The following is a 56,382-nucleotide window of genomic DNA, read 5'->3' as shown; positions in this document are numbered from 1 at the left end:
TCACGTTTTCCTTCAAACCGCGCAGGTCGTCTACCTTGCCGGAGACGGCCGCCTCGGTCAGCACCCGGGTGGTTTCCTGGAAGGACGCCGCCGAGATGAAGGATTCGGTGCTCAGTGACGCCTTGGTGATGCCCATCAGCACATGGCGGTAGCCGATCAGGCGCTTGCCCTCGGCTTCCAGCGCCCGGTTGGCCTGGCGGATGCGCACCACTTCGGCCTGTTCGCCTTCGATGAAGTCGGAGTCCCCGGAGTTCATGATCTCGGCACGACGCAGCATCTGACGGACGATGGTCTCGATGTGCTTGTCGTTGATCTTGACGCCCTGCAGACGGTAAACCTCCTGCACCTCGTTGACGATGTAGTTCGCCACCGGGCTGATACCGCGCAGACGCAGGATATCGTGGGGAGATTCCGGGCCGTCGGCCAGTACTTCGCCCTTTTCGACCTTTTCACCTTCGAACACGTTGAGGTGACGCCATTTCGGGATCATCTCTTCGTAGGCATTGCCCCCTTCCAGCGGCGTGATCACCAGGCGGCGCTTGCCCTTGGTTTCCTTGCCAAAGGAAATGGTGCCGGATACCTCGGCCAGGATGGCCGGCTCTTTCGGCTGGCGGGCTTCGAACAGGTCGGCAACCCGCGGCAGACCACCGGTGATGTCCTTGGTACCGCCGGACTCCTGCGGGATACGCGCCAGGGCGTCACCCACGTTGAGCTGGGCACCGTCTTCCAGGCTGACGATGGCACGACCGGGCAGGAAGTACAGGGCCGCCAGGTCGGTACCGGGGATGAACACATCCTTGCCGGCTTCGTCGACCAGCTTCACGGTCGGACGCAGTTCCTTACCGGCGCTGGGACGCTCGTTCACGTCCATCACCACGATGCTGGACAGACCGGTCAGTTCGTCGGTCTGGCGGCTGATGGTCACGCCGTCGATCATGTCGATGAACTTGATGCGGCCCGCCACCTCGGTGACGATGGGGTGGGTGTGCGGATCCCAGTTGGCTACTACCTGGCCGGCCTGCACGGTTTCGCCGTCGGCTTTTTCCAGCAGGGCGCCGTAGGGCAGCTTGTGGTTTTCCCGGGTCTGGCCCATGTCGTCGATGATGGTCAGCTCGGAAGAACGGGACACGATAACGGTCTTGCCGTCGGCGTTGGTCACGAACTTGGCATTCTGCAGCTTGACGGTACCGCTGTTCTTGACCTGGATGCTGCTCTCGGCCGCCGCCCGCGATGCCGCACCACCGATGTGGAAGGTACGCATGGTCAGCTGGGTGCCCGGTTCACCGATGGACTGGGCGGCGATAACACCGACCGCTTCACCCTGGTTGACCAGGTGGCCACGGGCCAGATCGCGACCGTAACAGTGGGCGCAGACGCCGTGGTCGTTGTCACAGGTGATCACGGAGCGCACTTTCACCCGGTCGACCGAGTTGGTCTCGAGGATGTCACACCATTTCTCGTCGAGCAGGGTGTTGCGCGCCACCAGCACTTCCTCTTCGGTGGCCGGCTTGATCACGTCTTCGGCCACCACCCGGCCCAGCACGCGCTCGCGCAGCGGCTCGACCACGTCACCGCCTTCGATCAGCGGGGTCATCCACAGACCTTCGTGGGTACCGCAATCGTCGGTGGTGATCACCAAATCCTGGGCCACGTCCACCAGACGGCGGGTCAGGTAACCGGAGTTGGCGGTCTTCAGCGCCGTATCCGCCAGACCCTTACGGGCACCGTGGGTGGAGATGAAGTACTGCAGTACGTTCAGGCCTTCACGGAAGTTGGCGATGATCGGGGTTTCGATGATGGAGCCGTCCGGCTTGGCCATCAGGCCCCGCATACCGGCCAGCTGACGGATCTGCGCCGCGCTGCCCCGGGCGCCGGAGTCGGCCATCATGAAGATACTGTTGAAGGAATCCTGCAGCTCTTCCTGGCCGTCGCGGTTGATCACCGTGTCCTTCGACAGGTTTTCCATCATCGCCTTGGACACCCGCTCGTTGGCACTGGCCCAGATGTCGATAACCTTGTTGTAGCGCTCGCCGGCGGTCACCAGACCGGACTGGAACTGGTCCTGGATCTCGGTTACTTCGGCTTCCGCCTCGTCGATGATGTTCTTCTTGGCATCCGGGATCACCATGTCGTTGATGCCGACGGACACGCCGGACAGGGTGGCGTAGTGGAAACCGGTGTACATCAGCTGGTCGGCGAAGATAACGGTATCTTTCAGGCCCAACCGGCGGTAACAGCCGTTCAGCAGGCGGGAGATCTGCTTCTTGCCCATGGCCTGATCGATCATGCCGAAGGGCAGGCCCTTGGGCACGATCAGGCTGAGGATAGCGCGGCCGATGGTGGTGTCGCGGATGGCGGTTTTTTCCACCACGCTGCCGTCTTCCATCTTCTCGAAGTCGGTGATACGCACCTTGACCCGGGCGTGCAGCTCAGCGTGGCCGGCACGATAGACCTTCTCGGCCTCTTTCGCGCTGGTCAGCAGCATGCCTTCGCCCTTGCCGTTGATCTTTTCCCGGGTCATGTAATACAGACCCAATACCACGTCCTGGGACGGGACTATGATCGGCTCGCCGTTGGCGGGTGACAGTATGTTGTTGGTGGACATCATCAGCGCGCGGGCTTCGAGCTGGGCTTCCAGGGTCAGCGGCACGTGGACCGCCATCTGGTCACCGTCGAAGTCGGCGTTGTAGGCCGCACACACCAGGGGGTGCAGCTGGATGGCCTTGCCTTCGATCAGCACCGGCTCGAACGCCTGGATACCCAGACGGTGCAGGGTCGGCGCCCGGTTCAGCAGCACCGGGTGCTCGCGGATCACGTCGTCCAGGATATCCCAGACCACGGCTTCCTCGCGTTCCACCATCTTCTTGGCCGCCTTGATGGTGGTGGCCAGGCCGCGGGATTCCAGCTTGCCGTAGATGAAGGGCTTGAACAGTTCGAGCGCCATCTTCTTGGGCAGGCCGCACTGATGCAGGCGCAGGGTCGGACCCACGGTGATCACCGAACGACCGGAGTAGTCAACCCGCTTGCCCAGCAGGTTCTGACGGAAACGGCCCTGCTTACCCTTGATCATGTCGGCCAGGGATTTCAGCGGGCGCTTGTTGGAACCGGTGATGGCGCGGCCACGACGGCCGTTGTCCAGCAGGGCGTCTACCGACTCCTGCAACATCCGCTTCTCGTTGCGCACTATGATGTCCGGCGCGGCCAAGTCCAGCAGGCGCTTCAAACGGTTGTTGCGGTTGATCACCCGGCGATACAGATCGTTCAGATCCGAGGTCGCGAAGCGGCCGCCGTCCAGCGGTACCAGCGGACGCAGGTCCGGCGGCAGCACCGGCAGCACCGTCATCACCATCCACTCGGGCTTGTTGCCGGAGAAGTGGAAGGCTTCCATCAGCTTGAGACGCTTGGTGATCTTCTTGCGCTTGGTTTCGGAGTTGGTGGAATCCAGCTCCTCGCGCATGGTATTGATCTCGCCTTCCAGATCGATGGCACGCAGCAGGGACAGTACGGCTTCGGCACCCATCTTGGCGTCGAATTCGTCGCCCCACTCTTCCAGCGCATCCAGGTACTGTTCTTCAGACAGCATCTGGCTACGCTCCAGGTTGGTCATGCCCGGCTCGATCACCACATAGGATTCGAAATACAGCACCCGCTCGATATCGCGCAGGGTCATGTCCAGCAGCAGGCCGATACGGCTCGGCAAGGATTTCAAAAACCAGATATGAGCCACCGGGCTGGCCAGCTCGATGTGACCCATGCGCTCACGACGCACCTTGGTCTGGGTAACTTCAACGCCACACTTCTCGCAGATCACGCCGCGGTGCTTGAGGCGCTTGTACTTGCCGCACAAACACTCGTAGTCCTTGACCGGACCGAAGATCCGGGCGCAGAAAAGGCCGTCACGCTCCGGCTTGAAGGTACGGTAGTTGATGGTCTCCGGCTTCTTGACTTCGCCATAGGACCAAGAGCGGATCATGTCCGGCGACGCCAGCGCGATTTTGATACCGTCAAACTCTTCAGTCTTACTCTGCGCTTTCAAAAACTTAAGCAAGTCTTTCACGTTAGTCTCCTGTGAGGAGTTCTACCTGGGCGCCCCCCTCCCCTGAAGAAAAGGGGCGCCGTTATTTCCGAGGCCGTCTGTCGCCTTAACTTTCTTCCAGCTCGATGTTGATACCGAGGGAGCGGATTTCCTTCAACAGTACGTTGAAGGACTCGGGCATGCCCGGCTCCATGCGGTGGTCGCCATCCACGATGTTCTTGTACATCTTGGTACGGCCGTTCACATCGTCCGACTTGACGGTCAGCATTTCCTGCAGGGTATAGGCGGCACCGTATGCTTCCAGTGCCCACACTTCCATTTCCCCGAAACGCTGGCCACCAAACTGGGCTTTACCGCCCAGCGGCTGCTGGGTTACCAGACTGTAGGAGCCGGTAGAACGGGCATGCATCTTGTCGTCCACCAGGTGGTTCAACTTCAGCATATACATATAGCCCACGGTCACCGGCCGCTCGAAGGAGTTGCCGGTACGACCGTCGTACAGGGTGATCTGGCCGGATTCCGGCAGATCCGCCAGGGTCAGCAGGCGCTTGATCTCGTGCTCGCGGGCACCGTCGAAGGCCGGCGTGGCGATCGGCAACCCCTTGCGCAGGTTCTCGGCCAGCACCTTGACTTCCGCGTCGGAGAAGGTGGACAGGTCCACTTTCTGCCGCACGCCATCACCCAGATTGTAGACTTCCTGGATGAATTCGCGCAGCCGGGCCAGTTCCTGCTGCTGTTTGATCATGCGGTCGATCTTCTCGCCGATGCCCTTGGCCGCCAGGCCCATGTGGGTTTCGAGGATCTGACCGATGTTCATCCGCGAGGGTACGCCCAGCGGGTTCAGCACGATATCGACCGGGGTGCCGTATTCGTCGTGAGGCATGTCTTCGATGGGAACAATGGTGGAGATAACCCCCTTGTTACCGTGACGACCGGCCATCTTGTCGCCGGGCTGGATGCGACGTTTCACCGCCAGGTAGACCTTGACGATCTTCAGCACGCCCGGGGCCAGATCATCACCCTGGGTGATCTTGCGCCGCTTGTTCTCGAACTTCTTGTCGAAGTCGGCCTTCAGCTCGGCATACTGCTCGGCGATCTGCTCCAGCTCGATCTGCTTGCCTTCGTCGTCCACCGCCTGTTCCAGCAGCTTGCCGTTGGCCATCTTCTCGACCTTGTCGGCACTCAGGCCGGCGGCGATCAGCACGGAACGGGCACGGGCGAAGATGCCGTCCTCGAGGATGCTGAACTCTTCGGTCAGGTCTTTCTTGGCCTGCTTGAGCTGCATCTGCTCGATGTCCTGGGCGCGCTTGTCCTTCTCCACGCCGTCGCGGGTGAAGACCTGCACGTCGATCACGGTACCGTACACGGAATTGGGCACCCGCAGCGAAGAGTCCTTCACGTCGGACGCCTTCTCGCCGAAGATGGCGCGCAGCAGCTTCTCTTCCGGGGTCAGCTGGGTTTCACCTTTCGGCGTCACCTTGCCGACCAGGATGTCACCGGGCTTCACTTCCGCGCCCACGTAAACGATGCCGGACTCGTCCAGCTTGCTCAGCGCGGCCTCACCCACGTTGGGGATGTCGGCGGTGATCTCTTCCGGACCCAGCTTGGTGTCGCGGGAGATACAGGACAGCTCCTGGATATGGATGGTGGTCAGGCGATCTTCCATCACCACCCGCTCGCTGAGCAGGATGGAGTCTTCGAAGTTGTAGCCGTTCCAGGGCATGAAGGCCACACGCAGGTTCTGCCCCAGGGCCAGTTCGCCCAGGTCGGTGGACGGGCCGTCGGCCAGCACGTCGCCACCCATCACCAGCTCGCCCGGCATCACGCAGGGACGCTGGTTGATGCAGGTGTTCTGGTTGGAACGGGTGTACTTGGTCAGGTTGTAGATGTCGATACCGGCTTCGCCGGGCAGCATCTCTTCCTCGTTGACCTTGACCACGATGCGGGAGGCATCAACGTAGTCGACCACACCACCGCGCTTGGCGACCACGGTCACCCCGGAGTCGACCGCCACGGCACGCTCGATACCGGTGCCTACCAGCGGCTTGTCCGCCTTCAGGGTCGGCACCGCCTGACGTTGCATGTTCGACCCCATCAGGGCCCGGTTGGCGTCATCGTGCTCGAGGAAGGGGATCAGCGAGGCGGCAACGGAGACGATCTGCTGCGGGCTCACGTCCATGTACTGGACCTGATCCGCGTTCATGTAGGTCGCTTCGCCCTTGTGACGGGACGGTACCAGCTCGTCCAGCAGACGGCCTTCTTCATCGGTGGCCGCGTTGGCCTGGGCGATCACAAAGTGGCCTTCCTCGATGGCGGACAGGTAATCCACCTCGTCGGTGATCTTGCCGTCCACCACCCGCCGGTACGGGGTCTCGAGGAAACCGTACTCGTTGGTGCGGGAATAGCAGGCCAGGGAGTTGATCAGACCGATGTTCGGACCTTCAGGGGTCTCGATCGGACACAGACGACCGTAGTGCGTCGGGTGTACGTCGCGCACTTCGAAGCCGGCGCGCTCACGGGTCAGGCCGCCCGGGCCCAGGGCCGAGATACGGCGCTTGTGGGTCACTTCCGACAGCGGGTTGTTCTGGTCCATGAACTGGGACAGCTGGCTGGAGCCGAAGAACTCCTTCACCGCCGCCGAAATCGGCTTGGCGTTGATCAGATCCTGGGGCATCAGGGTATCCAGATCGCCCAGCGACAGGCGCTCTTTCACCGCGCGCTCGACCCGCACCAGGCCGACACGGAACTGGTTCTCGGCCATTTCGCCGACGGAGCGGATGCGACGGTTGCCCAGGTGGTCGATATCGTCCACTTCGTCGTTGCCGTTACGGATGGCGATCAGCTGCTTCATCACGTCGACGACGTCGGACTTGGTCAGGGTACCCGGACCATTCAGCTCTTCCCGGAACAGGCGCCGGTTGAACTTCATCCGGCCCACGGTGGACAGGTCGTAGCGGTCTTCGGAGAAGAACAGGTTCTCGAACAGGGTCTCGGCCGCTTCGCGGGTGGGCGGCTCGCCGGGACGCATCATGCGGTAGATTTCCACCAGCGCCTCGAGGCGGCTGGAGGCGGAATCGATGCGCAGGGTCTCGGACATGTAGGCGCCGTGATCCAGTTCATTGGTGAACAGGGTCTCGAACTGCTTGAAGCCGGCCACAGACAGGTTGGCCAGGTTTTCCAGGCTCAGCTCGCTGTTGGCGGCGACGATCACTTCACCGGTATCGGCGTTGATGTAGTCCTTGGCCGATACCTTGCCGACGGCGTATTCCACCGGCACTTCAATCTGCTCTACGCCGGCCTTTTCCAGTTGGCGGATATGGCGGGCGGTGATGCGACGACCGGTTTCCACCACGGTTTCGCCATCGATCACGATGTCGAAAGAGGCGGTTTCACCGCGCAGGCGCTCGGGCTTGAGCTCCATCATCAGCTTGCCATCGACCACTTCGAACCGGGTGGTGTCGAAGAAGGTGGCGAGGATGTCTTCGGTGGTGAAATCGAGCGCGCGCAGGATAATGGACGCCGGCAGCTTGCGGCGACGATCGATACGCACGAAGAGGTTGTCTTTGGGATCGAATTCGAAATCGAGCCAGGAACCACGGTAGGGGATCACGCGAGCGTTATACAGGACCTTGCCGGAGGAGTGGGTCTTGCCGCGATCGTGATCGAAAAACACACCCGGGCTGCGGTGCAGCTGGGAGACGATTACCCGCTCGGTACCGTTGATGACAAAGGTACCGTTCTCAGTCATGAGCGGGATTTCGCCCATGTAGACTTCTTGCTCTTTGATGTCCTTGACAGTGCCGGCGGCGGCTTCTCTGTCGTACAGCACCATGCGCAACTTGACGCGCAGCGGCGCCGAATAAGTCACGCCGCGGATTTGACATTCCTGCACGTCAAATACGGGCTCACCCAGGCGATAGCTGACATACTGCAGCTCGGCAGTGCCAGAATAGCTAGTGATAGGGAAAACGCTGCGGAAAGCCGCTTCCAGGCCGTACTCGCCTTGAGGATCTGCTTCAATAAACTGTTTGAAGGAGTCAAGCTGGATTGACAGCAGGTAAGGCGTGTCCAAGACCTGGTCACGCTTACCGAAGTCCTTACGAATGCGTTTTTTCTCTGTGTAAGAGTAAACCATAGGGTTCCTCAGCTCGCTGATAAGTGACCCACTCTGTCCAAATGGGACAGCTCTAAAAACACCGTTTTTTGTCAGACCGGGTCTCTCGACAAAACCCGGTGGCTGGTACAACAAGGGGCGCAAACGGTGTGAAAATTCCCCTCATCCCACAGCGCAAAAGGGCCGGTGAATAAAGATTCACCAGCCCTAGCCCGATTGCTCAGGCCGCTAAGCTATAGTCTAGCTTATTTGAGCTCAACAGAAGCACCGGCTTCTTCGAGTTCTTTCTTCAGTGCTTCGGCTTCGCCTTTGCTCAGTTGCTCTTTAACGGCAGTCGGAGCAGCTTCAACCAGTGCCTTGGCTTCTTTCAGGCCCAGACCGGTGGCGCCACGAACGGCTTTGATAACGGCAACCTTGTTGGCGCCGGCAGCGGTCAGCATGACGTCAAATTCGGTCTGCTCTTCTACGGCAGCGGCAGCATCGCCAGCAACGGCAACGGCAGCGGCGGCAGAAACGCCGAACTTCTCTTCCATGGCTTCGATCAGTTCAACAACCTGCATTACAGACATTTCTGCAACGGCTTCGATGATTTGGTCTTTAGTGATAGACATGACTCAAATTCCTAATGTTCTGAAGTATACGGTAATCAAGCAGCCAAATACGCCTTAGGCGGCTTCGGCTTCTTTCTTGTCGCGCAGGGCAGCAAAAGTACGAACCAGCTTGCCAGCGGAGGCTTCTTTCATGGTCGCCATCAGCTTCGCAATTGCTTCGTCGTAAGTCGGCAGCTTGGCGAGGCGGTCAATTTGGGCTGCGGGGATAAATTCGCCCTCGTACGCCAGACCCTTCACCTCAAACGCGCTCTGCTCTTTGGCAAAGTCCTTGAACAGACGAGCGGCAGCGCCCGGGTGTTCGTTGGAAAACGCGATCAGGGTCGGACCAACAAATACCTCTTTCAGGCATTCGTAGTTGGTCTCTTCCACTGCCAGGCGAGCCAGGGTGTTACGGACTACCTTGAGGTAGATACCGTTGTCACGGGCTTGCTTGCGCAGGGTGGTCATGGCAGCCACAGTCACGCCGCGAGAATCGGCAACGACTGCAGACAGGGCGCCCTTGGCAGCTTCGTTGACTTCAGCAACAATTGCTTTTTTGTCGTCGAGTCTTAATGCCATTGGCTAAACTCCTGGATTCCACCTGGGAAATTCCCAGATTAAACACACGCCTCGGAATCGAGGCACCAAGGTGGCAGATTCCAGAAGAAAGGAATGCTTTCTAACTGGGTCCCGGCACCATCTACGCTGGAAGATTAAGCCCGGAGGCTCCAGCGGTCTTGGACGGGAGTCGAAGCCCCCAACCAAATAACAAGGCGCGAAATTCTACGAGAATTGCCGCGCCTTGTAAACGCTTAATTAAGCAACATCCAGGCTTGACTGCTCGATGGATACGCCGGCGCCCATGGTGGTGGACAGGCTCACCTTCTTGATGTACTGGCCTTTGGAGGAAGCCGGCTTGGCACGCTTCAGCGCGGCCAGCAGGGACTCCAGGTTGCCTTTCAGCTTGTCGTTGTCGAAATCAACCTTGCCGATGGTGGTGTGGATGATACCGTTCTTGTCGTTACGGTAACGCACCTGACCGGCCTTGGCGTTTTGCACGGCTTCGGCCACGTTCGGGGTAACGGTACCCACTTTCGGGTTCGGCATCAGGCCACGCGGGCCCAGGATCTGGCCCAGTTGGCCCACGACGCGCATCGCGTCCGGAGAGGCGATCACCACGTCAAAGTTCATCTCGCCTTTCTTCACCTGGTCGGCCAGGTCGTCCATGCCGACCAAGTCGGCACCGGCGGCCTTGGCGGCCTCGGCGTTGGCGCCCTGGGCGAACACGGCCACGCGCACGTCACGACCGGTACCGTGGGGCAGCACGGTGGCGCCACGCACGTTCTGGTCGGATTTACGGGCGTCGATACCCAGGTTAACGGCCACATCGATGCTCTCAACAAACTTGGCGGTGGCCAGTTCTTTCAGCAGGGCGATGGCTTCGTTGATGTCATAATCTTTGGTGGCGTTCACACGCTCACGGATGGTGCGCATACGCTTGGTCAGTTTTGCCATTGTCTTAGCCCTCCACTACCAGGCCCATGGAACGGGCAGAACCTTCGAGGCAACGCACGCGGGCGTCAACGTCAGCGCCGGTCATGTCCGGCTCTTTGGTCTTGGCAATTTCTTCCAACTGAGCACGGGTAACGGTACCCACTTTCTCTTTGTTGGGCTTGCCGGAACCGGACTTGACGCCGGCCGCTTTCTTCAGCAGGAAGGCGGCGGGCGGGGTCTTGGTTTCGAAGGTGAAGGAGCGGTCACTGTAGACAGTGATGATCACCGGAGTCGGCGCGCCTTTTTCCAGGCTTTCGGTACGGGCGTTGAACGCCTTACAGAATTCCATGATGTTAACACCATGCTGACCCAGGGCAGGACCAACGGGCGGACTCGGGTTAGCTGCACCGGCTGCGACTTGCAGCTTGATGTAGGCTTGTACTTTTTTAGCCATTTGAAAATTACCTCAAAAATGGGTGTTAGCGCCTCGGAGCAGTACTCCTCTAACGGCTCCCCAATGATAAAAGGGCGGCAAATTGTAGTGTGATTTGCCGCCCCTCGCAAGTTTTATGGCTGAATTTCGCTCAGGTTTTTTCCACCTGCCCAAACTCCAGCTCTACCGGAGTAGAGCGGCCGAAGATCAGCACCGACACCTTGACCCGGCTCTTTTCGTAGTCCACTTCTTCCACCACGCCGTTGAAATCGGCGAAGGGACCGTCGGACACCCGCACCACCTCACCCGGCTCGAACAGGGTCTTGGGTTTCGGCTTGTCCACCGCGTCCTGCAGACGATTGAGGATGGCATCGGCTTCCTTGTCGGAGATCGGTGCAGGGCGTTCGGGGGTGCCGCCGATAAAGCCCATCACCCGCGGGATGCTGCGCACCAGGTGCCAGGTGCCGTCGTTCATCTGCATCTGCACCAGCACGTAGCCGGGGAAGAACTTGCGTTCGCTCTTGCGCTTCTGGCCGGCGCGCATTTCCACCACTTCTTCGGTGGGTACCAGCACTTCGCCGAACTGATCTTCCATGCCGTGCATCTTGATATGCTCGCGCAGCGACTTGGCGACGCGACCTTCATATCCGGAAAACGCCTGGACCACATACCAACGCATTCTTTGTTCTGACATGGCTTATCCTTATACTCCGGTAACCAGATTGACCAGCCATACCAGCAGGCCATCCAGCAAAAACAGGAAGAGGCCAACCAGTGCGGTGACGGCCAATACGATCAGCGTGGTCTGGATGGCTTCCTGACGCGTCGGCCAGACGACCTTGCGCATTTCCAGACGAGACTCCCGGGCAAAGGCGAAGCTGCTCTTGCCTTTCTGGGTCTGATAGGCCAGCGCACCGGCGATACCTACGGCCACGACCACGCCAGCCGCACGAATAAATACTGCCAGATCACTATAGAGATAGTTGGCGACCACGGCCGCAATCAAGATAATGAAAACCAGACCCCACAGCAGGGTGTCTTTGGCCCCGCCCTGGCTCTCAGCGTTTGCACTCATAAGCTACCTGTTTATAAACTTGAGTCCGTTACAGACACAAAAGCCCCGCTGTTGGCGAGGTGGGTGGCAGGGGCGGAGGGACTCGAACCCCCAACCGTCGGTTTTGGAGACCGCCGTTCTACCAATTGGAACTACGCCCCTAATACAAGAAAGCCCCTATTATAGGGGCTTTCCGGTGCGATTGTAAGCGCTATTACTCGATGATTTTGGCTACAACGCCAGCACCAACGGTACGGCCACCTTCACGGATGGCGAATCGAAGACCCTCTTCCATCGCGATGGGCGCGATCAGGTTGACCACCATCTTGATGTTGTCACCCGGCATCACCATCTCGACACCTTCCGGCAGTTCGATGGTACCGGTCACATCGGTGGTACGGAAGTAGAACTGCGGGCGGTAGCCCTTGAAGAACGGGGTGTGACGACCACCTTCTTCCTTGGACAGTACGTACACTTCGGACTCGAACTGGGTGTGCGGCTTGATGGAGCCGGGCTTGGCCAGCACCTGACCACGCTCAACGTCTTCACGCTTGGTACCACGCAGCAGGGCACCGATGTTCTCACCGGCACGACCTTCGTCCAGCAGCTTGCGGAACATTTCAACGCCGGTACAAGTGGTGCTGGTGGTGTCCTTGATACCGACGATTTCGATGGTGTCACCCACTTTCACGATACCGCGCTCAACACGGCCGGTGACCACGGTGCCACGACCCTGGATGGAGAACACGTCTTCGATCGGCATCAGGAAGGCACCGTCGATGGCACGCTCGGGCTCGGGGATGTAGCTATCCAGGGCGTTGGCCAGCTCGATGATCTTCTCTTCCCACTGGGCATCGCCTTCCAGGCCTTTCAGGGCGGAACCCTGGATAACCGGAATATCGTCGCCCGGGAAGTCGTACTCGGACAGCAGTTCGCGCACTTCCATTTCTACCAGCTCGAGCAGCTCTTCGTCGTCGACCATGTCGCACTTGTTCATGAACACAACGATGTAGGGAACGCCTACCTGGCGGGCCAGCAGGATGTGCTCGCGGGTTTGCGGCATGGGGCCGTCGGTGGCGGCAACCACCAGGATGGCGCCGTCCATCTGGGCCGCACCGGTGATCATGTTTTTCACATAGTCGGCGTGGCCGGGGCAGTCAACGTGAGCGTAGTGACGGATTTCGGTGTCGTACTCGACGTGAGAGGCGGCGATGGTGATACCACGGGCTTTCTCTTCCGGGGCATTGTCGATCTGGTCGAACGCGCGGGCGGCACCACCGAATTTCTTGGCCAGGACGTTGGTGATGGCAGCGGTCAGCGTCGTTTTACCGTGGTCAACGTGGCCGATGGTGCCGACGTTCACGTGCGGTTTTTTACGTTCAAATTTTTCTTTAGACATGCTCGTCCCTCTAACTGGTTGGGTGGTGAGCTATACCACGCGAGTCGCAAGTAGGAAGTATATAACAAAAAAGGTCTGAGGGTGCCTGAGCAAAGAAGTGGTGCTGATACCCGGATTCGAACTGGGGACCTCACCCTTACCAAGGGTGCGCTCTACCAACTGAGCTATATCAGCACTGGAGCGGGCAGCGGGAATCGAACCCGCATCATCAGCTTGGAAGGCTGAGGTAATAGCCATTATACGATGCCCGCGGTTTTCTTTACCTGAACTACCTCAAACCGCTTTTCAGACCCGCGCTGGGCGAGCCTGGAAACTGGTGGAGGGGGCTGGATTCGAACCAGCGAAGGCTGAGCCGTCAGATTTACAGTCTGATCCCTTTGGCCACTCGGGAACCCCTCCAAATTTTAACTGGTGCCGGCAGAAGGAGTCGAACCCTCGACCTACTGATTACAAGTCAGTTGCTCTACCAACTGAGCTATGCCGGCACACGAGCGAGGCGAATTCTAGGGCATGGTCGCGGCCGGATGCAACACCTTTGCGGCAAGTTTTTCGACCGCCGCGTTCAAGCGCACAAAAAAGCGTCAGAAAACCCGCTTTTGCACCGTATTCCCGCCGCCCCGGCCGATTTCCCACGCCGGTACGGGCCGCCGGCGGTGCCACGCTCAGCCTTGTTCATCCCGGGACCATGGTGTATCGTCCCCGGGCCAATACAGGACACGCCCATGAAGATAGACAATTACTCACCCTATCTGGCCTTTTCCCGCGAAACCTGGTCAGAATTGCGCGATGCCGTGCAATTGCCGCTTTCGGAAGCAGAACTCAAGCGTCTGCGCGGCATCAATGACAAGGTTTCCCTGGCGGAAGTCCGGGATATCTACCTGCCCCTGTCTCGCCTGCTCAACCTCTATGTCAAGGCCAAGCAACGGCGCAACCGGGTGCTGGATCAGTTTCTCGGCAAGGAGCCGCACCATGTGCCCTATGTGATCAGCATCGCCGGCTCGGTGGCCGTGGGCAAGAGCACCACCGCCCGCATCCTGCAGGCCCTGCTCGAACGCTGGCCCCAACACCCCAAGGTGGCGCTGGTCACCACCGACGGCTTCCTTTATCCCAACCATGTACTGGAACAGCGCGGGCTGATGCAGAAAAAAGGCTTTCCCCAGTCCTACGATATCCGCCGCCTGGTGCAGTTCGTGTCCGACATCAAGTCGGGCAAGCCCAGGGTCACAGCGCCGGTCTATTCCCACCTGGTGTATGACATAGTGCCGGATCAGGAAGCGGTGGTGGAACAGGCGGACATCGTGATCATCGAGGGGCTGAATGTGCTGCAGAGCGGCATGGATTATCCCCACGAGCCGCACCGGGTGTTCGTGTCCGACTTCGTGGACTTCTCCATTTTCGTGGACGCGGACGAGCGGCTGCTGAAAACCTGGTACGTGGAGCGTTTCCTGAAACTGCGCTCCGGCGCCTTTACCGACCCCGAGTCCTATTTCCACCACTATGCCCAGCTGTCGGAAGAGGAGGCGGTTACCATCGCCAGCCGCATCTGGCAGGAAATCAACTACAAGAACCTGAAGCAGAATATCCTGCCCACCAAGGACAGGGCCGAATTGATCCTCACCAAGGGCAGAGCTCACGAGGTCGAGCAGGTCTGGCTGAAAAAATAGTCAGTTGCCGCGCAGGGAAATTTCTCCACCCAGGAAGCTCCGGATGCCCTGCGGGGTTTCCAGCCGCAACCCGCCCTGCTCGTCGATCCCCCGGGCGATGCCGTGGATTTCCTGCTCTCCCATCAACACCCGCACCGGCTTGCCGTTGAAGTAGTCGAGCCGGTTCCACTGCTCACGAAAGGCCGCTATACCCTGTCGCTCGAACCGGTGCAGATAGTCGTGCAAACGCCCGACCAGTCCGATCACCATGCCGTTGCGATCCCGGATGTCGGCGATGCCGGCCAGCTCGGCCCAAGGCTGGTTGATGCGCTCCTGCTCGCCCTTGGGCAGCAGCAGGTTGAGTCCCATGCCGATCACCAGATGGCAGGGGCCGCCGGCGGTACCGGACATTTCCACCAGGATGCCCGCCAGCTTGCGACCGTCGTAATACAAGTCGTTCGGCCACTTCAGCTCGACCCCGGCGAAGCCCTGCTCCGCCAGCGCCTCGACCACGGCGATGCCCACCACCAGGCTGAGCCCCATGGCCGCCGCCATGCCCTGCTCCAGCCGCCAGTATAGGCTCATGATCAGCTGGCCACCGAAGGGGGAGATCCAGTGCCGGCCGCGCCGGCCCCGGCCGGCGGTCTGGCACTCGGCCAGGCAGACGTCGCCCGGGTTCAGCCGGCCGATGGACTCCAGCCAGTACTGGTTGGTGGAGCCGATCACCGGCACCACCTCGACCCGCGCCGGGGCCAGCTCCCGGCTCAGGCGCGGCGGTTCCAGCAGTTGCAGGGGCACCGCCAGCCGGTATCCCTTGCCGCTAATGCTGTAGATATCCAGCCCCAGCGCCTTCAGCGCCTGCACATGCTTGCTGACCGCCGCCCGGCTGACGGACAAGGCTTCCCCCAGCTGTTCGCCGGAATGAAACTGACCGTCGGCCAGCCTCTTGAGCAGCGCTTCCCGCAGCGGTGTCAGTTCAGACATGCCAGCGCCTCGTCCAGGCTGGTTTCGCCGCGGCGGCCAACCATCCGAACTTCCGGCTCCAGCCGCACCCCGAACTGCTGTTCCACCCGCTCCCGTACCAGCGTCGCCAACCGGATCACGTCCTCGGCCGTGGCCCCGCCCAGGTTGACCAGCACCAGCGCCTGCCGGACATGCACGCCGGCGCCGCCGACCCTGGCCCCCTTCAGGCCGGCCTTGTCGATCAGCCAGCCGGCGGCCAGCTTGGCCCTCCCCGGCTCCGCCGCAAACACCGGCAGCTCGGGCCAGGCCAGTCGCAGGGCCTGGGCCTGGGCCTGCACCACCTTGGGGTTTTTGAAGAAGCTGCCCGCATTGCCCAGCACTTTGGGATCCGGCAGCTTGGCCTGGCGGGTGGTGCATACCTGTTCGAAAATCTGCTGCGCCGACGCCTGTCCACCCAGCTCCGCCAGGGGGCCATAACCCAGCACCGGCTGCCAGGCCTTGGGCAGGCGCAGGGTCACGCTCAGGATAAGGTGATGCCCGGCTTCGTGCTTGAACACGCTGTCCCGGTAGCCGAACCGGCAGTCGGCGGCCGACCAGTGGCGGATTTCCCCACCCTGCCAGTCGAAGCTTTCCACCGCCTCGCAGAACTGCGCCAGCTCGACTCCGTAGGCCCCGATGTTCTGGATCGGGGCGGCGCCGACGGTGCCGGGGATCAGCGCCAGGTTTTCCAGCCCCGGCATGCCCTGCGCCAGGGTCCAGCACACCAGCCGGTGCCAGTTTTCCCCGCCTTCCGCCCGAACCCGCCAGGCATCGCCGGCGTCGGTGACGGTGATGCCCGTCAGCCGGTTGACCAGCACGGTGCCGTCAAAAGGGGCGGTGAACAGCAGGTTGGATCCTTCCCCCACGAACAGCAGCGGCTCCTCGCCACGCTCCCGCCACAGGGTCTGCAGTTGGCTCCGCTGCTCCAGCACCACCAGGTGGCGGGCGCTCTGCTCGAGGCCGAACGTATTGAAAGGAATAAGGGATGACGGGGTCGTCGACATGATGGAACATCCTGAATAAACGCCGGCCCAGTGTACCCAATCGCCGGCCGGGGTTAAACCGTTGCCTTCCTGCCAGCGGCCTGCCGGGGCCGCCGCCGGCGACGCCCCTTGGTGGCGGGCGCCCGCCCCTGCAGGCCACGGAACGACTCGGGCCGCACCTGCTCCAGCAACGGCGGCAGCGACGCCTCCAGCTCGGCCATGAAGGACTGGTAGCCCGCCTGCTTGCGGCTGATGGCGTCCAGCACCGCTTCCCAGCGGGCGGTCATGTCCGGGGTGGTGGCCGAATCGGGCAGGCTGGCGATCAGCTTGCATCCCGCCTCGGTGGCCTTGATCTGCTTGCCTTCCCGGGTGAGGAAAGCGCGCGTGAACAGCAATTCGATGATCCCGGCCCGGGTGGCCTCGGTGCCGAGGCCGTCGGTGTCGCGCAGTATCTTCTTCAGCCCGGCGTCGGTGACGTAGCGGGCGATATGGGTCATCGCCGCCAGCAGGGTGGCGTCGGTAAAGTGGCGGGGCGGCTGGGTCAGTTTGTCGAGCAGCTCACCCTGTACGCACAACAAGGATTCGCCCTCGCTCAGCGCGGGCAGCCCCGCCTGCAGTTCCGGGTCGTCCTCCGGCTCGGCCTCCTGCCTGCCGGGGGTGGCAAACAGCGCCTTCCAGCCCGGATGGATCTGCTGGCGGGCCCGGGCGATGAAACGCCCGCCGGCGATATCCACCTCGACCCGGCGGTCGTCATATTCCCAGGGTGGATAAAACTGCGCCAGGTACTGGCGGGCGATCAGGGTGTAGATATCCCGCTCGCCGCGGGACAACCGCTCGCCATCCATCGCCCTGGTGGTAGGAATGATGGCGTGATGCGCCTCCACCTTCTTGTCGTTCCAGGCCTTGCCGCGGCGTGACAGATCCGCCCCGCTCACCGCCGGCACCAGCTCGGGGCTGACCCGGGCCAGGGCTTCGCTCACCACTCCGGCCTGCCGGAAGTGTTCCTCGGGCAGGTAACGGCAGTCGGAACGGGGATAGGTGATCAGCTTGTGGCGTTCGTACAGGGCCTGGCAGATATCCAGCACCTGCTTGGCGCTGAGCCCGAAGCGGCGGGCGGCGTCGATCTGCAGGGCCGACAGATTATAGGGCAGCGGCGCGGCCTGCCGGTGCCGCTTCTGCTCCAGGCCAACCACCTTGCCCGGCTGGCCGCCGATGCGCCGGATCACGTTCTCCGCAAGTCGCCGGGACAGCACACGACCCTCTTCGTCCTGCCAGGGCAGGCAGGCGTCACTGGGTTGCCACTTGGCCTTGAAGCGCTCGCCATCCCCGGTCTGCAGCAGGGCAAACACCTCGTAATAGGGCTTGGCCCGAAAGTCGGCAATCTCCCGATCCCGACGCACCACCAGCCCCAGCACCGGGGTCTGTACCCGGCCCACGGACAATACCCCCTGGTAGCCCATCTTCTGGCCTTGCAGGGTGCACAGCCGGCTCATGTTGATGCCATAGAGCCAGTCGGCCCGGGAGCGAGCCAGGGCCGACACCGACAAGGGCACGAACTCCCGGTTGGGGCGCAGCGCCGCCAGGGCCTTGCTGACCGCCGCCGGGTTGAGATCGCTGATCAGACAGCGCTGCACCGCCTCCCGCTTGGCGGCGGGCACCCCGCAGTAGTTGATCACCTCGTCCACCAGCAACTGGCCTTCGCGGTCCGGATCCCCCACGTGAACGATACGGTCCGCTTCTTTCAGCAGTTTTTTCAGCACATTCAGCTGAGCGCGGGTCTTCGCCTTGGGCTCCAGCTTCCATTCCCGCGGTACTATCGGCAAATGCTCCAGCCGCCATTGCCTGAAGGCGGGATCATAGGCGTCGGGCTGGGCCTGCTCCAGCAGGTGGCCGATACACCAGCTCACCACATCGCCATTGCCGAGGCGAATGAAGCCGTCGCCCTTCTGCTGCGGTTTGGCCAGCACCTCGGCCAGGGCCCGCCCCAGGCTGGGCTTTTCGGCGATATAGAGGATCATAGAGCACACATGGTTACTGTATATGGATACAGGTTAGCAGCAGGGCGGGGCCGGCTTCAATAATCCCCGTGCAACAGGAAGTCGTCCATCGCATCCACCAGGTAAGACCAGTCGGCCTCGGGCACCGGGGTGGCGGGATCCTCCTCCCCTTCGCCGTACTCCTCCCAGTAGTGAGCGCGCAGGGCCAGGGCGAAGTCGCTGTAATCCTCGGCCAGCGCATACAGCGGGCCGAACCAGACGATGCGGGTCAGGCCCGCGGTGAGATCGTTGAGGTATTCCACCAGGGTTTCCGGTTCGGGGTACTGTTCCATCAGCAGTGCGAAACGCTCCCGGGCCACGGCGGTCTGCGCGTCGTCCAGCTCGCCCAGCTCGGCCACGTAATGCAGGTAGTCCTGCAGCACGTGCCGGCGGGCCTGATCCTCACCGGACAGCCACTGGCAACGGGTCTCCTTGCGGCTGATCACGGACAGGGCCACGCCCTCGTCAAGAAAACACAAGGCCCACAACTGATCGTCCATACATTACTCCGGCGCTTGGTTGAAACGGCCGCCAGTGTAGCCTAAAGCCGCCGGGTCTGGTACGTCCGCTGCAGCCAGCGGGTCAGCTTTTCGCGCCGCCACCACAGCAGGGACAGGCTGAGCGCCAGGTAGAGGGCCGGCTCCATCCAGCCGGACTTGACCCCCCACCAGAAGTGAATGGGGATCAGCAACGCACTCAGGTACACCCAATTGTGCAGCCCCTGCCAGTGCCTGCCGAGCCGCCGTTGCCAGCCCCTGGTGGAGGTGACGGCCAGCAGCAGCAGGATCAGCCAGGACAGCATCCCCAGGGTAATGAAGCCACGCTCGATGATCTCGGCGCCGATCTGCCCCCAGGCCAGCTGCAGGTCCAGCAGCAGCCACACCCCGAGGTGCAGGCTGGCGTAGGCGAAGCACCAGAGTCCCAGCAGCCGCCGCACCCGGATCAGGGCGCCGTTCTTCCACCACCTGGCCAGGGGCGACACACAGAGGGTCAGCAACAGCAGGCGCAGGGCCCAGCCCCCCAGGAACTGCAGCAGCTCGGGCACCGGATCGGCGCTGAAACGCCCCGCCGGCACGGCCCACAGCAACCACAGCAAGGGCATGGCGGCGGCACAGTGCAACGCCGCCTTGAGCCACGGCAAGGCTCTCGGGGTCAGCTTCATCAGTAGAACTTCCTCAGATCCATGCCCCGGTAGAGCGCCGCCACTTCTTCCTCGTAGCCGTTGAACATCAGCGTCGGCTGGCGCTCGCTGCCGAACAGCCCACCCTCGCCGATCACCCGTTCGCTGGCCTGGCTCCAGCGGGGATGATCCACGGTCGGGTTGACGTTGGCATAGAAGCCGTATTCGTGGGCGGCCAGCAGGTTCCAGGTGGTGGGCGGCTCTTGTTCGGTCAGGATGATGCGAACGATGGACTTGATGCCCTTGAAGCCGTATTTCCAGGGCACGATCAACCGCACCGGCGCACCGTTCTGCGGCGGCAGCGTCTTGCCGTACATACCGACCGTCAGCAGGGCCAGCGGGTGCATGGCTTCGTCCAGGCGCAGCCCTTCCACATAGGGATAGTCGATGCCGCCGCCGACAAAGCGGGACGACTGGCCACGCATCTGCTCGGGATCGTAGAGGGTTTCGAAGGCGACATACTTCGCCCCGGAGGTGGGCTCGGCGGCCCTGATGATCTCGGCCAGCGGCACTCCCAGCCAGGGGATCACCATGGACCAGGCCTCGACGCAGCGATGGCGGTAGATGCGCTCTTCCAGTCGCTGTTTTTCTATCCAGGACCAGACGTCGATGGTCTGCGGCCTGGCCACCTCCCCCGCTATGGTCAGGGTCCAGGGGCGGGTTTTGAGGTCCTGGGCGTAGCGCACCGGGTCCGATTTGTCGGTGCCGAACTCGTAGAAGTTGTTGTAGCTGATGGCCACCTTTTCGGCGGTTTGCGGCAGCGACAACCGGTAGGCCTCGGGTCGCTCGAACGTCAGTGGCCGGGTGGCCGCGGCGACGGACTGCTCCTGGCCGCTGCCCAGCAGGCTGTTGAGCAGGCTGGCGCCGGCGGGCGAACTCAGGGCCGCCGTCCCCAGCCCCAGCCCCAACCCCTGCAGGATCCGCCGCCGCTGTTGGTAGACGGCCTCGGGGGTAACGCTGTTTTCACTCAGATCCGATTTCTTCTTGCTGTAAATCCGCATGCGAGCTCCGTCGATAACCTTTCGTCGTTATAGAAGGAGCGCCACGGGCGGAAAAATCTTTCGTCAGTCGCCCTTGTCCTTGTAGGCACTGGCTTCGATGCCGTGACGGTTGAGCAGCTTGTAGAAATCGGTGCGGTTGCGTCCGGCCAGGCCGGCAGCCTGGGTGACGTTGCCGTCGGTCATGCGCAACACCTTGTTCAGATATACCCGCTCAAACTCGGCCCGGGCCTCGTTGAAGGTAGGAAAATGATCGCTGTTGCCCGACAGTATGCTCTCGATCAGCTGGGGGCCGATCACCGGGGAGGAGGCCAGCGCCACCGCCTGCTCCACCACGTTGAGCAACTGCCGCACGTTGCCGGGCCAGCTGGCCGCCGCCAGCATCGACAGGGCATCGGGCGAAAAGCCGGTCACCGGGGTGGCCTGGCGCTGCTTGAGCTGCTCCAGGCAGTGGCGGGCCAGCAGCGGGATGTCCTCGGGCCGCTCCTTCAGCGCCGGCATGCGCAGATTCACCACATTCAGCCGGTAGAACAGATCCTCCCGGAACTGGTTCTGCTCCATGGCCGCCACCAGATCCCGGTTGGTGGCAGAGAGGATACGCACATCGACCGGGATATTGCGGGTACTGCCGAGCGGCCGCACCTCCTGCTGCTCCAGTGCCCGCAGCAGCTTGGCCTGCAGTGGCAATGGCATGTCCCCCACCTCGTCCAGGAACAGGGTGCCGCCCTGGGCGGCGAGGAAAATCCCCGGGTGATCGGAGATGGCGCCGGTGAAGGCGCCCTTGACATGGCCGAACAGCTCGGACTCCAGCAACTGCTCGGGCAGGGCGGCACAGTTGAGGGCGATGAAGGGATAATCCTGGCGCGGGCTGGCATCGTGGATCGCCTTGGCCATCAGCTCCTTGCCGGCGCCGGAAGGGCCGGTGATCAGCACGCTGATGTCCAGCGGCGCGATACGCCTGGCCTGCTCCAGCACCACCGCCATCACCGGGCTGCGGGTCAGCATGCTGTGCTGCCAGCCATTGTCGTCGGCCGGCAGCGACACCGCCAGCGCCTCGTTGATGGTCTTGCGCAGGGCCTCCTTGTCGATGGGTTTGGTCAGGAAACCGAACACCCCGGAGCGGGTGGCGGTGACCGCGTCGGTGATGGAGCCGTGGGCGGTCATGATCACCACCGGCAGGCCCACGTACTGACGCTGGATCCGGTCGAACAGGGCCAGCCCGTCCATGCCGTCCATCTTCAGGTCGCTCAACACCAGATCCGGTCTGTCCCGCTCCAGCAGCTCCAGGGCCTCGGGCCCCGAGGTGGCGGTCTGCACCGCAAACCCTTCGCTCTTCAGCCTGAGCCCCAGCAATTTCAGCAGGCTGGCATCATCATCCACCAGCAGGATTTTGGCTTTACGCTTCATTGCGCCGACTCTTGATATCTGCGTTCGTTGATTTGTTCGTCTATGGTGGCCAGTTCGTTGAGCTTTTGCGTCAGGCTGTCAATCTGCTGCTGCCGCTCCGCCACCTGCCGCTGGCTGTTCAGCAGCGTCTGGTTATAAGCCTGGAACACCGCAAGCAGCGGCTGCAACCGGGGATCGGCCGACGACAACCGTTGCTGGAACAGCTGCTGGGCCTGCTGCCGCTGGCCGGCGCTGGCCCGGGGATGGCTCAGCCACAACGCCAGCTTGAGCTCATCCCGGTTCGCCGGCTGTTGCAGCAACTGGAGCTGTCGCTGCAGTTCGGTGTCGCTGCTGTGCATTACCTCGCCGGACAGCTGCAGCCACTCGAGTACCTCCTGGTGTTCGGGTTCCGGAGGCGATACCGGTTCGGACGGTGCCTGGGGCGGGAAAGAAAAAGGCAATGAACAGCCGGACAAGGCCAGCGCCAACACCCCACATACCCACAATCTAGTCATTTATTGTTCCTTTAATCCGTACTCTTGGGCAGACAGAGCTCAAAACAGACCAGATCTGCCACTGAAGTGTCAAGTGCCAAGCGTCCCCCCATGCTGATGGCCGCTTCACGTGCAATGCTCAATCCGATACCCGATCCCTTGAGTACCCCGGTGCGCTCCTGACTGCCTTGCACAAAGGGCTCGAAAATACGTTCCCTGTCCTGCTCCGGTATGGGTTGTCCGCTATTGGCGACACTCAGATAATAGTCATCCTCGCGCGCCCTCGCCTCAATGCGGATCAGCCCGCCGGCATCGCCATAATTTACCGCATTGGAGATCAGATTATCCAACACCAGCTTCAGCCGGTGGCCATCCGCCATCGGCGGTGACTCATCCAGTTCGAGACTGACCCGCATGGCCTTGTTTTCGATGGTCAGGCGGTGGGCCTCCAGGCTCTGTTCGAGCAACGGCAGCACCGCCACTGGCTCCTGATATACCTGCACCTGCTGCACCCGGTTATAGTCGAGCAGTTGCTCGATCAGGCCCTGCAGGCGAAAGCTGTTGTGCACCAGCAGCTCGCAGATCTCCTCCTGCTCCTGGGTCAGCGGCCCGGTGACTTTTTCCGCGAGCAGATCGGCACCCTCGCGCAGGCTGGCCAGGGGCGTTTTCAGCTCGTGGGACAGGTGGCGCAGGAACTGCATCTTCTGCGCCTCCAGCTCCCGCAGCCGATGGTGTAACCACAGCAGCCGTTCCCCCAGCTCCACCAGCTCCGCCGGCCCGCGGATGGCCCGTTCGTCCGGCTCGACGCCGGCCCCCAGGCTCAGGATCCGCCGTTCCAGCTGCCGTACCGGGCGGATAATCAGGTAGGTGAAGAGCAGCACCAGCAACAGGCTGGCACCGCCCAAGGCGGCGCTCAGAACCCACAGCCGCTGACGGACCTGGATCACGTGCTCGCGCACCTGCTGGATGCGCCCGTCTATTTGCTCCCGGGTCAGTCGATCCAGCTCCAGGGTTCCGCTGTTGAAGGCATCGAACACCCCGACCTGTTCACGGATCTGCTCCCCCCCGGCCTGGGCCAGGTCGACCAGCCCGATCAGCTGATCCTGCAGCGAGGCCGCCAGCGGGCCGGCCTCCACCACCAGCAGCAGGCTGTCCAGCTCCTGCCGGTAACGCTCCAGCAGACGCAAATAAGACAACCGCAGGTCCGGTGTTTCCAGCACCGCGTAACGGCGAATAGTGCGCTCCATATCCAGCGCCAGATCGTTCAGATCCGACGCCCGCCGGGTATCGACCACGGCACTTTCGATGCCGTCCTGGGCCAGTTGGATAACCTGCTCCAGACTGCGGCTGTTCTGAATGACCAGCAGGATCAGCGGCAGCAATACCAGGGTGAAGGCTATCAGTACCAATCTCAGTAAAGAACGGGGAGCAAAACCCGCAACCGCCTGTGACATTATCCACATACTCATCGACCGTGAAGACCAACAGGATATCAAAAGCGCCGACGCGCCAAGCAAAAAAAAAACCGGTCGGGGGACGACCGGCATTTAAAAGAACTACAGATTGTGCATCCCTGCACGGGTCCGACACACTCTCAATGCCGCTGTTCGGCAGTATCAGACAACGAGAGTAAAAGCAAACTTCGGGCCATAATTTATAAATCATTTATTTTCAATTAGTTATGGAAAACCAAGAGCCGCCTCGCCGGCAAAGATGTATCCATTAAGAGACGCAATAGGCTTATTTTATAAAAATACCATTAGAAACAAACAGTTAACATGTCTCCTTTTGAGCACACCCCAAGCGCTCGCCCTTCCTGGTCGCCGCTGCCCCCCCGCAAAATACGCTATGCTGATAGAGAACCGAGGTGCAGGCTATCAATCATCCAGACGGCACCAATTGGATCACCGAGAAAAAGGATGCCACACTCGGTTTATCAAGCATTTAAGGAGAATGGCGATGGCAACAGTAAACGAAATAATGCGACACAGCCTGCCGATGCTGACTGCCGACATGTCGATTTCCGAGGCGCTGGACAGAATGCTGGAATCCGGGCTGAGCGGCCTGCCGGTAGTGACTCCCCAACGACACATCGTCGGCTTTTTATCCGAGCAGGACTGCATTCCCACGCTGATCAACGCCAACTACCACTGTGACAGCCGATCCAAGGTGAGCGATCTGATGCGCACCGAGTCACTGACGGTCACCCCGGATACCGATGTGTTCGAACTGGCCCGCACCATGGGCGGCGCCAAACCCAAACTCTACCCGGTAGTGGAAGGCAAGAAGGTGGTGGGCATCGTCACCCGCCACCAGGTGATGAGCTTCCTCAATAACCAGCTGAAAACCTGCCTGGCAACGTACTGAATACGGCAGTACCCCATGAGGAAGCGGTAAGCAGGATCCGGCATCCTGCCTGCAGCAAGGTCAGAATCGATAGGGCAGCCGGATGCCGACCACATAATCGGGCGCATCCGGGGTCAGCCCCGCCGCCCAGTTGACCACCAGTGACAGCTTGTCCGTCATCGCCCAGGTGACCCCCATTCCCAGGCTGGCGGAGTTGCTGTCGGAGCCGGCGATCTTTACCTTGTCCCCACCATCCGGATGCTGTTCCGCCTCCTTGCCAAACTGCTGGTTGAAGTTCATGGACAGACTCAGCCGCTCATTCAGGGCGAAGGCCATGCCCATGCCATAGCCGAATGCATCGCCAAGACGGACCTTGCCCGGCTGATTGCCCTCGGCGGCAGAAATATCATCGAAGCTGCGCTCGAGGTGATGGGTATAGTTGATGCTGGCGAAGATAATGGCCGGGTCGAGTGTCTTGACCGCGGAAAAACCGGTGGACAAGGCCCACAGGCCATTACCGGTCGGCAGTTCGGTGGGTACCGTCAAGTTGCTCTCATCCCCCCCTACCCGCTCTTCCGGGATCCCGTAGGGATCCCTGCCGGTCGGTGCCTTGACCCGTAAATTCCATACCAGATCGGGGCTGGTGTCGGTTTCCGTCAACAGCCGGTAAAACACCGCCGCACTGATGTCTCCCAGCCCCCCTTCGTTGAGGGAGTGCTCACTGATACCGTCGCGCCCATCGCCGTCTTTACCGACGGAGTAGTAATGACTGTAGCGGTAAAGATAGGGCAATTGCAGCTCCGCCTGCCAGCGGTCGTTAAAGGTATAACGACCGGTGAGATCGGCCGTCCACTGGTGCGCCCGGATCCGGTCCACGTCCACTTGGCCGAGAAAGATGGCGTCGAGCACCAGAAAGCCGTTGAAGATCAGATCCTTTCTGTCGTAATAGGTATAGGTCAGGCCCGCCTCCAGGCTGAATTTCCGATCGAACACATTGTGCTGCTCGAGCAGCAGATCTTCCGTCGATCTCCCCTGCTGGGGAGAACGCGGCTCCCCCTCCACCCGCTCCGTCATGCCTTCGGCAACCGGAGAAGAAATACCGGAGGGTGTCTGGGTCGCCGACAATTGTTGCTGTAATTGAAAAAGCTGTTGGTTTTGCAGAATAAGTTGCTGCCGCAGCGCATCGATCTGCTGCTGCAACAAGGCCGCGTCGGCACCCTCTTGTGCCAGCACAACCGAAGACACCAAGGTCGCCAAAGGTAGGGAAAATGCCACTGCTGCTTTCTTCATATTATTGAGCTCCCTGCTAAACGGAGTTCGTCATCGGATGAACTCCATCGGTAAGTTATTCTTGAGAGACTTGGCCTCATTGGATAGTGACCATAGATCGGCAAGATCGAGGTAGAGATTTGCCTGGTTGAAGAGTAGCTGATTATCTCCCTTGGCTCGCAGTTGCTGTACTATCCCCTTGCCACCGGGATTGCTGCGCAATGACTGTCCTCCGAACACGTCCCCCTCCGCATAGAGGCCGACCCCCATGCCGGCCGAAGAGACGTCGTACCTGGCGGTGATCCCCCCCGGCAAAGCCACGCTATAGTGTCCGAGTGCCAGTTCGGTGCCCTTTAGCGGCATAAGGCCATTCTTGACCGCCAGCTCGTTGATGCCCGTGTTGGACAAGCCAGCCAGCTGTATCGTCTGCACCAGGCCAGACCCCTTGACCTCCATTGCCCCGGGTTGCACATCCGCAACCAGCCCATCCTGGTAGGAGCGAACCTCCAGTTCAGGTGATGCCCCCGGCGAAAATCCGACCTGCATGCCCACCGTGCTGACCATGCCATGAGGACCGACCATGCTGGACACAAACTCAATACCGAAGTAATGGGCCTGACGACCCGAAATGAACTTGCCGCGCTGATGCTCCAGCACGGTATCGTCCAACACAATGCCAAAACTGCCTCCCTGGATTAACTCCTGTACCCCTATCTCCTGGCCATGGCTCAGTCCCGCGGCCATCACAAATACTCCCACCGACCATTTCATGACTCGCCTCACAACAGATCCTTGTGACTAAAACCAAACTCCATCAGGGCGGCATCGGACACCGGCACGAAACGACGACTGCTTCCTCTCGCCGTTAACGGTCCTCTTGGGTTTGAAAGAATGGAGTTTTTGTCGTATCCACGACCCACCACGGCCAGGATGATGTTATTCCAGGCCTGCTCAAACTCATCCATGTCGATCATTTTATTACCCAACGCCGGGTCCGCTATATAAGCCCTTCCCTTTTCATCCACTTTTTTAAGCACGACAAAATGATGAAAGCCATTGATATTCAGCAGCACGACAACCGGTACGACCAAGAAATAAAGGGCATCGATGTCGACACTATATCCCTTCGCCTCCATACCGATCATTTCCACATATCCTTTCATATCCAGCATGGAAAAGCCGTACCGAGCCACCATGGTCGGATCGGACATGGCCAGCATGCCGTCCATCACCCATTGCTCATTGGTGTTGATATGGTAGGAATATTTAAGAATAGTGGCCAAGGCCGCGGCACCACAGCTGAAATCAGTCTGTTGGCGGACCACGCCGATAAACTTCTGCTCCTTCAGGCTGATCACCGGCTTACGCCAGTCGCCGCCCCCCGGGACTATGGCACTGGTGTTGATGCCTGCCGCCGTTACGGAAAAAGACAACAAACCACTCAACAATAAGATCTTCATACCGCCTCCTGCAAAAAAAGACTCCGGGATCCCTCCCGGAGTCCCCCGCCTAGAAGCTGACATTGCCCGCGCTGACGGCGAGGCTGTTGCTTTGCAAGTTATTGGAGCCGGCGGCGATATTCACGCCGATATTACCCATGTTGTTCGACAGCGATCCCGCCCCCAGGGACGCATTGTTGTTGCTGGAGGAATAGCTGGCGGTGTTGTAAGTGGCCATCTGATTGTTGTACACGGTAGCCACCGCCGCCTGCAGGACCCCGTTGCCGACGGCCGCCGCCAGGTTGTTGGTCTGCAGGTTGCCATCGCCCGCCGCAGCGTTCACCCCGACGTTGCCACTATTACCGTTGATGGAGTTTTTGCCCATCTCGGCTTTGTTTAAGCTGCCAGTATAAGTGGAGTCGTTATCATCGGACTTCTGCTTGTTGGACACGGTGGCCACCGCCGCAAAGTACTCCCCGTTGCCCACAGCGGCAGCGAAGTTGTTCGCCTGCAGGTTGCCGCTGCCCGCGGCGACGTTTACCCCAACATTACCGCTGTTATTCTTGATGGAGTTATCACCCAAATAAGTGGTATTGGAACTGCCCTTGACGGTAGTCTTGTTACCACCCACATACTGATCCGAGAAGATTTCGGCATCCACCGTCGGTTTGGATACATCCTTGCTTCCACCTTTTTTGTCTTTACCGTAATAGGCGCCCCAGTTATCACCCCCCACCTGTTCCTGCACCGCCAGGGCTACATTATTGGCCTGCACGTTTCCGCTGCCGGCTGCCATATTCAGCCCGACATTACCGGAATTATTGCCAATGGCGTCGTTGCCGAGCGAGGTATTATTCGAACTTCCCTTGTAGTTATAGATATCATAGGTGGTGGTATTGTCAGTGAAAGACTGTTTGTTCTCAACCACGGCAAACCCTTTCACTTTCAGATACTCTTTGAATCCCATATCCACTTGAAAATCCGCATTAATTTTAACCGCCTTGTCATATTCTATGACATCGTAGTCGTTGGCCGAAGCATAACCACTCAGGCTCAGCATAACCACGGCCGCAACGGGGGGGATAGTCAGCTTGTTCATTGTCTCTCTCCTTGAAAGCAATATAATTTCGCTGCTACGGAATAAGAAGTTTGTTGCCATAGCAGCCATCACTACTTGACTAAGGGCATGGATACCCGGTTTACCGCTATATTGCCGTGACCGGCAATCTGGTTGATTTGAATAATGCCCTGAGCACCATTCAATGCATTCTCGTGCAGGGAGGTATGATATGACCCCGCACCTTCTTGTTGTCCGGAAGTAGGTGTCGTTCCAGCGCCATTCACCGCCAGCAAGGTATCGGAATCGACGGAAGTCCCGGCTCCAAAGGCCAGCTCGACGATATTCAACCCGATATTGCCACTGCCGCTGGCCTGGTTGATGGAGATGGCTCCCGTCGCCTGTTGCAGTGCACCCTGTTCGATGCTGACTTCGAGCGCCTGGGGGTGAGAGGATAGGGTGATCTGGGACTGCATAAGGGATTCACTGGCCGCCAGCGCCGCCTGGCCGACACCGATGGCACGCAGGTTGGCCTGGACATTACCCGAGCCGGCGGCCATATTGACGCCGAGTATACCGCGCATGCCGGACAGGGCCTCAGGTCCCACGGTGGCAACATCCGCCACCACCCCAAACGGAACCATGATCGATACCACCATAATGATTGCTCTGTAGCCTTGCATCGTCTGACGCTCCATGTCATTCCGTCAGCATTCTATCCAGCAAGTAGAGTGCCAATATTTAAGCCATTGAATTTAATGATGAGTTTTAAAAACCTCTTCTTCGCCTGGCTCATTAACGAGACGGTCTCCACCTGTATTCAGGAGGTAACATCATGATAAACACGGACAAAAATAAACAATTTAACTCCCATAACACTGTCTTAATAATGAGACGTCAATTCTTTGATTAACAAATCAATAAAAATCGCATGAATTCAAACAAATAAAAATGGCCGCCGACGATAAACAGTAAAATGCCCGCTTTCTGTGCCTCTCCTGTAAAAATATTGTCTATCCTTACAGGCAGCTAATTAACCGATGCGGGCATCACTAACGCCGTCGTTTGACAAGGTTCATTCATCACCAAATCTCACCGAGATAACATGGCGGTGATTCGGGATGGTGTTAGCGCGACTTTACCTCTCGGAATTGAGGTATAAACCGATGCCGCGTCAATTAGTTAAACCATAACAATAAGCAGGGATTCGCTTATGAACAGCATGGCAACAGACACGGCGGACCTTTGTGTCTGCCACAGAGACATGGCTACTGCCAATAAAATCAAGGATATGGCATCGAATATAGTACATATTACCGATCTCAAGGAATTTATCGGTCACCCGGGCAGAAACAAGATAGGATTGTTGTTGCTCAACCTCGATCTCGACACAAAGGAAGAGCTCATCGAGTCCATAAAACAACGCCAACCACAGCTGTTGCTGGTAGCCCTGGTCTCGAAAGACATGCTCGAAAACCCGGAAATAAGGTTCTTGCTCAAAAATTACTTTCACGACTTTCACACCTATCCCCTCGATTACCCCCGTTTGCGCCATCTACTGGGCCATGGCCTCGGCATGGCCAGGCTGCATGTGCCCAATCACGCTGGCCGATCTCCCTCGACCGCGAATACAATCATGGGAGAGAGCGCCTGTGTGGAGCATCTTCGCCAACAGATATTGCGACTGTCCGAGTGTCATCTGCCCGTCCTGATCACCGGCGAAAGCGGCACAGGCAAGGAGCTGGTTGCCCAGACCCTGCACCGGAATTCACCACGGGCAGCAAGACCCTTTATTGCTGTCAACTGTGGCGCTCTACCCCGGCAGCTGATCCAGTCGGAGCTCTTCGGGCATGAGAAAGGAGCCTTTACCGGGGCGACCCATAGAAAAATCGGAAAACTGGAAGCCGCCGACAAAGGCGTATTGTTTCTCGATGAAATCGGCGATCTTCCCCTGGAAGAACAGGTCAACCTGCTGCGTTTCCTACAGGAAAAGACCATTGAGCGAGTCGGCTCACACCAGCCGATCTGTCTCGATGTTCGCATCGTCGCCGCCACCCACGTCAACCTTGAAGATGCCATAAAGGAGGGGCGATTCCGGGAAGACCTTTACTTTCGGCTCAATGTGGTCCGGTTGAAAGTGCCCCCACTCAGGGCCAGGGGCCGGGATATCCAACTGCTTGCCCATGCGTTTCTCATAGCCAGCAGACAAAGCCGGGTATTGGGCTTTGCCCCGGACGCGGAACGCGCCATGCTCACCCACGGCTGGCCGGGCAATGTGCGGGAGCTGATGAATCGGGTACAGAGTGCGGCGGTGATGTGCCCCGGACGTTACATCCGGGCCGCCGATCTGGAGCTGGGGCAGAGCTCATCCGCTTCTCCCGACTGCCTCAGGGAAATAAAGGAATTGGCCGAACGGGAGGCGCTGGCCAAGGCGATTTGCCAGTCTCAGGGCAAGATGAGCTATGTAGCGGAACAGTTGAAGATTTCCAGGGCCACCCTGTACCGGCTGCTGGATAAACACAGCCTGCTGTAGCACTACTCCCCAAATGCAAAGGGCGCCGAGGCGCCCTTTGTCGGTGGTTACAGCAGGCCGTCGACCGACTCGCCCAGCTCCGCCGGCCAGACCCCGCACTGCACCTGGCCGATATGCCCGAGTTGCAGCAGCAGCATGGCCAGCCGCGACTGGCCGATACCGCCGCCGATGGTCTGGGGCAGCTTGCCCGCCAGCAGCGCCTGGTGCCATTCCTGGCCGGCCCTGTCTTCATGGCCGGTCAGGGCCAGCTGGCGGCGCAGGGCGTCCTGATCCACGCGGATGCCCATGGAAGAGATCTCGAAGGCATCCTCCAGCACCGGGTTCCACACCAGGATGTCACCGTTCAGGCCGGCCAGACCGTCCTTGCCCGGGCTGGACCAGTCGTCGTAGTCCGGGGCGCGCACGTCGTGGATCTCGCCGTGGCTCAGCTTGCCACCGATGCCCACCAGGAACACCGCCCCCAGTTCCCGGGCCGCGGCCCGTTCCCGTCCCTTGGCGTCCAGTTCCGGATAGCGGGCCAGCAGCTCTTCCGCGTGCAGTACCTTGATCTGCTCCGGCAGGAAGGGGGGGAAGCCGAATTCGGCGGCGGCCGCCTGCTCGGTGCGCTTGATGGCACCGTAGATGCGGTTGACGGTGGCCACCAGGAAGTCGGCATGGCGATCCTGCCCGCTCATCACCTGCTCCCAGTCCCACTGGTCCACGTAGACGGAATGGATGGGGCTCAGCCGGTCTTCGTCCGGGCGCAGCGCCTTCATATGGGTGTAGATGCCCTCGCCCGGCTCGAAGCCGAAGCGGGCCAGGGTGTAGCGCTTCCACTTGGCGAGGGAGTGCACCACCTCGAAGGTGGCGGCGGGAATGGCCTTCACCTTCACCTGCACCGCCTTCTCGGAGCCGGACAGGTTGTCTTGCATGCCGTCGCCGAGGCGGCTGAGAATCGGCGCCTGCACCTCCAGCAGGTTCAGCTGCTGGGCCAGTTGACCGGAGAAATACTCCTTCACGAAACGGATCTGGCGTTGGCGTTCAATATAGGCTTGCTTCATCTCGTTCACCTGGGTTTGCTGATTGGTTTTGCAGGATAATCAGGGAAGTGACTCAATAATTCAATATCATGTAGAAAAAACTCCACTTTTGATCTACATTCATCAAAAATAGCGGCTAAAATGGCGGAGTAATCATAATTCCATGGAAAAAGGCGACTTTCATTACCGGATCGATAATCTGGACAAATCCATCCTGATGGCGCTGATGGACAACGCCCGGGTACCCTACGCGGAGCTGGCCAAGCGCTTCGAGGTCAGCCCCGGCACCATTCACGTGCGGGTGGAAAAGATGAAGCAGGCGGGCATCATCGAAGGCACAAGGGTACAGGTGAACCCCAAGAAGCTGGGCTACGACGTCTGCTGCTTTATCGGCATAATCCTGAAGAGCGCCCGGGACTACCCCCAGGCGCTGGCCAAGCTGGCACAACTGGAGGAGGTGGTGGAGGCCTACTACACCACCGGTCATTACAACATCTTCATCAAGGTGATGACCCGCTCCATCGACGAGCTGCAGCGGGTGCTGATCAACCGGCTGCAGCCCATCGACGAAATCCAGTCCACCGAGACCCTGATTTCCTTGCAGCAGCCGATTGACCGGGACGTCACCCCCTGAAGGGTGCTCAGCCCCGCAGCTTGTCCAGGGTATCCTGCATCATCTTGAGCCGCTGCTGCCTGAGCTTGCTGTCGGCGGCGATCTTCTCCAGGGTGGCGGCCTTGAGATCCGCGTCTTCAATATCGGCCGCCTTGTCCTCGGCCATCAGCTTGTGCATCAGCAGTTGCTGCTCCATGGACGCCAGCCGGGCCTGGTGAGTGGCGAAGAACTGCGCCTTCAGCTCCGGGCTGTCCAGCTCGGCCAGCCGCTCGCTCAGGTGCTGCTCGAAACGGGCCGGGTCCATCATCTTCTCCCCCATCATGCCGTGGCGGCCATGATGCTTGCCGTGGTGGCCCCGCTCCTTCATGCCCATGCGCTCGCCCGGCCCGCAGCCTTCCTTCATCTCCGACCCGCCGTGGCCGGGACGCCCCTCGGGGCCGTGACTGGCGGCACTGACCAGGGCGGGAGCGGCCAGGAGGGTGGCGGCGAGGAACAGGGCGCTGTGTCTGGTTTTCATCATCATTACCTCTCGTATGCGGTGACTTCGCTATCAAGTAAAGCAGCCCGCTGTCAGCAAACTGTGTCACCGGCCGGTTTTTTTGTAGCAAAGTGTGACGCCCTTGCCCGCTGACATACTTTGACATTATTTCCCGCCTAAAGGGCCTTATACTGGCGGGGTAACGGCAAGAGGAAAGGGCATGAACAAAGGCAGGCAGTTGCTGGTGGTGGACGATCACGGCGAGATCCGCGATCTGCTGAAACGCTTTCTGGAGCAGCACGGTTATCAGGTGCACGGGGTACGCGACGGCAAGGAAATGCGCCAGTACCTGAGCCGCCAGGGCGCCGACCTGATCATCCTGGACCTGATGCTGCCCGGCGACGACGGCCTCGCCCTGTGCCGGGAACTGCGCGGCCAGGGCAACAACGTGCCCATCATCATGCTCACCGCCATGGGCGAGGATACCGACCGTATCGTCGGCCTGGAAATGGGCGCCGACGACTACCTGCCCAAGCCGTTCAACCCGCGCGAACTGCTGGCCCGCATCAAGGCGGTGCTGCGCCGCCATCCGGAGCCGGGCCAGGCGCCGGCGGCCGAGGAGCCGAGCAAGATCCGTTTCAACCACTGGACCCTGGACCTGGCCCGGCGGGAGCTGATCGACGACAAGGGCGTGACCATCAGCCTGAGCACCGCCGAGTTCGACCTGCTGCGGGTCTTTATCCGCCACCCCAATCGGGTGCTGAGCCGGGATCAGCTGCTGGACCTGGCCCGGGGGCGGGAGGCCCAGGCCTTCGACCGGGCCATCGACACCCTGGTCAGCCGGCTGCGGCGCAAGCTCGAACCCGACTCCAAAAACCCCCAGATCATCAAGACCATCTGGGGCGGCGGCTACATGCTGGTGGTCGAGATCGACCATGGGGATTGAACGCCTGCGCTACTGGCTCGGCAGCCTCACCGGCCAGGTGATACTGGTGGCCCTGTGCGCCCTGGTGCTGACCCAGCTGATCAGCGTCCAGATCTACCGGGTCGAGCGGGAAGAGGCCCTGGGGCTGGTCAACAGCCGCTTCACCCTGCAGCGGCTGATCGCGGTCACCCGCCTGCTCAACCAGTCGCCGCCCGAGCTGCACCCGGAGATCCTGCGCGCCAGCCGCAGCGAGACCCTGCTGCTGACCGTCGACGTCGCTCGCCCCCAGCCCGGCACACGCAGCGAAAACTTCGAGCGCATCGTGCGCAGCAAGCTCAGCTACCCCGCCGGGCTCGACATTCATATCAGCGCCGAAACCCGCAACGGCCGGCTCGACTGGCCGCCACGGGAACATCGGCCCCACCGCCGGCCGCCGCGGCCGCCAGACATCCGCCTCTACGGCACCATCGAGCTGGCCGACGGCCGCTGGCTGAGCTTTACCTCGCTGATCGACCGGGACATACCGGGGTGGTCCGCCAAGGCCATACTGTCGCTGGTGCTGCTCGCCGCACTGCTCACCGGCCTGATGATCTGGCTGCTGCAGCGCACCACCCGGCCGCTGAAGGAACTGGCCCGCCAGGCCGAGCGGCTGGGCCGGGGCGACAAGGCCGAGCCCATCGCCGAGCGCGGCCCGCGGGAGATCCGCGACACCCTGTCCGCCTTCAACCGCATGCAGGACCGGCTGGATCGCTTCGTGTCCGATCGCACCCGCATGCTGGCGGCCATCTCCCACGACCTGCGTACCCCCATCACCACCCTGCGGCTGCGCAGCGAATTCCTGCCCGAGGGGGAAGACAAGCAGAAGCTGCAGGAGGGACTGAAGCGCATGGAGCAGATGCTGGCCGCCACCCTGCAATTCGCCCGGGAAGACGGCCTGGCCGAGCCGGTACGGGACCTGGACTTGCCGAGCCTGCTGGAAAGCCTGTGTGACGATCTGCAGGACAACGGCCACGACGTCAGCCTGGAAGAGCAGGCGGCCATCGTCTACCGGGGCCGTCCCACCGCCCTGCGAAGGGCGCTGCAGAACTTGCTGGAAAACGGGGTCAAGTACGGCGGCCGGGTGGAAGTACGGTTGTTGGCCGGCAAGGACAAGGTGCGCATCCTGATCCGCGACTTCGGCCCCGGCATCCCGGAGGAACAACTGGAGGAGGTGTTCAAGCCGTTCACCCGGCTGGACAGCGCCCGCAACCTGGAAGACGGCAGCGTCGGCCTGGGCCTGGCCATCGCCCGCACCCTGATCCACCAGCACGGCGGCGAACTCCTCCTCGGCAACCATCCCCAGGGCGGCCTGCTGGTGACCGTGACCCTGCCCCGCTGACGGCTTTACAGCCTGGACGGAACTGCCTAGAGTGAGGCTTCAACCGAGTACAAGGAAAGGACACTGATGAAAGACGAAACCCTGGCCATCCACCACGGCTACAGCACGGATCCCACCACCAAGTCGGTGGCGACTCCCATCTACCAGACGGTGGCCTATGAATTCGACAGCGCCCAGCACGGCGCCGATCTGTTCAACCTGGAGGTGCCGGGCAACATCTATACCCGCATCATGAATCCCACCAACGACGTGCTGGAACAGCGGGTGGCGGCGCTGGAAGGCGGTATCGCCGGCCTGGTGGTGTCCGCGGGCAGCGCCGCCATCCATTACGCCATCCTTACCCTGGCCCAGGGCGGCGACAACATCGTCTCCACGCCCCAGCTCTACGGCGGCACCTATACCCTGTTCGCCCATATGCTGCCGAGTCTCGGCATCGAGGTACGCTTCGCCGAGGACGCCAGCCCCGCCGCCATCGCCAAGCTCATCGACGACAACACCAAGGCGGTGTACTGCGAAAGCATCGGCAACCCAGCGGGCAACATCGCCGATATCCAGGGCCTGGCCGACGCGGCTCATGCCCGGGGAGTGCCACTCATCGTCGACAATACCGTCGCCACCCCTATCCTGTGCAAGCCCATCGAGTTCGGCGCCGACATAGTGGTGCATTCGCTGACCAAGTACATCGGCGGCCACGGCAACTCCCTGGGCGGCATCATAGTGGACAGCGGCCGCTTCCCTTGGGCCGAGCACAAGGTGCGCTTCCCCCAGCTGAACACCCCCGAGCCGGCCTACCACGGCGTGGTCTACACCGAGGCCTTCGGCCCGGCGGCCTTTATCGCCCGCGCCCGCACCGTGCCCCTGCGCAACACCGGCAGCGCCCTGGCACCGCTCAACGCCTTCCTGCTGCTGCAGGGACTGGAGACCCTGCCCCTGCGCATGGAGCGCCATGTGGGCAACACCTTCAAGGTAGCCGACTTCCTGCAAAACCACCCGGCGGTGGCTTGGGTCAACTACGCGGGGTTGCCGGAGCATCCGGACTTCGAGCTGGCACAACGCTTCATGCAGGGCAAGCCCTCGGCCATCCTCTCCTTCGGGCTCAAGGGCGGCTTTGAGGCGGGCGTGCGCTGCTATGATGCCCTCAAACTCGTCAAGCGGCTGGTCAATATCGGCGACGCCAAGTCCCTGGCCTGCCACCCGGCCTCCACCACCCACCGCCAGCTAACCCCGGACGAACTGGCGCAGGCGGGTGTGCGGCCGGAGATGATCCGCCTGTCCATCGGCATAGAGCACAGCGACGACATCATCGCGGACCTCGTCCAGGCCCTGGAAGCCTGAGCCATGGGGCCGCCCTCTGGCGGCCCTATTCCTGTCCCACCTACCCATTCGCATCTACAGGCCCGTTCTCTTCACCTATTCTTAACCTTGCAGGTCCGCTCCTCGTCAAGGAGCCTCCATGGCTGTCAACCCGGAACTCTCGCCCCTGCGCCACAACCAGCAGGGCGACAGCGAAGACGCCCTGATCCAAGAGCAGTTGCACCACTTCGGCATCGATCCCGCCAGTCCCTTCGGCCAACACCTGGCCGGGGCGGCGCTCAACCTCTATCGTACCAACCAGGATATCCACGCCCTCTGGCGACTCACCCGAGAGAGCCTGGACAGCCTGCTGTCGGACTCAACCTCTACGGCGGCGTGCACCAGTTGCTGCAGGACTACTACGCCCGGCCGGAGAAACTCGGCATCCGGCTGGAATGGTTCGACGACTGTGAGGCCCGGAACTTCCGCCTGGCCCTCAACCGGGCGCTGGCGGAGCACCGGGAGGCGCTGGCCGCCGGCGCCCGGCTGCGCGTCTATCTGGAGTCCCCCTGCAACCCCCACGGCCTGATGCTGGACGTGCCCGGCATCTGCCGCCTGGCTCAGCCCTCCTCTAACTCACCGCCATCAGCCCCAGCGCCAGCTTGCCGGCCAGCAGCCACATCAGGGTGCCGATGGCGGCGTCCATCACCTTCTGTACCACAGGCCGGCCGAGCCAGGCACTCATCTTCGCCGCCGCCAGCGCCAGGGTGAAAAACCAGATCAGCGAGGCGCTGATGCAACCCAGGGCGAAGGCCCACTTGTGCTCCTCGGCGAAACCGCCGCCCACCGAGCCCAGTATCATGACGGTTTCAATATAGACCTGGGGATTGAGCAGGGTCACCGCCAGCGCCCCGACCAGCACCGCCCTCAGCCCCCGCTCCCGGCCGTCCAGCGCCAGCGCCTGTTCCCGCCGGAACACCCGGCGCCAGCAGTGGGCGCCGTACAGCAGCAGAAAGACCATGCCCGCCAGGCTGATGCCCCAGTACAGCAGGCCGTGGGCCTGCAGGGCGGCACCGCCGCCGAACACGCCGAGGCTTATCAGCAGCACGTCGAACAGGCCGCAGATGGCCGCCACCAGCAAATGATGCTGGCGCCGGATGCCCTGATTGAGCACGAAGGCGTTCTGCGCGCCGATGGGGATGATGAGCCCCGCCCCCAGGGTGAAGCCCTGTATCCAGGGTAACCAGTACATGATCTCGCTCCGTTTTGCTTTACCGACTGGCGGCCAGACTAGAGCGCCCCTAGAATTAAGTAAAACTAATAAAAATTGATTAATATAAGAAAATTTAATGAAGACACTGGACTACAAACTGCTGGCCGCCCTCGACCGGGTGGTGAGCGAACAAAGCTTCGAGGGCGCCGCCCGCCAGCTGCACCTGACCCAGTCGGCGGTGTCCCAGCGCATCAAGCAACTGGAACAGCGACTGGCCCAGCCCTTGCTGGTGCGCGGCCAGCCGCCCCATCCCACGGAAGCGGGCCGCCGCCTGCTGGCCCACTATCGCCAGGTCAGCCAGCTGGAAAGCGCGGTGATGGCGGAGCTGCTGCCGGACGCGCCGCAAAAACCGCTGGGGGTGGCCATCGCCACCAACGCCGACAGCCTGGCCACCTGGCTGATCCCGGCGCTCACACCCCTGCTGCACGGCCACCCCATCGAGCTCAACCTGCTGATCGAGGACGAGTCCCGCACCCTGGACCGGCTCAGGAGCGGCGAAGCCTTCGGCGCCATCAGCATCGGTGCCGAGCCCCTGCCCGGCTGCCGCTGCGATCCCCTGGGCCAGATGGACTACCTGCTGGTGGCCACCCCCGGCTTTCGGGAGCGCTACTTTGCCGACGGACTGACCCAGGACGCCCTGCGCCGGGCGCCGGCGGTGGCCTTCGACCAGAAGGACGACATGCACGAACGCTATATAGCGCGGCACTTCGGCCTGCCCGCCGGCAGCTACCCCTGCCACGCGGTGCGCTCCTCCGAAGCCTTCGTGGCCATCGCCCGGGCCGGCGCCGCCTATTGCCTGATCCCACGGCTGATGATCGCCGAGGATCTCGAGGCCGACCGGCTGCTCGAACTGCACCCGCAAGGCCGCCTGATCCAGCCCCTGTACTGGCATCGCTGGCTGCTGGAACGGGGCATCCACAAGCTGCTGTCCCGCCGGCTGATCGAGCACGCCCGATCCGTGCTGCCGGCTATTGACTCTGGAGGTACCTCCAGGGTCTAAACTCCGGATAGAAACCACCATCAGGAGAGCACCATGGGACACTGTTGTCACCACCATCACCCCAAGGAAGACGCCGCCGGGCATCGCCATGATGCCGGTTGTGCGCCCCGCACCGAGCGGGCCAATGACTGCACGGCCCAAGCTCCCGCCGCAGGCGCGGCGGGACCGGACGGCCCGCCTCCCGACGAGGAGGACGACAGGCGAGGGAACATCCATCACTGGCGCATCGGCGGCATGGACTGCCCCAGTTGCGCCGCCAAGATTGAAACCGCGGTGCGCCGCCTGCCCGGGGTGCTGAGCGCCGAAGTCCGCTTCGCCACCGAACGATTACAGGTGCGGCTGGCCCCGGAAGCCGCTCCCGCCACCGTGGAGCAGGCCATCACTGCCGCCGGCTTCACCCCCCTGACGGAACACAAACCGGCAAGCCCCGCACCGGTCCCCTGGTGGCGACCACAGTTGGATATACTGATCCTGCTGGTGCTGATGCTGGCCGCCGCTCTGGCCGGCCTGCTGGCACCGGAGCTGGGCTCGCCGCTCTTTACCTTGGCCACCTTCTGGGGGCTCGCCCCCATCGCCCGCCAGGCCTGGCGCCTGTCCCGCAGCGGCTCCCCCTTCTCTATCGAAACCCTGATGACGGTGGCCGCCACCGGCGCCCTCTTCCTGGGCGAGACCGCCGAGGCGGCCATGGTGGTGCTGCTGTTCATGGTGGGAGAAAAACTGGAGAGCCTGGCCGCCAGCCGGGCCCGCAAGGGGGTGAAGGCGCTGATGGCCCTGGTGCCGGAAAAAGCTCGCCGGCTCGGTGCCGGCGGCCCGGAAGAGGTAGACGCATCCGAACTCGCGCCGGGGGAGCGCATCGAGGTGCACCCGGGAGGACGGCTGCCGGCGGACGGCGAGTTGCTGACCCCGCTCGCCGCCTTCGACGAGAGCGCCGTCACCGGCGAGTCGCTGCCGGTGGAGCGCCGCCGGGGCGAACGGCTGGCCGCCGGCAGCCTGGTGGTGGACGTGGCGGTACAGTTGAGGGTGACCTCGGAGCCAGGCAACAACACCGTGGACCGCATTCTGCACCTGATGGAGCAGGCCGAGGCCAACCGTGCCCCCATCGCCCGCTTTATCGAGCGCTTCAGCCGCTGGTATACCCCGGCGATGATGCTGGCCGCCCTGCTGGTGATACTGCTGCCGCCCCTGGCCCTGGGCGCCGACTGGCAGACCTGGATCTACCGGGGCCTGGCGCTGCTGCTGATCGGCTGCCCCTGTGCCCTGGTGATCAGCACGCCGGCGGCGGTGGCGTCGGCCCTGGCCGCCGCCACCCGCCTGGGCGTGCTGATCAAGGGCGGCGCTGCCCTGGAGCAGCTCGGCCGCATCGATACCCTGGCCTTCGACAAGACCGGCACCCTGACTCTGGGTCAGCCGGCCCTGACCGAGCTGGTGGTCTATCCCCCCCTGGATCGCGGCCAGGCCCTGGCCCTGGCCGCCGGCCTGGAGTCGGGCTCCCACCACCCCCTGGCCCGGGCCCTGGTGGCCGCCGCCGAGGCACAAGGCCTGGCTCCCGAGCCCGTTGCGGACAAGCGCACCCTGGCCGGAGCCGGTATCCAGGGCCGCTGGCGAGAGCAGGCGCTGCTGCTGTGCAGCCCCGCCCATCTGCCGGAAGCCTGGTTCACGCCGGATCAGCACCGGGATCTGGAGTCGTTCAGGGCCGGCGGCCATACCCTGGTGGTGCTGGCGCTGGAGCAAACCGTACTGGCCCTGTTCGCCTTGGCCGACCAGCTGCGGGACGACGCGGAGGCCGGCATCAATGCCCTGCGGGCCCTGAACATCGACTGCCTGATGCTGACCGGGGATCACGAACAGGCGGCGGCGCGCATCGCCGGCGAGCTCGGCATCGGCTACCGGGCTGGGCTGAAACCCGAGGACAAGCTGGCGGAAGTGGAACGGCTCGACCGAACGCGCAGTCTGGCCATGGTGGGCGACGGCATCAACGACGCTCCGGCGCTGCGCCGGGCCAGAGTGGGCATCGCCATGGGCCAGGGCACCGACGTGGCGCTGGACAGCGCCGACGTCGCCCTCGGCCATAACCGGCTGACCGGGCTGGCGGACGCCATCCGGCTGTCCCGCGCCACCCACGCCAATATCCGCCAGAACGTCACCCTGGCACTGGGGCTCAAGGCCATCTTCCTGATCACCAGCCTGACCGGACTCACCGGACTCTGGCTGGCGGTGCTGGCCGACACCGGCGCCACCGCCCTGGTCACCCTCAACGCCCTGCGGCTGCTGACCTTCCGTAGTCGGCATTAGGCTCATTCGCCCGGCCTGCCGGGTGGCGAACTCCCTGGCCGACACTCAGGATGTCGGCCAGGAACATCGGCGCCAACCGTAACGTAATAAAAAGTTCACATTCAATATGCACTCCAATGTCTACGCTTTGTATATACGTTGCATTGCACTATAAAACGCGGGATCGATCGCACCCATGGCCGGTGAGCAGAGACGACACAAGCAGAAGAAAGACGGTCAGTTGGTCATTCGCATCAACAGCAAAGAGCGCGATGACTTTATCGATTTATGCGAGCAACTGGACTCCAGCGCGGCCCGGGAGATACGCCGTTTTATCCGGGAGTTTATCGCGCAACAGGCCCCGCCCGGGCCTACCGACTAAATCCCAGCAGGGTGTCGACCTGGCCTTGTCCGCCCGCCAGCTCGCCGCTCTATTCCGTGCCCAGCGGCACAACAATATGTTAAAGGAGGCATACCATGGCAAAAACCAAGGCAAAAAACCTGAAGCAACAGATAAAAACCCGCAAGGCCAAAATCGCCAAACATGAAGGCAAACTGAAAAAGCTGAAGAAGGCCCTTAAAAAAGTCTGACTTTCGGCCGATGAACGCCCCCGCCTGCCAGGCCATGCAGCGAGCGACGGACGCCATCTTGATGGTTAACGGCTCGGTACAGGCTGCAGCCGGGGGCTTTTGGCACCCCGGCTCATCAAGCCGGCAACGCGGCTACCAGGCTCCCACCACAAACCCCAGCCGCTCCGGCAGCCACAGCGCGATGCCGGGGAACAGCATCACCAGCACCAGCGCCGACAGCATGGTCAACATAAAGAACAGCGCCCAGCCGAAGGTCTTCTCCAGCCGGATGCCGGCGATCTGGGTGGTCACCATCAGGTTGATGGCCACCGGCGGAGTGAACTGGCCGATGGCGATGTTCATCGCCAGCAGGATGCCGAACCACACCGGGTTCCAGCCGAAGTGCTGCATCAGCGGGATCAGTATGGGGGTGATGATCAGGTAGATGGAGATGGCGTCGAGCAGCATGCCCGCCAGCAGCACCAGCACCATGATCAGCATCAGCAGCACCCAGCCGTTGTCCGACAGGGACAGCATGGCCTGGGCCAAGTGGTTGAAGGTGCCGAGGGTGGTGCCGGCCCAGGCGAAGATGCCCGCCAGGGAGATGATGATCATCACTACCCCCGACACCATGCCCGCCTCGCCGAGCAGGCGCCATACGTCCTTCAGGCTGAGCTGGCGATAAACGAAGATGCCCACCAGCAGGCCGTAGGTCACCGCCACCACCGCCGCTTCTGTGGGGGTGAACAGGCCCGAGCGCAGGCCGCCGAGGATCAACACCGGGGCGAACAGCGCCGGCAGGGCGCGGATAAAGCTCTCCTTCAGCGGCGGCCGCTCGCCCTGTTTGGGATCCTCCCAGCCGTTGCGCCGGGCCAGCCACCACACCGGCAGCAACAGCGACAGCCCGGCGAGGATGCCCGGGAACAAACCGGCGGCGAACAGGGCGCGCAGATCGACCCCGGGCACCACGATGGAATAGAGGATCAGTGCGATGGAGGGCGGGATCAGGATGGCGGTGGACGAGGCGGAGGCGATCAGCGCCGCCGAGAAGGGTTTGGGATAGCCGGCCCGGGTCATGCTCGGCAGCATCACCATGGCCACCGCCGCCGCGTCCGCCGGGCCCGAGCCGCTCATGCCACCCATGATCAGGCACACCAGCACCACCACCAGCCCCAGGCCGCCGTGGCGCGGGCCGATCAGTGCCTGGGCGAAGCGCACCAGGCTGGCCGCCACCCCGGCCCGCTCGAAGATGAGGCCGGTGAGGATAAACAGGGGGATGGCGATCAGCGGATACTTGGCGATGCTGTTGTAGGTGTTGGTGCCCAGGGTGGCCAGCATCTCCGGCGACAGTCCGACGACGATGCCGGCGGCCCCGCCCAGCCCCAGGGCGAAGGCCACCGGTACCCCCAGCAGCATGGCGGCACCGAACACCAGCAGCATCAGCAGATCAGGACTCATGGCGTGGCTCCTCGCGACAGGCGCGGCAACGCTCGAGCAGGCTCTGGGTCAGCCGCCAGATGATGGCCAGGCACAGCAGCGGCAGCCAGACGATATAGATCCAAGAGGGATAGCCCAGCCCGGGCGACAGCGACTCCCAGCGGTATTCCTCCCAGGCCAGCAGGCCGCCGTACCACACCACCAATCCCAGCAGCAGCACGCTGGCGGCCCACTGCAGTACATAGAGCACCGGACGCAACCGGAGCGGCAGCTTGTCTTCCACCAGTTCGATACGGATATGGGCATGCCGGCGCGACGCCAGCGAGGCGCCTGCAAAGGTGAGCACCACCAGCAGGAACACGGAAAATTCTTCGGTAAAGGCGAAGGAGGCATCGGTGGCATAACGCACCACCACATTGCCCAGGCTGATCACACAGACCGCCAGCAGGGCCAGGGCCGCCAGCCAGCGTTCTGGCCTGGCGTCGGGGGCAGATTTCGACATGGGGACAACAACTCTCGGTAAGCAAGTAGGGGGCATGGGCCCGCGCCGGCCTCACACCCGCCTCCCCCCGAGGCCGAAGGCGCCCTCCTGGCGCCGGTGTGATAAAACCTCGGCCGCGCGGGCCGGGCCGTGGTTTAACGGGCGTCGATGGCCGCCTGGGCTTCCGCCACCAGCTCGGCACCGATACGCGGCGTCCACTTCTCATAAACGGCGGCGGTGGCCTCCACGAAGGCCTGATGCTGCTCGGGGCTCAGCTCGGTCACCGCCACCCCACGCTCCTTGATGGCGACCAGGGTGTCGGCCAGCTCATTGCGGGATTTCTCGATTTCCCAGGCGCCGGCGTCGATGGCGGCCTGGCGCAACAACTGCTGATCCTCGGCGGACAGGGACTTCCATACCTTCTGGTTGACGCCGAAGATCAACGGATCCGCCATATAGTGCCACAGGGTCAGGTACTTCTGGCCGACCTGATCGACCCGCGCCACGTCGAACACCGACAGCGGGTTCTCCTGGCCATCGATGGCGCCGGTGGTCAGTGCCGGCTGGGCGTCGGCCCAGCTCATCTGGGTCGGGTTGGCGCCCAGGGTATTAAAGGTATCGAGGAACAGGGGCGAGCCCACCACCCGGATCTTGAGGCCCTGGACGTCTTCCGGGCTCTGGATGGCCTGCCTGGAGTTGGACAGCTCGCGGAAGCCGTTCTCGCCCCAGGCCAACGGCATCACGCCCCGTTTTTCGATGGCGGCGAAGACCTTGTCACCGGCGCTGCCCTGGGTGATGGCGTCGATGGCCGCCTCGTCGGGCATCAGGAAGGGCAGCGAGAACAGGTTCAGTTCCGGCACCTGGGGCGACCAGTTGATGGTGGAAGCCACCGCCATGTCGATAAGCCCACTGCGCATGGCGGAGAATTCCTTGGTCTGGTCGCCGGACACCAACTGGGCATTGGGATAGACCGTGAGGGTCAGGCGGCCCTCGGAGCGCTCGTTCACCAGCTCGGCCCACTTGGCGGCGGCCTGGCCCCAGGGGAAAGCGTCGGACAGCACGGTGGAGACGGAAAACTCACGAGTCTCCTGGGCGAAAGCGGGAGCGGCCAGGGTCAAACTCATGGCGGCGGTGAGGGCGGCAACGACCTGTTTAACTCGCATAACGAAGTCCTTTCTGTTGTTATTGGCAGTTTCTGTCGTGGCAGGGCAGAACAAAACACCGGCCGGACGACCGGCGACACGACGGTCCGCCATAGTGGGGCGAAGGGGACTCAAAAGTCAACCATCAGCGGGAACCAAGGTCCCCGTCCCCCATACATAAAAAAAACCCGCAAGCCGAGACTTGCGGTTTTTTTATAGCAAGGAACTTACTTGGCGGCGGCCGGCTGGGGCCGCACGCCCAGGGTATGGCAGATGGCGTAGGTCAGCTCGGAGCGGTTCAGGGTGTAGAAGTGAAAGTCCTTCACCCCTTCCCGACTCAGCACCCGTACCTGATCCATGGCGATGCTGGCGCCCACCAGGTTGCGGGTGTTCTGATCGTCGTCCAGCCCCTGGTAACGCTGGTGCATCCAGCCCGGGATCTTGACGTTGGAGAAGCCGGCAAACTTGATTAGGGTCTGGTAGTTGGACACCGGCAGTATGCCCGGCACTATCTCCACGTCGATACCGATGGTCACGCAGCGATCGCGAAAGCGCAGGTAGGACTCGACGTCGAAGAAGAACTGGGTGATGGCACGGTTGGCACCCGCGTCGATCTTACGCTTAAGGCTGAGCAGGTCGGCCTGGGCGCTCTTCGCCTCCGGGTGCACCTCGGGATAGGCCGCCACCGAAATGTCGAAGTCGGCCTCTTCCTTCAGCAGGCTCACCAGATCGGCGGCGTACATGTCCGGCTTTTCCACGCCCTGGGGCAGGTCGCCGCGCAGGGCCACTATCTGGCGGATGCCGTTGTTCCAGTAGTCCCGGGCGATGCCGCGCAGTTCATCCCGGCTGGCATCGATGCAGGTCAGGTGCGGTGCGGCCACCAGGCCGGTCTTGTCCTGGATGTCCTTGATCACCTTGTGGGTGCGATCCCGGGTGCCGGAGTTGGCGCCGTAAGTCACGGAGACAAACTTGGGCGCCAGCGTCTTCAGCCGCTCGATGGAGTGCCACAGGGTCTGCTCCATCTGCTCGCTGTTGGGCGGAAAGAACTCGAAAGACACATTGATATCGCCGTTCAGTTCGGCCAACGACTGGTTGAGCGCTTCTACATGACGCGCACTGTGAAAACCCATGTTTATCTCCTAACAACTTAAATTAAAACGATTCCTTTATACCCGGGTCTCGGCATAGGCCCGGCGCAACGGCTCGGTGGCCGCCACCATGTTGGCCAGGGCGGCACGGGTTTCTTCCCAGTTGCGGGTCTTGAGACCGCAGTCGGGGTTGACCCAGATGCGCTCCTTGGGCAGGCGCTCCACGGCTTTTTCAATCAGTTTGACCATCTCCTGCACCGACGGAATGCGCGGCGAGTGAATGTCGTACACCCCGGGACCAATCTCGTTGGGATAGGCGAAGTCCCGGAACACATCCAGCAACTCCATGTCGGAGCGGGAGGTTTCGATGGTGATCACATCCGCATCCAGGCGGGCGATGGACTCGATGATTTCGTTGAACTCAGAATAACACATATGAGTGTGGATCTGGGTACTGTCCGCCACCACCGAGGCGCTCAGGCGGAAGGCCTTCTCGGCCCAGGCCAGGTAGGCCGGCTGAGGCGCCTTGCGCAGCGGCATCAGCTCGCGGAACGCCGGCTCGTCGATCTGGATGATGCCCACCCCGGCCGCTTCCAGATCCGCCACTTCGTCGCGCAGGGCCAGGGCTACCTGGTAGGCGGAGTTGACGTCGGTCTCGTCTTCCCGCGGGAAGGACCAGGACAAAATGGTCACCGGGCCGGTAAGCATGCCCTTGACCGGCTTGTCGGTCAGGCTCTGGGCGTATTGGGTCCAGTTCACTGTCATCGGCTTGGCGCGCCAGACGTCACCGAAGATGATGGGCGGCTTGACGCAGCGGGAACCGTAGCTCTGCACCCAGCCGAAGCGGGTGAAGGCAAAGCCTTCCAGCAGTTCACCGAAATATTCCACCATGTCGTTGCGCTCGGCCTCGCCGTGCACGAACACGTCCAGTCCCAGGGCTTGCTGTTCGTCGATGGCCGGTTTGATGTAGCCCTTGATGCCTTCCTCGTAGGCCTGCTCGTCGAGGCTGCCTGCCTTGTGATCCCGGCGCAAGGCCCGGATCTCGGCGGTTTGCGGGAAGGAGCCGATGGTGGTGGTGGGGAACAGCGGCAGCTTGGCCGACTGCCCCGGGCCCGCGCCACGTAAGGCGCCCCGCGCTGGTCGTCACCCGCGCCTTGACCGCCTCGTTGTGAATGCGCTTGGAGGTCTGGCGTGACGCCACTCTGGCATCGGAGGCGGCCAGCTCGGCGGTGATGGCCGCTTCACCCTGGTTGATGCCCCGGGTCAGGATGATCACTTCCTGCACCTTCTGGGCGGCGAAGGCCAGCCAGGATTTCAGCTCCTGATCGAGCCGGTCTTCCGAGTCCAGATCCACCGGCGAGTGCAGCAGCGAGCAGGACGGCGCAATCCACAGCTTGTCGCCGTAGCGCTCGGCCAGGGGCTTGAGCTTGTTCAGCGAGACGCGCAGATCGTTGGCCCAGATGTTGCGGCCGTTGACGATACCGACCGACAGCACCTTGTCCTGGGGCCAGGCGGCGGCGATGGTATCGAGGCTGTCACCCAGCACCGCGTCCACGTGCAGACCGGCCACCGGCAGTTGGCTTACCAGCGCCAGGTTGTCGGCCAGGGGGGCGAAGTAGGTGGTCAGCAGCAGCTTGAGCTCAGCCTGGGCCAGCTCGGCGTAGGCCCGGGTCACCGCCTGTTGCCACTCGGGTGCCAGATCCAGTACCAGCAGCGGCTTGACGGCAATGCCCTGCTCCCTGGCTTCCTGCACTTCATCGAACAGCTTGGTGCTGGCCAGGCGGAAGGCCTGATCGGCGGTGATTTCCGGTACCAGGTAGTGGTAGTTGGTGTCGAACCACTTGGTCATCTCGCTGGCGAAGGTATTTTCACCGGTCGGTGCCCGGCCGCGAGCCACGCGGAAATAGGTGTCCAGGCTCACCGTCTGGTCCGCCGGCTGGTTGAAACGCGCCGGGATCACCCCCAGCAGGGCTCTGGTGTCCAGCACATTGTCGTAGAAGGAAAAATCGCCCACCGGCTGCAGATCCAGCCCCTGCTGGTACTGGCGTGCCGCCTTGCGGGTCTGCCGGGCGATGGTGTCGAGTTCGCCGGCGTCGGACTGGCCTTTCCAGTAGGACTCGAGGGCGAATTTCAGTTGGCGGCGGTTACCGATGCGGGGAAACCCCAGGTTGTAGGACAAGGCCATTGCTGTTATCTCCGTGCTCTCTTCGGCCACAAGGACATTTAGACGTCCAAATGGCTTTACATTTACACGGCTTAACTTCTGGAGGCAAGGGTATCTTTTAAAAAAGTGATAAGTACTAATTTATTAGCACTGAAAAGAATATATGGAAAAGAAGGACTCTTTTGAGTGGCATGTGTGACTGAAGATAGAATGAAGGAATAAAGGGGAAAGGCGGGATCGGGTAGTCCGATCCCGAAAAACTCAGCGCACGCCCTGTTCGGCCAGTACCTGGGCGATGATGGCGATGGGGCTGTGCAGGTGCTCGCGCATCATGGCCACGGCCTGGGGCTTACGCGCCAGTATGGCTTCGAGCAGGGCCAGGTGTTCCCGCTGTTTCTCCGCCAGCGCCTGCTCGCTGAACACGGTGCGTTTCAGCCACAGGTAGCGATAACGGGCCGCCTGATCCATCAGGGTCTGGCGCACCACCAGCAACTGGGGCGAGCGGCAGCCGGCGGCCACCGCGTTGTGAAAGGCCTGGTGGCGGCTGTCCCACTGGTTGAGCTGCTCCTCCACCGATGCCAGGTGAGTCACCTTGGCCAGGGCATGGTGGGCCGCCACTATGCCGGCCTCCCAGAGATCGTCACCCCGGGCCATGGCCAGTTCCACTACCAGTCCTTCGAGCTGGGCGCGGGCGTCATAAATGTCCTTCAGCTCCGCCACCGACATCGGGCTGACCCGAAAGCCACGCTGGCTCTCGGCGGTGACCAGCCGTTCCGACACCAGTTGCGACAGGGCCTCCCGCAACGGGCTCACGCCCAGGCCGTAACGACTTTTCAGCCTGCTCATCAGCAGCTTCTCACCCGGGCCGAAGTGGCTGCGGATAATGTCCTGCTTCAGCTGCTGATAGGCCGTGCGCGCCAGATTTTCCCGGGGTGCGTCGAGGTTGTTCATTCTCTGTTCCTGAAGATGGGTCTCGCCCGATTATAACGAAATTGCAACGGAGTTCATAAAATCAACATCACTCATTGACAAAAATAAAAAATGTCGACATTTTATAAATACAGCGATATTAACCTCTTTAACCTACACCACGTGAAATAACAAGGAAGCCATCATGTCCAACGTCGCCACCGCCGATTTCGTTAATCACAAGTATCAGGGCTTCAGCCTGGCCCCTGCCGCCCTGTCCGAGCGCCTGCTGGAGCTGCGCTTCGACGCGCAGACCGTCAGCGCCTTCCTGGCCGCCACCGCCGAATGGCCGATACAGGCGCTGGAGTACAAGTCCTTCCTGCGCTTTCGGGTCGGCCAGATCCTCAACGATCTGTGCGGTCAGGCGCTGCAGCCGTTGCTGATCAACACCCTGGTGGATCGCGACACCGGCGCCCTGCTGATCACCCCGGAGGGGCTGGACAAGGTCGAGCAGGCGGAAGACATGGTCAAGTTCACCACCGCCGTGGCCCACCTGTTCGGCCGCTCCAACTACGACGCCATGAGCGGCCAGTACTATGCCCGCTTCGTGGTGCAGAACCAGGACAACTCCGACAGCTACCTGCGCCAGGCGCACCGGGTGATGGAGCTGCACAACGACGGCACCTTCGTCGAGCAGGACACCGACTACGTGCTGATGCTGAAGATCGACGAGCAGAACATGGAAGGCGGCAACTCCCTGCTGCTGCACCTGGACGACTGGGAGCACCTGGCGCGCTTCTACGCCGATCCCATGGCCCGCCGGGTGATGCGCTGGGCCGCGCCGCCCAGCAAGAACACCACCAAGGACGTGTACCACGCGGTGTTCGACACCGACCGCGGTGGCCAGCCGATCATGGCCTACATCGACCAGTTCGTGCAGCCCAAGAACTACGAGGAAGGAGTCTGGCTGGCGGATCTGTCCGAAGCCCTGGAAACCAGTACCCGCAAGCTGTCGGTGCCGGTGCCTACCGGCTCCTTCCTGCTGATCAATAACCACTTCTGGCTGCATGGCCGCGACAAGTTCATCGCCCACGAAGGACTGCGCCGGGAGCTGATGCGCCAACGCGGCTACTTCACCCATGCCAAGACCCTGAAGAATCCCAACCAGGGCTAAAGGCTTTGACAGGGCGTCGCCGGGCGCGGCACCTTTAGCACAACACCAAGAACAATAACGCCGGGGTCCGCCCCCGGCTTTTGCCTCTCTACATACAGGTGAACAGAACAGTGTTTGATTTCATCATCATCGGCGGCGGCATCGTCGGCATGTCGACCGCCTGGCAGCTGAAAAAAGCCTATCCGGACAGCAAGATGCTGCTGCTGGAGAAGGAATCCGGCCCGGCCCGACACCAGACCGGCCACAACAGCGGCGTGATCCACGCCGGGGTCTATTACACCCCGGGCAGCCTCAAGGCCAGGTTCTGCCTGGAGGGCAATATCGCGACCAAGGCGTTCTGCCAGGAGCACGCCATTCCCTATGACGAATGCGGCAAGCTGCTGGTGGCCACCAGCGAACTGGAAATGGAACGGATGAAGGCGTTGTGGGACAGGAGCGAGGCCAACGGCCTGGAGCGCTACTGGCTGAACGCCGACGAGCTGAAGGAGCGGGAGCCCAATATCACCGGCCTGGGCGGCATCTTCGTGCCCTCCAGCGGCATCGTCAACTACAAGCAGGTGACCGCCGCCATGGGCAGGGAGTTCGAGCGCCTGGGCGGGGAGATCCGCTACCAGGCCGAAGTGACCGGATTGAAGGAGGAAGCCAGCCAGGTGGTGGTGCAGACCAGCCAGGGCGAGTTCCAGGGCAAGTACCTGGTGTCCTGCTCCGGGCTGATGGCGGACCGGGTGGTGCGCATGCTGGGGGTCGAGCCCGAGTTCAAGATCTGCCCCTTCCGCGGTGAATACTACCTGCTCAAGCCCGAGCACAACCGGATAGTGAACCACCTGATCTACCCGATCCCGGATCCCGACATGCCCTTCCTCGGGGTGCACCTGACCCGGATGATCGACGGCACCGTCACCGTCGGGCCCAATGCGGTGCTGGCGTTCAAGCGGGAAGGCTACAACAAGAGCGATATCTCGCTGAAGGACACCCTGGAGATGTTCACCTACCCGGGCATCCTCAAGGTGCTGCTGAAAAACCTGAAGCCGGGGCTGACCGAGATGAAGAACTCGCTCAACAAGGCCGGCTACCTGGAGCTGGTGCGCAAGTACTGCCCCAGCCTGCAGTTGGACGATCTCACCCCCTACCCGGCCGGCATCCGCGCCCAGGCGGTGTCGAGGGACGGCAGGCTGGTGGACGACTTCCTGTTCGTCAACACCAGGCGCACCATCAACGTCTGCAACGCCCCCTCGCCAGCGGCCACCTCCGCCATTCCCATCGGCGGCTATATCGTCGACAAGGTCAGGGAACAGGTGGGGGAAACCGCCGCCATCGCCTGAAGGCGCGCCATAAAAAAGGGCAGACGTTGTCTGCCCAAACACTGCCGAGGTTTCAGAACCTCTCAACCCACATTGCAAACCATCAGAATGTGTAGCCCAGGCCGACCATCAGCCCGACAGGGTCGATATGGGTGTCAAATGTCCCCACTCCCTTCACTTCCACATCAGTGTCGATATCCAGATACCAGATCGAGCCGTTGACGAACCAGTGGTCGTTGATCTTCATATCCAGGCCGGCCTGGGCCGCCAGGCCCCAGGAGTCATCCGCGTTTACCTCGGTGCCGGCCAGGGCGTTGCGGCCCTGCTCATCGAAGAAGAAGGTATAGTTGATACCGGCGCCCACATAGGGACGCACCCGGCTCTGGGCATCACCGAAATAGTACTGGGCCATCAGGCTCGGGGGCAGGTGCTTGACCTTGGCCACTTCGCCACCGCCCAGCTCGACGCTGTGAGAGAAAGGCGTGGCGGCCAGCAACTCGACCGCCCAGTTATCGGTGAGCATATAAGACAGGGTAAGGCCGAGCTGTGTATCCGGCTGTACGTCCAGGACGTCATTGGAACCCGTGGTCGGGCTGACCATGATGGCGCCGCCCCGGACCAGGATATCGCCGGCTTGATGAGCCTGGGCCACGGGAACCATGAAGGCGGCGGCAATCAGCAGGGAAAGTTTTTTCATGCTCTGTCCTTATTTCTTTTTAGGTATATCGGAAGTCAGGGGGAGTTTGCCTTACAAAATACAGGGCTTTTTTGATTTAACGCAAAGTCGCCAGGGAAAGTGGCCGTAACACGCCGATTTCGTGGCGAACTCGACAAATTGCCTGGCGGGAGACTGGCTTAAATCCATGGCTTGGGGTATATCTTAGGCATCGGGTTCAGGCAGCGCTTTTGGCGTTGCCTGCTTTTTTATGGAGGTTTATATGGCCCAGTTGCCGCCTATTACTATTTCCACCCTGGATTTGGCCCGGTTGGAAGCGCTGCTTGAGCATCAACCCGACTCGGACGCCCTGCGTCGGTTGGAGCATGAGCTGGATCGCGCCAATGTGATTGAACCCGGCGCCATGCCGGACAACATCGTGACCATGAATTCCCGTATCAGTTTCACCATGGCCGGTAGTAACAAGACCATGACCAAGACCCTGTGCTACCCGCGGGACATGGACGGCGCCAAGGACAAGATCTCGGTACTCGCGCCCATCGGCAGCGCCCTGCTGGGCCTGTCCGTCGGCCATAGCATCGAGTGGCCCGGCCCCAACGGCAAGATGTTGCAGGTCACCATCACCGCCGTTGACTATCAGCCCGAGCGGGCCGGCGATTACTAGTGGTAAATGGAAAAAGGCGCACCTCATGCGCCTTTTTCCATTTACCACTGCCCACGCATATCCGAGCTATTGCCCTAACTTCTGGCGCAAGGCATGCTAAGCATACCCCCTGTCCATGATCCGCCCGCCATGAACGAGCTAATTAGCAGCATACTGTTTTCCCTGTCCATTACCGGCCCCATCTGCCTGTTACTGGTACTCGGCATCGGATTGCGCCGCACCCAGATGATGAACGAAGGCTTTATCGACGGAGCCAGCAAGCTGGTGTTCAATGTTGCCCTGCCCATGCTGTTGTTTACCAGCATCGCCCAGACCGATTTCAGCCAGATGGCCAGTCCCTCGCTGATCCTGTATGGCCTGCTGGCCACCCTGGCAGCCTTTGTGCTACTGGAGCTGCTGGCCATGCGCATGACCGAGGACAAGCGGCTACGCGGTATTCTGGTACAGGGTGCCTTCCGCGCCAACATGGGCATCATCGGTCTGGCCTACGTCAACAATGCCTACGGCGCCCGGGGCGTGGCGTCGGTGGCCATGTATGTAGCCTGCCTGACCATACTGTTCAACATCCTGGCGGTGGTGACCCTGAACCGCAGCCTGAGCCAGGACAAAGGCCTGCAGTTGGGCAACATCATCAGGGGCATTGTCCAGAACCCGCTGATTATCGGCATAGTGGCGGCCCTTCCCTTCGCCGCCAGCGACTGGCAGGTGCCGGCGGTGCTGATGAAAACCGGCCACTACCTGGCCCAGATGACGCTGCCGGTGGCGCTGCTCTGCACCGGCGCCACCCTGAGCCTGAAACGGGGCCGGGAGGAAACCGGACTGGTCCCCCCAGTTGCCCTGCTGCGCCTGCTGGCTATCCCCCTGCTGATCACCCTCGGCGGTTACCTGGTCGGCTTTCGCGGCAACGAGCTGACCATGCTGTTTCTGATCAACGCCTCCCCCACCGCCGCCGCCAGCTACGTGATGGTGCGCGCCATGGGCGGCAATGCCGTGCTGGCGGCCAACATCATCGCCGTCACCACCCTGGGCTCCCTGGTCACCACCAGCCTGGGGGCCGCGCTGCTGAAAGGCTTGGGCTGGTTTTGACGGCTAGCGGGTGCAACCGCTGCGGTGCTGCGTTATTGTGGGCCACCCCCAACAGCCTGATAACGAGCTATGTCTAGAGAAAAAGCCCTGACCCTGGAAGCCCTGCGGGTGCTGGATGCCATCGAACGCCGGGGCAGCTTCGCCGCCGCCGCCGAAGAGCTGGGCAAAGTGCCTTCCGCGCTCAGCTACACCATCCAGAAGCTGGAAGACGAGCTGGATCTGGCACTGTTCGATCGTTCCGGTCACAAGACCCAGTTCACCCCGGTAGGCCGGCTGATGCTGGAGCGGGGACGTCAGTTGCTGTTTGCCGCCAATCAGCTGGTGGATGATGCCAGGGCGCTGGAACGGGGCTGGGAAACCCGGCTTACCGTCGCCATCGACGCCATCATGCCCAGCCAGTTGCTGTTTCCGGTGCTGGACGCCCTCTCCCGCCAGACCGAAACCGATATCAAACTGGCCCATGAGGTGTTGGCCGGCACCTGGGAAGCCCTGGAAACCGGACGCGCCGATTTGGCCATCACTCCGCTGCGTGCAGACTCGGTGCGGAGCCCCGGCATCAAGACCCAGTTTCTCTATCATGAAACCTTTGTCTATGTGGCCCATCCGGCACATCCCATCCACCAGGAGCCGGGCCCACTGACCGAGGACATTTTCAGCCGCTACCGGGCCATCGCCGTGGCGGATACCGCTCGCTTCAAGCCGCCGCTCACCTTCCGGTTGTTCGACAAGCAATCACGGCTGACCGTCAGCACCATGCAGGACAAGATCACCGCAGTCAAAGCGGGATTGGGTATTTCATCGGTCCCCCTGTCCTGGCTGGGCGACATGCTGGAAACCGGCGAGCTGAAGGAAGTATCGGCCAGTTGTAGGGAAACCACTGACGTGGTGCTGGCCTGGAGAAGGGATGCCATGGGCAAGGCCAAGAGCTGGCTTATTCGCCAGATCCCGACCCTGTTTCAGGATAATAAGTAGCCGCTCGTCATCCGGCGCGCTTAAAACGGGGCAGGCGATGATTCAGCCAGCCGATGACCGCATCCATCAGCCCCGTCTGCAGCAGCCAGGCCAGGCCGAACACCGCCACCGCGAAGGCGCCGACATAGATATCGCTCCACCAGTGGGCGCCGCCCATGACCCGGGGAGCGGAAAAGATCACCACAAACAGGCAGCCCCAGAGCCCCGCTCGCCAGGACAGATAACGCCAGACGAAACCGGTGAAGATCATCAGCATCAGACCGTGATCGCCGGGGAAGCTGTCGCCGGAAGCATCCTTGGTCTTGAATCCGGCCAGTTCGGTCAGACGATGAATATTGTCGAAGGTCAGGGTCGGGCTCGGTCTTTCCACCGGAATGGTCCGGCCTAACTGGTTCAGCCCGACCGCGGTCAACAACATCAGCAAGCCGACGATCAGCAGCCGTCGTTTTTGCTCGGCATCAGCTTTCCGGTAATAGCTGTAATACACCAACCCCATGACCAATAATGCCACTGCATCGAATGCCCGGTTATTGGCCACGGCAATCATGTTGACCCAGGCCTGGCTCTCGCCCAGTTTGTTATTGAAAAAATAGAAAACAGCCCGGTCAATCTGGAACCAGAAACCATGCCCGGGCAGCCAGTACCAACTGGCCAACACCGCCACGGCAACGAAATTCCACAAGATCAGTTTATTGAATTGCATCGGCATAAGCCCCCCCTTATAACAAGGCGGGCATTGTACGGAATTTAAATGGTGCTGTGCAGATAATAGTGGGAAGATTCCGGCACTATGCTCTCCCGGAAGCAGAGGGCGAAGCGCCGACTTCATCCAGTAGTCCGGCGCAGCCAATACGAAAAAGCCCTGACCAATCGGTCAGGGCTTTGAGGTAATGGCGGAGCGGACGGGACTCGAACCCGCGACCCCCGGCGTGACAGGCCGGTATTCTAACCAACTGAACTACCGCTCCGCAAAAGCCGTATA

49 protein-coding genes, 6 tRNA genes and 1 pseudogene (1 of these 56 only partly in view) are annotated in these 56,382 nt (G+C 61.7%); 16 read left to right on the top strand and 40 right to left on the bottom strand.

Annotation, left to right across the window (positions count from 1 at the left end; all coding sequences use genetic code 11):
• The 14 genes from rpoC to C7H85_RS17360 all read right to left on the bottom strand — a co-directional run.
• On the bottom strand, window positions 1-4,057 hold the 5' portion of the coding sequence (gene rpoC / locus C7H85_RS17425; protein ID WP_106730982.1) for a DNA-directed RNA polymerase subunit beta'. Its footprint begins 155 nt before the window's first position; only the first 4,057 of its 4,212 coding nucleotides appear in the window; its start codon is at window positions 4,055-4,057; the stop codon falls past the left edge of the window.
• Between the two features lie 85 nt (window positions 4,058-4,142).
• Complete coding sequence (gene rpoB, locus C7H85_RS17420) at window positions 4,143-8,171, bottom strand: DNA-directed RNA polymerase subunit beta (RefSeq protein ID WP_106730981.1); 4,029 nt, start codon at window positions 8,169-8,171, stop codon at window positions 4,143-4,145.
• A 224-nt stretch (window positions 8,172-8,395) separates the two neighbouring features.
• Window positions 8,396-8,761 (bottom strand): 50S ribosomal protein L7/L12, encoded by a 366-nt coding sequence (rplL, locus tag C7H85_RS17415; RefSeq protein ID WP_106730980.1) that lies wholly within the window; start codon window positions 8,759-8,761, stop codon window positions 8,396-8,398.
• Between the two features lie 54 nt (window positions 8,762-8,815).
• On the bottom strand, window positions 8,816-9,319 hold the full coding sequence (gene rplJ, locus C7H85_RS17410) for a 50S ribosomal protein L10 (RefSeq protein ID WP_106730979.1): 504 nt from the start codon (window positions 9,317-9,319) through the stop codon (window positions 8,816-8,818).
• A 237-nt stretch (window positions 9,320-9,556) separates the two neighbouring features.
• Window positions 9,557-10,255 carry a 50S ribosomal protein L1 gene (gene rplA, locus C7H85_RS17405; RefSeq protein ID WP_106730978.1) on the bottom strand — a complete coding sequence of 233 codons (699 nt, stop codon included), beginning with the start codon at window positions 10,253-10,255 and terminating at the stop codon, window positions 9,557-9,559.
• Window positions 10,256-10,259: 4 nt separating this feature from the next.
• Window positions 10,260-10,688 (bottom strand): 50S ribosomal protein L11, encoded by a 429-nt coding sequence (gene rplK, locus C7H85_RS17400; protein WP_106730977.1) that lies wholly within the window; start codon window positions 10,686-10,688, stop codon window positions 10,260-10,262.
• Between the two features lie 130 nt (window positions 10,689-10,818).
• The gene (gene nusG, locus C7H85_RS17395; RefSeq protein WP_106730976.1) at window positions 10,819-11,361 is read right to left on the bottom strand and encodes a transcription termination/antitermination protein NusG; all 543 of its coding nucleotides are present in this window, start codon (window positions 11,359-11,361) and stop codon (window positions 10,819-10,821) included.
• A 9-nt stretch (window positions 11,362-11,370) separates the two neighbouring features.
• The gene (secE, locus tag C7H85_RS17390; RefSeq protein WP_106730975.1) at window positions 11,371-11,742 is read right to left on the bottom strand and encodes a preprotein translocase subunit SecE; all 372 of its coding nucleotides are present in this window, start codon (window positions 11,740-11,742) and stop codon (window positions 11,371-11,373) included.
• A 64-nt stretch (window positions 11,743-11,806) separates the two neighbouring features.
• Window positions 11,807-11,883, bottom strand: a tRNA-Trp gene (locus tag C7H85_RS17385).
• Between the two features lie 52 nt (window positions 11,884-11,935).
• Window positions 11,936-13,120 carry an elongation factor Tu gene (gene tuf / locus C7H85_RS17380; RefSeq protein WP_106730974.1) on the bottom strand — a complete coding sequence of 395 codons (1,185 nt, stop codon included), beginning with the start codon at window positions 13,118-13,120 and terminating at the stop codon, window positions 11,936-11,938.
• Window positions 13,121-13,218: 98 nt separating this feature from the next.
• Window positions 13,219-13,294 (bottom strand) — tRNA-Thr (locus tag C7H85_RS17375).
• A gap of 2 nt (window positions 13,295-13,296) precedes the next feature.
• Window positions 13,297-13,371: transfer RNA gene (locus tag C7H85_RS17370), tRNA-Gly, on the bottom strand.
• 63 nt (window positions 13,372-13,434) lie between these two features.
• A tRNA-Tyr gene (locus C7H85_RS17365) sits at window positions 13,435-13,519 on the bottom strand.
• Window positions 13,520-13,529: 10 nt separating this feature from the next.
• Window positions 13,530-13,605, bottom strand: a tRNA-Thr gene (locus C7H85_RS17360).
• A gap of 237 nt (window positions 13,606-13,842) precedes the next feature.
• Here C7H85_RS17360 and coaA point away from each other — a divergent pair.
• Entirely contained in the window at window positions 13,843-14,784 is a 942-nt protein-coding gene (gene coaA / locus C7H85_RS17355) for a type I pantothenate kinase (protein ID WP_158260116.1), read from the top strand.
• On the opposite strand, the gene birA is transcribed toward coaA, so the two are convergent.
• The 9 genes from birA to C7H85_RS17310 all read right to left on the bottom strand — a co-directional run bounded on the left by birA (window position 14,785) and on the right by C7H85_RS17310 (window position 24,251).
• Window positions 14,785-15,747, bottom strand: coding sequence for a bifunctional biotin--[acetyl-CoA-carboxylase] ligase/biotin operon repressor BirA (gene birA / locus C7H85_RS17350; RefSeq protein WP_106730972.1), 963 nt, complete (start codon window positions 15,745-15,747; stop codon window positions 14,785-14,787).
• Window positions 15,735-16,769, bottom strand: a complete 1,035-nt coding sequence (gene murB / locus C7H85_RS17345) for a UDP-N-acetylmuramate dehydrogenase (protein WP_106730971.1) — start codon at window positions 16,767-16,769, stop codon at window positions 15,735-15,737. Before murB ends, birA begins: the two co-directional genes overlap by 13 nt.
• Window positions 16,770-16,822: 53 nt before the next feature.
• Window positions 16,823-18,766: a DNA topoisomerase III gene (locus C7H85_RS17340; protein WP_106730970.1), complete on the bottom strand. Its 1,944-nt coding sequence runs from the start codon at window positions 18,764-18,766 to the stop codon at window positions 16,823-16,825.
• A 56-nt stretch (window positions 18,767-18,822) separates the two neighbouring features.
• The gene (locus C7H85_RS17335; protein ID WP_106730969.1) at window positions 18,823-19,284 is read right to left on the bottom strand and encodes a hypothetical protein; all 462 of its coding nucleotides are present in this window, start codon (window positions 19,282-19,284) and stop codon (window positions 18,823-18,825) included.
• A 41-nt stretch (window positions 19,285-19,325) separates the two neighbouring features.
• Complete coding sequence (locus C7H85_RS17330; protein WP_106730968.1) at window positions 19,326-19,946, bottom strand: protein-methionine-sulfoxide reductase heme-binding subunit MsrQ; 621 nt, start codon at window positions 19,944-19,946, stop codon at window positions 19,326-19,328.
• The gene (gene msrP / locus C7H85_RS17325) at window positions 19,946-20,965 is read right to left on the bottom strand and encodes a protein-methionine-sulfoxide reductase catalytic subunit MsrP (protein ID WP_106730967.1); all 1,020 of its coding nucleotides are present in this window, start codon (window positions 20,963-20,965) and stop codon (window positions 19,946-19,948) included. The genes C7H85_RS17330 and msrP overlap by 1 nt, the downstream gene beginning before the upstream one ends.
• A 63-nt stretch (window positions 20,966-21,028) precedes the next feature.
• Complete coding sequence (locus C7H85_RS17320; RefSeq protein WP_106730966.1) at window positions 21,029-22,369, bottom strand: sigma 54-interacting transcriptional regulator; 1,341 nt, start codon at window positions 22,367-22,369, stop codon at window positions 21,029-21,031.
• A complete protein-coding gene (locus C7H85_RS17315) occupies window positions 22,366-22,863 on the bottom strand; it encodes a hypothetical protein (protein WP_106730965.1) in 498 nt (165 codons plus the stop codon). Before C7H85_RS17315 ends, C7H85_RS17320 begins: the two co-directional genes overlap by 4 nt.
• An 11-nt stretch (window positions 22,864-22,874) precedes the next feature.
• Window positions 22,875-24,251: a sensor histidine kinase gene (locus C7H85_RS17310; RefSeq protein WP_425445081.1), complete on the bottom strand. Its 1,377-nt coding sequence runs from the start codon at window positions 24,249-24,251 to the stop codon at window positions 22,875-22,877.
• Window positions 24,252-24,801: 550 nt separating this feature from the next.
• Here C7H85_RS17310 and C7H85_RS17305 point away from each other — a divergent pair.
• A complete protein-coding gene (locus C7H85_RS17305) occupies window positions 24,802-25,209 on the top strand; it encodes a CBS domain-containing protein (RefSeq protein ID WP_106730963.1) in 408 nt (135 codons plus the stop codon).
• 60 nt (window positions 25,210-25,269) lie between these two features.
• Here the strand turns inward: C7H85_RS17305 and C7H85_RS17300 are convergent, their stop codons facing one another.
• From C7H85_RS17300 to C7H85_RS17280, 5 genes are all read right to left on the bottom strand, one after another.
• Window positions 25,270-26,478, bottom strand: a complete 1,209-nt coding sequence (locus C7H85_RS17300; RefSeq protein WP_106730962.1) for a transporter — start codon at window positions 26,476-26,478, stop codon at window positions 25,270-25,272.
• Between the two features lie 30 nt (window positions 26,479-26,508).
• Window positions 26,509-27,228: a hypothetical protein gene (locus C7H85_RS17295; protein WP_106730961.1), complete on the bottom strand. Its 720-nt coding sequence runs from the start codon at window positions 27,226-27,228 to the stop codon at window positions 26,509-26,511.
• A gap of 8 nt (window positions 27,229-27,236) precedes the next feature.
• Window positions 27,237-27,917 (bottom strand): C39 family peptidase, encoded by a 681-nt coding sequence (locus tag C7H85_RS17290; protein WP_106730960.1) that lies wholly within the window; start codon window positions 27,915-27,917, stop codon window positions 27,237-27,239.
• Between the two features lie 49 nt (window positions 27,918-27,966).
• Window positions 27,967-28,995, bottom strand: a complete 1,029-nt coding sequence (locus C7H85_RS17285; protein ID WP_106730959.1) for a hypothetical protein — start codon at window positions 28,993-28,995, stop codon at window positions 27,967-27,969.
• 71 nt (window positions 28,996-29,066) lie between these two features.
• A complete protein-coding gene (locus C7H85_RS17280) occupies window positions 29,067-29,651 on the bottom strand; it encodes a hypothetical protein (protein ID WP_106730958.1) in 585 nt (194 codons plus the stop codon).
• 515 nt (window positions 29,652-30,166) lie between these two features.
• Between C7H85_RS17280 and C7H85_RS17275 the strand changes: the two genes are divergently transcribed.
• Window positions 30,167-31,486, top strand: coding sequence for a sigma-54 dependent transcriptional regulator (locus C7H85_RS17275; protein WP_106730957.1), 1,320 nt, complete (start codon window positions 30,167-30,169; stop codon window positions 31,484-31,486).
• 47 nt (window positions 31,487-31,533) lie between these two features.
• Here C7H85_RS17275 and asnA read toward each other — a convergent pair whose 3' ends face one another.
• Window positions 31,534-32,526 carry an aspartate--ammonia ligase gene (gene asnA / locus C7H85_RS17270; protein WP_106730956.1) on the bottom strand — a complete coding sequence of 331 codons (993 nt, stop codon included), beginning with the start codon at window positions 32,524-32,526 and terminating at the stop codon, window positions 31,534-31,536.
• Between the two features lie 142 nt (window positions 32,527-32,668).
• Between asnA and asnC the strand changes: the two genes are divergently transcribed.
• Entirely contained in the window at window positions 32,669-33,139 is a 471-nt protein-coding gene (gene asnC, locus C7H85_RS17265) for a transcriptional regulator AsnC (protein WP_106730955.1), read from the top strand.
• A 7-nt stretch (window positions 33,140-33,146) separates the two neighbouring features.
• Here asnC and C7H85_RS17260 read toward each other — a convergent pair whose 3' ends face one another.
• Entirely contained in the window at window positions 33,147-33,635 is a 489-nt protein-coding gene (locus C7H85_RS17260) for a hypothetical protein (protein WP_106730954.1), read from the bottom strand.
• A 181-nt stretch (window positions 33,636-33,816) separates the two neighbouring features.
• Between C7H85_RS17260 and C7H85_RS17255 the strand changes: the two genes are divergently transcribed.
• The 4 genes from C7H85_RS17255 to C7H85_RS19650 all read left to right on the top strand — a co-directional run bounded on the left by C7H85_RS17255 (window position 33,817) and on the right by C7H85_RS19650 (window position 37,781).
• A complete protein-coding gene (locus C7H85_RS17255) occupies window positions 33,817-34,542 on the top strand; it encodes a response regulator (protein WP_106730953.1) in 726 nt (241 codons plus the stop codon).
• On the top strand, window positions 34,532-35,899 hold the full coding sequence (locus C7H85_RS17250; RefSeq protein WP_106730952.1) for an ATP-binding protein: 1,368 nt from the start codon (window positions 34,532-34,534) through the stop codon (window positions 35,897-35,899). The genes C7H85_RS17255 and C7H85_RS17250 overlap by 11 nt, the downstream gene beginning before the upstream one ends.
• A gap of 66 nt (window positions 35,900-35,965) precedes the next feature.
• Window positions 35,966-37,234, top strand: a complete 1,269-nt coding sequence (locus C7H85_RS17245) for an O-acetylhomoserine aminocarboxypropyltransferase/cysteine synthase family protein (protein ID WP_106730951.1) — start codon at window positions 35,966-35,968, stop codon at window positions 37,232-37,234.
• Window positions 37,235-37,352: 118 nt separating this feature from the next.
• A complete protein-coding gene (locus C7H85_RS19650) occupies window positions 37,353-37,781 on the top strand; it encodes a hypothetical protein (RefSeq protein WP_146140478.1) in 429 nt (142 codons plus the stop codon).
• Between the two features lie 42 nt (window positions 37,782-37,823).
• On the opposite strand, the gene C7H85_RS17235 is transcribed toward C7H85_RS19650, so the two are convergent.
• Window positions 37,824-38,444, bottom strand: coding sequence for a LysE/ArgO family amino acid transporter (locus C7H85_RS17235; RefSeq protein ID WP_210433687.1), 621 nt, complete (start codon window positions 38,442-38,444; stop codon window positions 37,824-37,826).
• Window positions 38,445-38,541: 97 nt separating this feature from the next.
• On the opposite strand from C7H85_RS17235, the gene C7H85_RS17230 reads away from it, so the two are divergent.
• From C7H85_RS17230 to C7H85_RS17220, 3 genes are all read left to right on the top strand, one after another.
• On the top strand, window positions 38,542-39,465 hold the full coding sequence (locus C7H85_RS17230) for a LysR family transcriptional regulator ArgP (protein WP_106730948.1): 924 nt from the start codon (window positions 38,542-38,544) through the stop codon (window positions 39,463-39,465).
• Window positions 39,466-39,498: 33 nt separating this feature from the next.
• On the top strand, window positions 39,499-41,757 hold the full coding sequence (locus C7H85_RS17225) for a heavy metal translocating P-type ATPase (protein ID WP_106730947.1): 2,259 nt from the start codon (window positions 39,499-39,501) through the stop codon (window positions 41,755-41,757).
• 175 nt (window positions 41,758-41,932) lie between these two features.
• Window positions 41,933-42,118, top strand: coding sequence for a hypothetical protein (locus C7H85_RS17220; protein ID WP_106730946.1), 186 nt, complete (start codon window positions 41,933-41,935; stop codon window positions 42,116-42,118).
• Window positions 42,119-42,459: 341 nt separating this feature from the next.
• Here the strand turns inward: C7H85_RS17220 and C7H85_RS17215 are convergent, their stop codons facing one another.
• The 6 genes and pseudogenes from C7H85_RS17215 to csiR all read right to left on the bottom strand — a co-directional run bounded on the left by C7H85_RS17215 (window position 42,460) and on the right by csiR (window position 49,569).
• A complete protein-coding gene (locus C7H85_RS17215; protein ID WP_106730945.1) occupies window positions 42,460-43,764 on the bottom strand; it encodes a TRAP transporter large permease in 1,305 nt (434 codons plus the stop codon).
• On the bottom strand, window positions 43,754-44,245 hold the full coding sequence (locus C7H85_RS17210; protein ID WP_106730944.1) for a TRAP transporter small permease: 492 nt from the start codon (window positions 44,243-44,245) through the stop codon (window positions 43,754-43,756). Before C7H85_RS17210 ends, C7H85_RS17215 begins: the two co-directional genes overlap by 11 nt.
• A 134-nt stretch (window positions 44,246-44,379) precedes the next feature.
• A complete protein-coding gene (locus C7H85_RS17205; protein ID WP_106730943.1) occupies window positions 44,380-45,387 on the bottom strand; it encodes a DctP family TRAP transporter solute-binding subunit in 1,008 nt (335 codons plus the stop codon).
• A gap of 206 nt (window positions 45,388-45,593) precedes the next feature.
• Complete coding sequence (metF, locus tag C7H85_RS17200) at window positions 45,594-46,496, bottom strand: methylenetetrahydrofolate reductase (protein WP_106730942.1); 903 nt, start codon at window positions 46,494-46,496, stop codon at window positions 45,594-45,596.
• A gap of 36 nt (window positions 46,497-46,532) precedes the next feature.
• Window positions 46,533-48,639 (bottom strand): annotated as a pseudogene (gene metE, locus C7H85_RS17195) (5-methyltetrahydropteroyltriglutamate--homocysteine S-methyltransferase).
• Between the two features lie 240 nt (window positions 48,640-48,879).
• Complete coding sequence (gene csiR, locus C7H85_RS17190; protein WP_106730941.1) at window positions 48,880-49,569, bottom strand: DNA-binding transcriptional regulator CsiR; 690 nt, start codon at window positions 49,567-49,569, stop codon at window positions 48,880-48,882.
• Between the two features lie 163 nt (window positions 49,570-49,732).
• Here csiR and glaH point away from each other — a divergent pair, with 163 nt between their 5' ends.
• Complete coding sequence (gene glaH / locus C7H85_RS17185; protein WP_106730940.1) at window positions 49,733-50,701, top strand: glutarate dioxygenase GlaH; 969 nt, start codon at window positions 49,733-49,735, stop codon at window positions 50,699-50,701.
• A gap of 110 nt (window positions 50,702-50,811) precedes the next feature.
• The gene (gene lhgO, locus C7H85_RS17180; protein WP_106730939.1) at window positions 50,812-52,023 is read left to right on the top strand and encodes an L-2-hydroxyglutarate oxidase; all 1,212 of its coding nucleotides are present in this window, start codon (window positions 50,812-50,814) and stop codon (window positions 52,021-52,023) included.
• A gap of 82 nt (window positions 52,024-52,105) precedes the next feature.
• Here lhgO and C7H85_RS17175 read toward each other — a convergent pair whose 3' ends face one another.
• Window positions 52,106-52,699 (bottom strand): OmpW family outer membrane protein, encoded by a 594-nt coding sequence (locus C7H85_RS17175; RefSeq protein WP_106730938.1) that lies wholly within the window; start codon window positions 52,697-52,699, stop codon window positions 52,106-52,108.
• 241 nt (window positions 52,700-52,940) lie between these two features.
• On the opposite strand from C7H85_RS17175, the gene rnk reads away from it, so the two are divergent.
• The 3 genes from rnk to C7H85_RS17160 all read left to right on the top strand — a co-directional run bounded on the left by rnk (window position 52,941) and on the right by C7H85_RS17160 (window position 55,400).
• A complete protein-coding gene (gene rnk / locus C7H85_RS17170) occupies window positions 52,941-53,342 on the top strand; it encodes a nucleoside diphosphate kinase regulator (RefSeq protein ID WP_106730937.1) in 402 nt (133 codons plus the stop codon).
• A 129-nt stretch (window positions 53,343-53,471) separates the two neighbouring features.
• On the top strand, window positions 53,472-54,428 hold the full coding sequence (locus C7H85_RS17165; protein WP_106730936.1) for an AEC family transporter: 957 nt from the start codon (window positions 53,472-53,474) through the stop codon (window positions 54,426-54,428).
• A gap of 69 nt (window positions 54,429-54,497) precedes the next feature.
• Window positions 54,498-55,400 (top strand): LysR family transcriptional regulator, encoded by a 903-nt coding sequence (locus C7H85_RS17160; protein ID WP_106730935.1) that lies wholly within the window; start codon window positions 54,498-54,500, stop codon window positions 55,398-55,400.
• Between the two features lie 7 nt (window positions 55,401-55,407).
• Here the strand turns inward: C7H85_RS17160 and C7H85_RS17155 are convergent, their stop codons facing one another.
• A complete protein-coding gene (locus C7H85_RS17155) occupies window positions 55,408-56,229 on the bottom strand; it encodes a phosphatase PAP2 family protein (protein WP_245879708.1) in 822 nt (273 codons plus the stop codon).
• A gap of 62 nt (window positions 56,230-56,291) precedes the next feature.
• Window positions 56,292-56,368, bottom strand: a tRNA-Asp gene (locus C7H85_RS17150).
• Between the last annotated feature and the right edge of the window lie 14 nt (window positions 56,369-56,382).

Source organism: Zobellella endophytica, from assembly GCF_003012775.1.
Lineage (GTDB): Bacteria > Pseudomonadota > Gammaproteobacteria > Enterobacterales > Aeromonadaceae > Oceanimonas > Oceanimonas endophytica.
Note: the sequence above shows the minus strand (reverse complement) of the source record. Positions and strands in the feature narration are given on the sequence as shown.

Excerpts from the sequence above, each read along its gene's own strand:
- rpoB (WP_106730981.1), bottom strand. The coding sequence starts at position 8,171 with ATGGTTTACTCTTACACAGAGAAAAAACGCATTCGTAAGGACTTCGGT.
- rplL (WP_106730980.1), bottom strand. The coding sequence starts at position 8,761 with ATGTCTATCACTAAAGACCAAATCATCGAAGCCGTTGCAGAAATGTCT.
- rplJ (WP_106730979.1), bottom strand. The coding sequence starts at position 9,319 with ATGGCATTAAGACTCGACGACAAAAAAGCAATTGTTGCTGAAGTCAAC.
- rplA (WP_106730978.1), bottom strand. The coding sequence starts at position 10,255 with ATGGCAAAACTGACCAAGCGTATGCGCACCATCCGTGAGCGTGTGAAC.
- rplK (WP_106730977.1), bottom strand. The coding sequence starts at position 10,688 with ATGGCTAAAAAAGTACAAGCCTACATCAAGCTGCAAGTCGCAGCCGGT.
- nusG (WP_106730976.1), bottom strand. The coding sequence starts at position 11,361 with ATGTCAGAACAAAGAATGCGTTGGTATGTGGTCCAGGCGTTTTCCGGA.
- secE (WP_106730975.1), bottom strand. The coding sequence starts at position 11,742 with ATGAGTGCAAACGCTGAGAGCCAGGGCGGGGCCAAAGACACCCTGCTG.
- tuf (WP_106730974.1), bottom strand. The coding sequence starts at position 13,120 with ATGTCTAAAGAAAAATTTGAACGTAAAAAACCGCACGTGAACGTCGGC.
- coaA (WP_158260116.1), top strand. The coding sequence starts at position 13,843 with ATGAAGATAGACAATTACTCACCCTATCTGGCCTTTTCCCGCGAAACC.
- birA (WP_106730972.1), bottom strand. The coding sequence starts at position 15,747 with ATGTCTGAACTGACACCGCTGCGGGAAGCGCTGCTCAAGAGGCTGGCC.
- murB (WP_106730971.1), bottom strand. The coding sequence starts at position 16,769 with ATGTCGACGACCCCGTCATCCCTTATTCCTTTCAATACGTTCGGCCTC.
- C7H85_RS17340 (WP_106730970.1), bottom strand. The coding sequence starts at position 18,766 with ATGATCCTCTATATCGCCGAAAAGCCCAGCCTGGGGCGGGCCCTGGCC.
- C7H85_RS17335 (WP_106730969.1), bottom strand. The coding sequence starts at position 19,284 with ATGGACGATCAGTTGTGGGCCTTGTGTTTTCTTGACGAGGGCGTGGCC.
- C7H85_RS17330 (WP_106730968.1), bottom strand. The coding sequence starts at position 19,946 with ATGAAGCTGACCCCGAGAGCCTTGCCGTGGCTCAAGGCGGCGTTGCAC.
- msrP (WP_106730967.1), bottom strand. The coding sequence starts at position 20,965 with ATGCGGATTTACAGCAAGAAGAAATCGGATCTGAGTGAAAACAGCGTT.
- C7H85_RS17320 (WP_106730966.1), bottom strand. The coding sequence starts at position 22,369 with ATGAAGCGTAAAGCCAAAATCCTGCTGGTGGATGATGATGCCAGCCTG.
- C7H85_RS17315 (WP_106730965.1), bottom strand. The coding sequence starts at position 22,863 with ATGACTAGATTGTGGGTATGTGGGGTGTTGGCGCTGGCCTTGTCCGGC.
- C7H85_RS17305 (WP_106730963.1), top strand. The coding sequence starts at position 24,802 with ATGGCAACAGTAAACGAAATAATGCGACACAGCCTGCCGATGCTGACT.
- C7H85_RS17300 (WP_106730962.1), bottom strand. The coding sequence starts at position 26,478 with ATGAAGAAAGCAGCAGTGGCATTTTCCCTACCTTTGGCGACCTTGGTG.
- C7H85_RS17295 (WP_106730961.1), bottom strand. The coding sequence starts at position 27,228 with ATGAAATGGTCGGTGGGAGTATTTGTGATGGCCGCGGGACTGAGCCAT.
- C7H85_RS17290 (WP_106730960.1), bottom strand. The coding sequence starts at position 27,917 with ATGAAGATCTTATTGTTGAGTGGTTTGTTGTCTTTTTCCGTAACGGCG.
- C7H85_RS17285 (WP_106730959.1), bottom strand. The coding sequence starts at position 28,995 with ATGAACAAGCTGACTATCCCCCCCGTTGCGGCCGTGGTTATGCTGAGC.
- C7H85_RS17280 (WP_106730958.1), bottom strand. The coding sequence starts at position 29,651 with ATGGAGCGTCAGACGATGCAAGGCTACAGAGCAATCATTATGGTGGTA.
- C7H85_RS17275 (WP_106730957.1), top strand. The coding sequence starts at position 30,167 with ATGAACAGCATGGCAACAGACACGGCGGACCTTTGTGTCTGCCACAGA.
- asnA (WP_106730956.1), bottom strand. The coding sequence starts at position 32,526 with ATGAAGCAAGCCTATATTGAACGCCAACGCCAGATCCGTTTCGTGAAG.
- asnC (WP_106730955.1), top strand. The coding sequence starts at position 32,669 with ATGGAAAAAGGCGACTTTCATTACCGGATCGATAATCTGGACAAATCC.
- C7H85_RS17260 (WP_106730954.1), bottom strand. The coding sequence starts at position 33,635 with ATGAAAACCAGACACAGCGCCCTGTTCCTCGCCGCCACCCTCCTGGCC.
- C7H85_RS17255 (WP_106730953.1), top strand. The coding sequence starts at position 33,817 with ATGAACAAAGGCAGGCAGTTGCTGGTGGTGGACGATCACGGCGAGATC.
- C7H85_RS17250 (WP_106730952.1), top strand. The coding sequence starts at position 34,532 with ATGGGGATTGAACGCCTGCGCTACTGGCTCGGCAGCCTCACCGGCCAG.
- C7H85_RS17245 (WP_106730951.1), top strand. The coding sequence starts at position 35,966 with ATGAAAGACGAAACCCTGGCCATCCACCACGGCTACAGCACGGATCCC.
- C7H85_RS19650 (WP_146140478.1), top strand. The coding sequence starts at position 37,353 with ATGGCTGTCAACCCGGAACTCTCGCCCCTGCGCCACAACCAGCAGGGC.
- C7H85_RS17235 (WP_210433687.1), bottom strand. The coding sequence starts at position 38,444 with ATGTACTGGTTACCCTGGATACAGGGCTTCACCCTGGGGGCGGGGCTC.
- C7H85_RS17230 (WP_106730948.1), top strand. The coding sequence starts at position 38,542 with ATGAAGACACTGGACTACAAACTGCTGGCCGCCCTCGACCGGGTGGTG.
- C7H85_RS17225 (WP_106730947.1), top strand. The coding sequence starts at position 39,499 with ATGGGACACTGTTGTCACCACCATCACCCCAAGGAAGACGCCGCCGGG.
- C7H85_RS17220 (WP_106730946.1), top strand. The coding sequence starts at position 41,933 with ATGGCCGGTGAGCAGAGACGACACAAGCAGAAGAAAGACGGTCAGTTG.
- C7H85_RS17215 (WP_106730945.1), bottom strand. The coding sequence starts at position 43,764 with ATGAGTCCTGATCTGCTGATGCTGCTGGTGTTCGGTGCCGCCATGCTG.
- C7H85_RS17210 (WP_106730944.1), bottom strand. The coding sequence starts at position 44,245 with ATGTCGAAATCTGCCCCCGACGCCAGGCCAGAACGCTGGCTGGCGGCC.
- C7H85_RS17205 (WP_106730943.1), bottom strand. The coding sequence starts at position 45,387 with ATGCGAGTTAAACAGGTCGTTGCCGCCCTCACCGCCGCCATGAGTTTG.
- metF (WP_106730942.1), bottom strand. The coding sequence starts at position 46,496 with ATGGGTTTTCACAGTGCGCGTCATGTAGAAGCGCTCAACCAGTCGTTG.
- csiR (WP_106730941.1), bottom strand. The coding sequence starts at position 49,569 with ATGAACAACCTCGACGCACCCCGGGAAAATCTGGCGCGCACGGCCTAT.
- glaH (WP_106730940.1), top strand. The coding sequence starts at position 49,733 with ATGTCCAACGTCGCCACCGCCGATTTCGTTAATCACAAGTATCAGGGC.
- C7H85_RS17175 (WP_106730938.1), bottom strand. The coding sequence starts at position 52,699 with ATGAAAAAACTTTCCCTGCTGATTGCCGCCGCCTTCATGGTTCCCGTG.
- rnk (WP_106730937.1), top strand. The coding sequence starts at position 52,941 with ATGGCCCAGTTGCCGCCTATTACTATTTCCACCCTGGATTTGGCCCGG.
- C7H85_RS17165 (WP_106730936.1), top strand. The coding sequence starts at position 53,472 with ATGAACGAGCTAATTAGCAGCATACTGTTTTCCCTGTCCATTACCGGC.
- C7H85_RS17160 (WP_106730935.1), top strand. The coding sequence starts at position 54,498 with ATGTCTAGAGAAAAAGCCCTGACCCTGGAAGCCCTGCGGGTGCTGGAT.
- C7H85_RS17155 (WP_245879708.1), bottom strand. The coding sequence starts at position 56,229 with ATGAAGTCGGCGCTTCGCCCTCTGCTTCCGGGAGAGCATAGTGCCGGA.